General features: G+C 55.6%; 54 protein-coding genes and 1 tRNA gene. 36 read left to right on the top strand and 19 right to left on the bottom strand.

Translation table 11 applies throughout. The features are described from left to right. Positions 1–26: 26 nt before the first annotated feature. A complete protein-coding gene (locus tag WEB64_RS04760; protein WP_368057565.1) occupies positions 27–263 on the top strand; it encodes a hypothetical protein in 237 nt (78 codons plus the stop codon). 50 nt (positions 264–313) lie between these two features. On the opposite strand, the gene WEB64_RS04755 is transcribed toward WEB64_RS04760, so the two are convergent. Further along, positions 314–838: a hypothetical protein gene (locus tag WEB64_RS04755; protein WP_368057563.1), complete on the bottom strand. Its 525-nt coding sequence runs from the start codon at positions 836–838 to the stop codon at positions 314–316. Between the two features lie 194 nt (positions 839–1,032). On the opposite strand from WEB64_RS04755, the gene queC reads away from it, so the two are divergent. Both queC and queE read left to right on the top strand, forming a co-directional pair. Then, positions 1,033–1,710, top strand: a complete 678-nt coding sequence (gene queC / locus WEB64_RS04750; RefSeq protein ID WP_368057561.1) for a 7-cyano-7-deazaguanine synthase QueC — start codon at positions 1,033–1,035, stop codon at positions 1,708–1,710. After that, positions 1,710–2,366, top strand: coding sequence for a 7-carboxy-7-deazaguanine synthase (gene queE / locus WEB64_RS04745; protein ID WP_368057559.1), 657 nt, complete (start codon positions 1,710–1,712; stop codon positions 2,364–2,366). The genes queC and queE overlap by 1 nt, the downstream gene beginning before the upstream one ends. Before the next feature lie 40 nt (positions 2,367–2,406). On the opposite strand, the gene WEB64_RS04740 is transcribed toward queE, so the two are convergent. Next, positions 2,407–4,041 (bottom strand): ExeM/NucH family extracellular endonuclease, encoded by a 1,635-nt coding sequence (locus tag WEB64_RS04740; RefSeq protein WP_368057557.1) that lies wholly within the window; start codon positions 4,039–4,041, stop codon positions 2,407–2,409. Positions 4,042–4,220: 179 nt separating this feature from the next. Continuing rightward, complete coding sequence (locus WEB64_RS04735; RefSeq protein WP_368057555.1) at positions 4,221–5,126, bottom strand: WYL domain-containing protein; 906 nt, start codon at positions 5,124–5,126, stop codon at positions 4,221–4,223. A gap of 287 nt (positions 5,127–5,413) precedes the next feature. Between WEB64_RS04735 and WEB64_RS04730 the strand changes: the two genes are divergently transcribed. The 7 genes from WEB64_RS04730 (at position 5,414) to WEB64_RS04700 (ending at position 12,970) form a co-directional block, all read left to right on the top strand. Then, complete coding sequence (locus WEB64_RS04730) at positions 5,414–6,712, top strand: MFS transporter (RefSeq protein WP_368057553.1); 1,299 nt, start codon at positions 5,414–5,416, stop codon at positions 6,710–6,712. 137 nt (positions 6,713–6,849) lie between these two features. Continuing rightward, on the top strand, positions 6,850–7,275 hold the full coding sequence (slyA, locus tag WEB64_RS04725) for a transcriptional regulator SlyA (protein WP_368057551.1): 426 nt from the start codon (positions 6,850–6,852) through the stop codon (positions 7,273–7,275). Positions 7,276–7,302: 27 nt separating this feature from the next. Then, entirely contained in the window at positions 7,303–8,694 is a 1,392-nt protein-coding gene (locus tag WEB64_RS04720) for an MDR family MFS transporter (RefSeq protein WP_368057729.1), read from the top strand. 225 nt (positions 8,695–8,919) lie between these two features. Further along, complete coding sequence (locus WEB64_RS04715) at positions 8,920–9,489, top strand: TMEM165/GDT1 family protein (protein ID WP_368057549.1); 570 nt, start codon at positions 8,920–8,922, stop codon at positions 9,487–9,489. 72 nt (positions 9,490–9,561) lie between these two features. Next, on the top strand, positions 9,562–10,557 hold the full coding sequence (locus WEB64_RS04710; RefSeq protein WP_368057547.1) for a L,D-transpeptidase family protein: 996 nt from the start codon (positions 9,562–9,564) through the stop codon (positions 10,555–10,557). A gap of 101 nt (positions 10,558–10,658) precedes the next feature. Beyond that, positions 10,659–12,128, top strand: coding sequence for a nodulation protein NfeD (locus WEB64_RS04705; RefSeq protein ID WP_368057545.1), 1,470 nt, complete (start codon positions 10,659–10,661; stop codon positions 12,126–12,128). Positions 12,129–12,199: 71 nt separating this feature from the next. After that, positions 12,200–12,970, top strand: a complete 771-nt coding sequence (locus WEB64_RS04700) for a slipin family protein (RefSeq protein WP_368057543.1) — start codon at positions 12,200–12,202, stop codon at positions 12,968–12,970. Positions 12,971–13,041: 71 nt separating this feature from the next. On the opposite strand, the gene WEB64_RS04695 is transcribed toward WEB64_RS04700, so the two are convergent. From WEB64_RS04695 to WEB64_RS04685, 3 genes are all read right to left on the bottom strand, one after another. Continuing rightward, positions 13,042–13,323, bottom strand: coding sequence for an Lpp/OprI family alanine-zipper lipoprotein (locus tag WEB64_RS04695; protein ID WP_368057541.1), 282 nt, complete (start codon positions 13,321–13,323; stop codon positions 13,042–13,044). Positions 13,324–13,562: 239 nt separating this feature from the next. Further along, complete coding sequence (locus tag WEB64_RS04690) at positions 13,563–14,057, bottom strand: murein L,D-transpeptidase family protein (protein ID WP_368057727.1); 495 nt, start codon at positions 14,055–14,057, stop codon at positions 13,563–13,565. A gap of 161 nt (positions 14,058–14,218) precedes the next feature. Further along, entirely contained in the window at positions 14,219–15,943 is a 1,725-nt protein-coding gene (locus WEB64_RS04685; protein WP_368057539.1) for a potassium/proton antiporter, read from the bottom strand. Positions 15,944–16,082: 139 nt separating this feature from the next. Between WEB64_RS04685 and WEB64_RS04680 the strand changes: the two genes are divergently transcribed. Beyond that, positions 16,083–16,156: transfer RNA gene (locus tag WEB64_RS04680), tRNA-Gly, on the top strand. Between the two features lie 26 nt (positions 16,157–16,182). On the opposite strand, the gene WEB64_RS04675 is transcribed toward WEB64_RS04680, so the two are convergent. Beyond that, positions 16,183–17,082 carry a sterol desaturase family protein gene (locus WEB64_RS04675; protein ID WP_368057537.1) on the bottom strand — a complete coding sequence of 300 codons (900 nt, stop codon included), beginning with the start codon at positions 17,080–17,082 and terminating at the stop codon, positions 16,183–16,185. A 124-nt stretch (positions 17,083–17,206) separates the two neighbouring features. Beyond that, a complete protein-coding gene (locus WEB64_RS04670) occupies positions 17,207–18,517 on the bottom strand; it encodes an NAD(P)/FAD-dependent oxidoreductase (RefSeq protein ID WP_368057535.1) in 1,311 nt (436 codons plus the stop codon). A 249-nt stretch (positions 18,518–18,766) separates the two neighbouring features. Between WEB64_RS04670 and WEB64_RS04665 the strand changes: the two genes are divergently transcribed. Further along, positions 18,767–19,390 carry a YbhB/YbcL family Raf kinase inhibitor-like protein gene (locus WEB64_RS04665; RefSeq protein ID WP_368057533.1) on the top strand — a complete coding sequence of 208 codons (624 nt, stop codon included), beginning with the start codon at positions 18,767–18,769 and terminating at the stop codon, positions 19,388–19,390. Positions 19,391–19,501: 111 nt separating this feature from the next. Here WEB64_RS04665 and WEB64_RS04660 read toward each other — a convergent pair whose 3' ends face one another. From WEB64_RS04660 to WEB64_RS04645, 4 genes are all read right to left on the bottom strand, one after another. Next, on the bottom strand, positions 19,502–20,311 hold the full coding sequence (locus WEB64_RS04660; protein WP_368057531.1) for an amino acid ABC transporter ATP-binding protein: 810 nt from the start codon (positions 20,309–20,311) through the stop codon (positions 19,502–19,504). A 12-nt stretch (positions 20,312–20,323) separates the two neighbouring features. Then, a complete protein-coding gene (locus WEB64_RS04655) occupies positions 20,324–21,409 on the bottom strand; it encodes an amino acid ABC transporter permease (protein WP_368057529.1) in 1,086 nt (361 codons plus the stop codon). After that, a complete protein-coding gene (locus tag WEB64_RS04650; protein WP_368057527.1) occupies positions 21,409–22,596 on the bottom strand; it encodes an amino acid ABC transporter permease in 1,188 nt (395 codons plus the stop codon). Before WEB64_RS04650 ends, WEB64_RS04655 begins: the two co-directional genes overlap by 1 nt. A gap of 89 nt (positions 22,597–22,685) precedes the next feature. Then, positions 22,686–23,708, bottom strand: a complete 1,023-nt coding sequence (locus WEB64_RS04645; protein WP_368057525.1) for an amino acid ABC transporter substrate-binding protein — start codon at positions 23,706–23,708, stop codon at positions 22,686–22,688. Between the two features lie 362 nt (positions 23,709–24,070). On the opposite strand from WEB64_RS04645, the gene WEB64_RS04640 reads away from it, so the two are divergent. From WEB64_RS04640 to WEB64_RS04585, 12 genes are all read left to right on the top strand, one after another. Next, positions 24,071–24,883: a hypothetical protein gene (locus tag WEB64_RS04640; RefSeq protein WP_368057523.1), complete on the top strand. Its 813-nt coding sequence runs from the start codon at positions 24,071–24,073 to the stop codon at positions 24,881–24,883. Next, positions 24,880–27,831: a hypothetical protein gene (locus tag WEB64_RS04635; RefSeq protein WP_368057521.1), complete on the top strand. Its 2,952-nt coding sequence runs from the start codon at positions 24,880–24,882 to the stop codon at positions 27,829–27,831. Before WEB64_RS04640 ends, WEB64_RS04635 begins: the two co-directional genes overlap by 4 nt. Further along, complete coding sequence (locus WEB64_RS04630; RefSeq protein WP_368057519.1) at positions 27,828–29,222, top strand: hypothetical protein; 1,395 nt, start codon at positions 27,828–27,830, stop codon at positions 29,220–29,222. Before WEB64_RS04635 ends, WEB64_RS04630 begins: the two co-directional genes overlap by 4 nt. Further along, positions 29,212–29,817 (top strand): hypothetical protein, encoded by a 606-nt coding sequence (locus WEB64_RS04625; protein ID WP_368057517.1) that lies wholly within the window; start codon positions 29,212–29,214, stop codon positions 29,815–29,817. Before WEB64_RS04630 ends, WEB64_RS04625 begins: the two co-directional genes overlap by 11 nt. A 191-nt stretch (positions 29,818–30,008) precedes the next feature. Further along, positions 30,009–32,204: an FAD-dependent oxidoreductase gene (locus WEB64_RS04620; RefSeq protein WP_368057515.1), complete on the top strand. Its 2,196-nt coding sequence runs from the start codon at positions 30,009–30,011 to the stop codon at positions 32,202–32,204. A 42-nt stretch (positions 32,205–32,246) separates the two neighbouring features. Further along, positions 32,247–33,209: a radical SAM protein gene (locus WEB64_RS04615; RefSeq protein WP_368057513.1), complete on the top strand. Its 963-nt coding sequence runs from the start codon at positions 32,247–32,249 to the stop codon at positions 33,207–33,209. Between the two features lie 345 nt (positions 33,210–33,554). Further along, entirely contained in the window at positions 33,555–34,961 is a 1,407-nt protein-coding gene (locus WEB64_RS04610) for a sodium:solute symporter (RefSeq protein WP_368057511.1), read from the top strand. After that, a complete protein-coding gene (locus WEB64_RS04605) occupies positions 34,961–35,920 on the top strand; it encodes a hypothetical protein (protein WP_368057509.1) in 960 nt (319 codons plus the stop codon). The genes WEB64_RS04610 and WEB64_RS04605 overlap by 1 nt, the downstream gene beginning before the upstream one ends. A gap of 122 nt (positions 35,921–36,042) precedes the next feature. After that, a complete protein-coding gene (gene ectA, locus WEB64_RS04600) occupies positions 36,043–36,567 on the top strand; it encodes a diaminobutyrate acetyltransferase (RefSeq protein ID WP_368057507.1) in 525 nt (174 codons plus the stop codon). Between the two features lie 19 nt (positions 36,568–36,586). Then, on the top strand, positions 36,587–37,858 hold the full coding sequence (ectB, locus tag WEB64_RS04595) for a diaminobutyrate--2-oxoglutarate transaminase (RefSeq protein ID WP_368057505.1): 1,272 nt from the start codon (positions 36,587–36,589) through the stop codon (positions 37,856–37,858). 107 nt (positions 37,859–37,965) lie between these two features. Continuing rightward, a complete protein-coding gene (locus WEB64_RS04590; RefSeq protein WP_368057503.1) occupies positions 37,966–39,408 on the top strand; it encodes an aspartate kinase in 1,443 nt (480 codons plus the stop codon). Positions 39,409–39,595: 187 nt separating this feature from the next. Continuing rightward, complete coding sequence (locus WEB64_RS04585; protein ID WP_368057501.1) at positions 39,596–40,594, top strand: RNA polymerase sigma factor RpoD/SigA; 999 nt, start codon at positions 39,596–39,598, stop codon at positions 40,592–40,594. An 89-nt stretch (positions 40,595–40,683) separates the two neighbouring features. Here WEB64_RS04585 and WEB64_RS04580 read toward each other — a convergent pair whose 3' ends face one another. The 4 genes from WEB64_RS04580 to pdxH form a co-directional block, all read right to left on the bottom strand. Continuing rightward, a complete protein-coding gene (locus WEB64_RS04580; protein WP_368057499.1) occupies positions 40,684–41,136 on the bottom strand; it encodes a DUF3429 domain-containing protein in 453 nt (150 codons plus the stop codon). After that, positions 41,133–41,438 (bottom strand): DUF6482 family protein, encoded by a 306-nt coding sequence (locus tag WEB64_RS04575; RefSeq protein ID WP_368057497.1) that lies wholly within the window; start codon positions 41,436–41,438, stop codon positions 41,133–41,135. Before WEB64_RS04575 ends, WEB64_RS04580 begins: the two co-directional genes overlap by 4 nt. Before the next feature lie 119 nt (positions 41,439–41,557). Continuing rightward, positions 41,558–42,148 (bottom strand): DNA-3-methyladenine glycosylase I, encoded by a 591-nt coding sequence (locus tag WEB64_RS04570; RefSeq protein WP_368057495.1) that lies wholly within the window; start codon positions 42,146–42,148, stop codon positions 41,558–41,560. 12 nt (positions 42,149–42,160) lie between these two features. Then, a complete protein-coding gene (gene pdxH / locus WEB64_RS04565; RefSeq protein WP_368057493.1) occupies positions 42,161–42,796 on the bottom strand; it encodes a pyridoxamine 5'-phosphate oxidase in 636 nt (211 codons plus the stop codon). Between the two features lie 172 nt (positions 42,797–42,968). On the opposite strand from pdxH, the gene WEB64_RS04560 reads away from it, so the two are divergent. Beyond that, a complete protein-coding gene (locus tag WEB64_RS04560) occupies positions 42,969–45,869 on the top strand; it encodes a DUF748 domain-containing protein (protein WP_368057491.1) in 2,901 nt (966 codons plus the stop codon). On the opposite strand, the gene WEB64_RS04555 is transcribed toward WEB64_RS04560, so the two are convergent. Continuing rightward, the gene (locus WEB64_RS04555) at positions 45,838–46,659 is read right to left on the bottom strand and encodes an amino acid ABC transporter substrate-binding protein (RefSeq protein ID WP_368057489.1); all 822 of its coding nucleotides are present in this window, start codon (positions 46,657–46,659) and stop codon (positions 45,838–45,840) included. The two genes, WEB64_RS04560 and WEB64_RS04555, sit on opposite strands and share 32 nt — an antisense overlap. A 125-nt stretch (positions 46,660–46,784) precedes the next feature. Between WEB64_RS04555 and yfbR the strand changes: the two genes are divergently transcribed. Then, the gene (yfbR, locus tag WEB64_RS04550) at positions 46,785–47,378 is read left to right on the top strand and encodes a 5'-deoxynucleotidase (RefSeq protein ID WP_368057487.1); all 594 of its coding nucleotides are present in this window, start codon (positions 46,785–46,787) and stop codon (positions 47,376–47,378) included. Between the two features lie 52 nt (positions 47,379–47,430). On the opposite strand, the gene WEB64_RS04545 is transcribed toward yfbR, so the two are convergent. Together WEB64_RS04545 and WEB64_RS04540 are read right to left on the bottom strand one after the other, a co-directional pair. Next, positions 47,431–48,468 carry an SPFH domain-containing protein gene (locus WEB64_RS04545; RefSeq protein WP_368057485.1) on the bottom strand — a complete coding sequence of 346 codons (1,038 nt, stop codon included), beginning with the start codon at positions 48,466–48,468 and terminating at the stop codon, positions 47,431–47,433. A gap of 2 nt (positions 48,469–48,470) precedes the next feature. Then, positions 48,471–48,932, bottom strand: a complete 462-nt coding sequence (locus WEB64_RS04540) for an NfeD family protein (protein ID WP_368057483.1) — start codon at positions 48,930–48,932, stop codon at positions 48,471–48,473. Positions 48,933–49,156: 224 nt separating this feature from the next. Between WEB64_RS04540 and WEB64_RS04535 the strand changes: the two genes are divergently transcribed. The 10 genes from WEB64_RS04535 (at position 49,157) to WEB64_RS04490 (ending at position 56,539) form a co-directional block, all read left to right on the top strand. After that, on the top strand, positions 49,157–49,972 hold the full coding sequence (locus WEB64_RS04535; protein WP_368057481.1) for an SDR family NAD(P)-dependent oxidoreductase: 816 nt from the start codon (positions 49,157–49,159) through the stop codon (positions 49,970–49,972). A 136-nt stretch (positions 49,973–50,108) separates the two neighbouring features. Beyond that, positions 50,109–51,218, top strand: a complete 1,110-nt coding sequence (locus WEB64_RS04530; protein ID WP_368057479.1) for a GGDEF domain-containing protein — start codon at positions 50,109–50,111, stop codon at positions 51,216–51,218. A gap of 71 nt (positions 51,219–51,289) precedes the next feature. Continuing rightward, complete coding sequence (locus WEB64_RS04525; RefSeq protein ID WP_368057477.1) at positions 51,290–52,150, top strand: PA4780 family RIO1-like protein kinase; 861 nt, start codon at positions 51,290–51,292, stop codon at positions 52,148–52,150. Positions 52,151–52,806: 656 nt separating this feature from the next. Next, positions 52,807–53,070, top strand: coding sequence for a BrnT family toxin (locus WEB64_RS04520; protein WP_368057475.1), 264 nt, complete (start codon positions 52,807–52,809; stop codon positions 53,068–53,070). Further along, on the top strand, positions 53,060–53,329 hold the full coding sequence (locus WEB64_RS04515; RefSeq protein ID WP_074396173.1) for a CopG family transcriptional regulator: 270 nt from the start codon (positions 53,060–53,062) through the stop codon (positions 53,327–53,329). The genes WEB64_RS04520 and WEB64_RS04515 overlap by 11 nt, the downstream gene beginning before the upstream one ends. A 36-nt stretch (positions 53,330–53,365) precedes the next feature. Continuing rightward, positions 53,366–53,815, top strand: coding sequence for a hypothetical protein (locus tag WEB64_RS04510; RefSeq protein ID WP_368057473.1), 450 nt, complete (start codon positions 53,366–53,368; stop codon positions 53,813–53,815). Positions 53,816–54,061: 246 nt separating this feature from the next. After that, positions 54,062–55,138, top strand: coding sequence for a transposase (locus WEB64_RS04505; RefSeq protein WP_368057471.1), 1,077 nt, complete (start codon positions 54,062–54,064; stop codon positions 55,136–55,138). A 322-nt stretch (positions 55,139–55,460) separates the two neighbouring features. After that, a complete protein-coding gene (locus WEB64_RS04500; protein WP_368057469.1) occupies positions 55,461–55,739 on the top strand; it encodes a type II toxin-antitoxin system RelE/ParE family toxin in 279 nt (92 codons plus the stop codon). Between the two features lie 10 nt (positions 55,740–55,749). After that, positions 55,750–56,064 (top strand): HigA family addiction module antitoxin, encoded by a 315-nt coding sequence (locus WEB64_RS04495; RefSeq protein ID WP_368057467.1) that lies wholly within the window; start codon positions 55,750–55,752, stop codon positions 56,062–56,064. Positions 56,065–56,170: 106 nt separating this feature from the next. Next, positions 56,171–56,539 (top strand): hypothetical protein, encoded by a 369-nt coding sequence (locus WEB64_RS04490; RefSeq protein WP_368057465.1) that lies wholly within the window; start codon positions 56,171–56,173, stop codon positions 56,537–56,539. Positions 56,540–56,622: the final 83 nt, after the last annotated feature.

Below are 56,622 nucleotides of genomic sequence, written 5' to 3'. Positions count from 1 at the left end.
TCGAAAAGAGGTCAAAACCGAACACCATGTCCGATCAATCCGGATCTTTTATCAAGCTTCGTTCCCACCTGTTTATTGAAGCCATTCTCATCATTGCACTTACCGTTTATATGGTCTTGGCAAAAAGCCATGTCGTCGGAGCTGATTTTGCTTTCACTGCCGTCGGCGCGGCCCTGATGGCATTTGTTACCTACTGGACCCTGAGCACTGTGAGGGACGGCATTGAGGTGCTGGCGCAACGAGCAAGAGCGAACCATTTATAACGAACGGTCGTTGACGTTCCGCCGAGATAAGACAATGTGCAGGCTCCCAATCAGACCACGTTAGCCTGGTCGCCTGAACGGGATTCGAGGGTGACTTCCTGCCAGGTTCGCTGGAGTATAAGAGCATCATTGGCAGCCCGGTGAATCGGCAGTCCAAGCTCGCTGATAATGTGTTGCCGCATGTTTGCCCAGCGCTGGACCTCAGGTGCCGAGAGCAGCATGGAAACAGACTCAAGCTGGAATGATGGCTTCATGTTGGCCGCCTTATACAGACGGTGTAACCAGAAGCTGTCAAATGTCCAGGCGTCACAGAAAACCTGCCCCGTCAGCAATTCATTGAGAGTATGAGTGACCTCACTGATTTCGAGACCCTCCCGCTCCAACGTCGTGCGCGCGATGCCGTGCACCAGTTCAGCGCTCTCAGACCAGTCTAGCCATAACACATGGGGGCGAATCAGCCAGCTGTGAAGTGAACCATCGGGCAGGCAGACACCCACTTCGATCGGGTAACTGGTGATCAGATCGAGGCTGGAGGCTTCAAAATCTATAAAAGCAGGAATGGTTTGAACGGTCATACCACACGGTAGTTATAAGTTTGCTGTTGGCAAAGTGTAACTGTCTATCATGGAGGACGCGAACCTATCCTGTCACCGCACTGTTACAATATGTCCACTGGTTGTATGACAGTTCCGTGGGAGCAGGCAGGTATGCTGTGCCCCCTTGAACCGCCCTGGCTCTGTGAGCCCTTCAGACAAGAGTATTTGACGTTATGCCTGAAACCGTTGTGGTGATCTATTCCGGAGGTATGGACTCCTTCACCCTGTTGCATCGCGCGCGGTCCGAAGGCTACCGGGTGCATGCGCTTTCATTCGATTACGGGCAGCGCCACGTCCGCGAGCTGGCGTGTGCTCGAGCCGTTTGTGAAGATCTGGACATTCCACACCAGGTAATTGATATCAAAGCGCTAAAGACTGTCATGACCGGCTCGGCTTTAACGGACGATATTGAGGTGCCAGAAGGCCATTACGCTGAACAAAGCATGAAGTCTACGGTGGTGCCCAATCGCAATATGATTCTGCTCGCTCTTGCCACCGGTTATGCGGTTACCGCCGGCGCGGTCGCTGTCTGGTATGGCGCCCACGGTGGTGACCATGCTATCTACCCGGATTGTCGCCCGGAGTTTGTTGAAAAAATGGATGCCGTCTGCCGGGTTGCCAACTATGAGCCGGTGCGTGTCGAAGCGCCCTATATCCGATCAGATAAAATCGGGATTCTGGCCGAGGGCATTGCCATGGGGCTGGACTATGGCCAGACCTGGACGTGTTACAACGGTCGTGATCGTGCCTGTGGTGTCTGTGGCTCTTGCGCTGAACGGCTTGAAGCCTTTGCAGCCCACGGCGTCAAGGACCCATTACGTTATGAGAACAAAGACAGCGGTGACGCCTGATGTATCGAGTTAAAGAAGCTTTCTACACGCTCCAGGGTGAAGGTGCCCAGGCCGGTCGGGCGGCGGTCTTCTGTCGCTTCAGCAAGTGTAACCTCTGGAACGGACGGGAAGCTGATCGCGCTACGGCTGTCTGCAATTTCTGTGATACCGATTTTGTCGGTACCGATGGCCAGAACGGCGGCCGCTTCGGGTCTGCCACGGCGTTGGCGGACCACGTTGCCGCCCTCTGGCCAGATGCTCCCGGTCGACCTTATGTGGTCTGTACCGGAGGAGAACCATTGCTGCAACTGGATGAACCGCTGATTGAATGCTTTCACCAACGCGGTTTTGAAGTCGGGGTAGAGACTAACGGTACGCTACCGCCGCCCGCCGGGGTCGATTGGCTGTGCGTCGCACCGAAAGCGGATGCTCCCGTGGTGATCGCCCGCTGTGATGAACTCAAAGTGGTATTTCCTCAACCCAAAGCCATGCCTGAAACATTCGAGCACATTGAGGCCAGCCATTATTTTGTATCACCCATGGCCTCGCCCACGGCGCCGGTGGAGGGTGAGGATGTGATGAAACAGAGCAATACCCGAAAGGCCACTGACTATTGTCTGGCGAATCCGCGTTGGCGGCTTACTCTGCAGATGCACAAGCTTATCGGTATCGATTAGAAGACCCCCCTATGCGCATCGTTTACCGCGCTGGCGCAGTTCAGAATGCGAGGTCCACCACGATTGGGTCGTGGTCGGACGACCGCCAGGGTGCCGGGACCGGTTTCGACTGATTCCGGTAACCGAGTGCCGCAGGTTCATCGGCGTTGACAGACCAACTGGCGGCATTGATCACATACGGTCTGAGGGTGGTATCAGCCAGAATGTAATCGAGTGTGCCAGCGCCACCACGGTAGCGATAGCTGTAGCTCTCAAGTCCCTGGAAGTGCCTGAGTAAATCCACGAAGCCGGCGTCGCGCAAACGCGTTAGCGGCGGCTCCATGGCATAACTGTTCAGATCTCCGGTGATCAGAGTGCCCATATCATCGCTGCTATCGGTAAGTGCCTCACTCGCTGGTTCCGCTGGCGTCCTGGATAGCCAATCGATTATCGCTTCGGCGGCTCGGGTTCGGGTGGCGCCAAAGCAGCCCTGGCCGTCGTTCTGGTCCTGGTTTCGCCCTGTTGCGCCCCGGCAGCTTTTGGATTTGAAGTGGGTGGCTACCAGCCGAATCCTGTAACCATTTTGTGACACCCGGAAAGTCTGTACCAATGGCACCCGACCCGAATTCTGAAAAGGTCCGGTGGTGATGATGTGTGGTTCACCGTTCATTTGCACTTTTTGAGAATTGAACAGAAAGGCGGAACGGATAACGTCCCGATGGTGGTGATCGGACACCGAAAAGCGCCAATTCTCTCCCATGGCGGCTGCGAGTTGTGCGATGGCGCTGTCTGGTCTGCTGCCATCGTTTTCGATTTCCATCACGGCAATAATATCGGCATCCAGCCCGGTCAGGGTGGCGACCAGCCGCGCCGTTTGTCGTCCCAGGGCTGCTTGGCTGTCTGCTCCCCGGGTTGCTGGAAAGCCGGAATCATTACCGTTGCCGTTGAAATAGTTTTCAAGGTTCATTGTCGCTACGCGCAAAGTGCTGGTCTCCGGGCGCCCGGGTGGTTCAGGCCTCGGATTGCGGGTCTCGAATTCGGGAGGGGATAGCGGTTGTAACCGCCAACTTCCGAAGCGGTAGTCCAGTACGCCCTGGAGGTGGCGGACGCGGTCTCCCGCGCGAACAGTGTGATCATGTGCCAGAGCGGGTGGTGGATAGGGCACGGGTTTCGGATTCCGTTGACCACGACCATCATCAAGCGTGAGCCGCCTGGCCCGCTGCTCCTGGGTCAGCGCTACGGCCTCGGGCCCTGGCGCCATCGTCTGGGTAGCGGTGAACTGCTGGTTTGGGGCGAGGGTGAGTTCGCCGTAACGATCGAGGTTGTAGTGATCAATGACTGTAAGCGGCGTAGCGATCCTGACGTGCATGTTTTCGAGATGTTCGGGATAGGTGCCGTCAGGCCAGGGCAGCGTTACCTGGATAGCCTCTGGCAGTGAAGCGGAGCCGCAGTCTTTCAGAGCAGTTATGTGAACGAGTTCGGTCAGGCCGTGATACTCCTTTACTCGGCCGCTCAGACGGATGCGACGGCCCGGAGTGCCGGCGGTTCTGGAGGTATAGACAAAAAGTGCTTCAGAGGTGCGGGAGTTGTTGTCGGCCTTGTTATCGGCCTGCTGGAGGTAAAAGCCCTGAAATCCGCCGTCGCCACGGGCGTCCATCGTCATTACCCCTTCTACCGTGACTGTTTCACCGACCATGGGAGAGACCTCCCCGCTGCCCTGAACCTCGCCAATGGGTACGCTATCCGAGCCGCAGGCGGTAGCTGTGGCGTTGCTGGCCAGTAAAATAAAGAGGTACCCGAGGGCTGGCGGTATAGGCGCGCGACGACATTGTGAACTGGAGATAGGGCACCCGGGTATGATTGATTTACCTCAGATTAACAGCTTTCTACCACCGCCTCACGGCTGACTTTGCGGGTACCAACCCACTCTGCCACGGCTTCGCGGTTTGCCAGCTCCAATTGCTGGACCAGGGGGTCTGGATCAACCGCGTGAGGACGTATGCCCACTAACGAAATCAGATAACGGACCAGTGCCCCACGGGTCTGCAATTTCAGGCGCTGATTCTCCATGCCGTAGTCCAGGGCAATGATGGCCTGCTGTTCAGCGGAAAGACGACGGTCGGGGCGGATCTCAACAGTTACCTGGCGGTTCCAGTCATCGTCCTGGTGCACCGTGTGCCGTCCCCGTTCGTTGAGGATTTTGGGGGTGCCGCGGAACCGGCTGAGGATAAAGTCACGGTAAACACCACGCTGCTCACACCAACCGCGGACATGCCAGCGCTGGCCGCTGTAAACCAGAGTATGCGGCTCAATTACACGCTTCACACTTTGTGGCTGTGTCAGCGAGAAGTAATCGGTTTCCAGACGCCGCCCCTGACGGGTGGCGGCGACTACGGCGCGCACTACCGCAGGCTCCGCAAGATGTCGTGGTATCGCCAGCACCGTGCTGTTGGGTAAGCCGATATCGAGCGATTCGAACGTCTGGCTGAGTGCATCGTTACGGGCGATGAGGTCAAGGTACTCTTCAGAATGTCCCTGCGTGACCACCGGATGAAAATGTGGAGCCGGTACATACCCTTTTAGATGGCGATCATAAACCAGGTTGCCTGGTGCCAATTCGCGAAGATAGGTATTGATATCCTTCGAGGCCTGCTGGCGACCGATGCCAAAGCCGTGACAAATATGATTGGTGGTTAACCTTCCTTCCCACAACGCAATTATCTCTATGAGGCGGTAGCGAAGTAGTAAGTCCCAGCGGATGGGCCATTCCGTTTTCTTCATGACGATGGGCTCTTCATGTTGGCTGACGAAAATCTGAGCAATCCCTGATCAGGAAAATTAATGTTATCAGCTTTGGGATAGGGTCGTGTGTTACGACGCATTAATGTAAAACAATGTGAAACCTCGGTCGGGAAGCCCGTCATGGCTGCGGGCAGGCCTGTTTCGGCATATGCGTAATAGCACTCGGGAGTGCGGACTGGTCTAATAGCTGATTGGGCATAACGACCCTATGCCTGCTATGTTCGTGGCAGGTATTTTTCTGTTCCCCGTGTTTGGAGTAAAGCCGGATGACCCGAATGGTCACTTCGTTATCAGCCTTGATTGTCAGCATCGTGTTGCTGGTCAGTGGCAACGCATTTCTGATGACTTTGCTTGGCATCCGGATGAGCATCGAAGAGATCGATCCTGCCACTATCGGGTGGGTTCTGGTGTGTTATTCCATCGGTTTCGTTTTTGGCACCTTGTACGTCAACAGGGTTATTGGTCGGGTCGGCCACATTCGTGCGTTCGCCGCGTTTGCCGCGTTGGCAGCCATCGCTGCGTTGTTGTATCCGATGGCAATCTCCGTAGTGTTCTGGGCATTTCTGCGGGCTCTGTCCGGGTTCAGTATTGCTGGCGTACTGGTGGTGATCGAGAGCTGGTTCAGTAGTCGGGCAACCAATGCCAACCGGGGCGCCCTGTTCGCGGTTTACCAGATTGTGTTTTATCTCTCCGCCGCTGGCGGCCAATTGATTGTCAACTTTGGCGAGCCGGCCAGTTTTACGCCTTTCACTATTGCCGCCATTCTGCTGGTCATGGCTCTCATTCCGCTGGCCCTGACCCGGATGGAGGCACCTCACATTGAGACGGTGGAGCGGATGTCGTTTTTCACACTGTTCCGGGAATCCTCATCCGGTGTTGCGGGCTCGTTGATCTGTGGCGTGTTGGTGGGCTCCTTTTATGCCATGGGGCCCGTTTACGCCACCCTGATCGGTTTGAACGTTACCGAAACCTCCGTTTTTATGGCCACAGCGATTGTGTCAGCGATGCTTTTGGCCTGGCCATTGGGAATTATCTGTGACCGGTTGGATCGGCGCCGCGTGATGTGCTGGGTAGCACTGGTTGCCGCAGGTTCGGCCTTGGTTGCTGCGGTACTGGGTGCGTCAAATCTATGGCTGCTCATGCTGGCCGTGGGAGTGTTTATGGGGCTTTCAGCCACGTTGTACCCCATCGCTGTGGCAATCACCAATGACCGAATGGAGCACCATCGTATCGTTGCTGCCAGTGCGACTCTGCTCCTGAGTTACGGCATAGGCAGCGTGATAGGTCCGATCGTAATGGCTGAACTCGTGGGCCTGCTTGGCCCAAGGGGTTTGTTCCTTGGCAACGCAGTGGTATTGGTGATGCTGGTGGTGTTTACGACTCACCGCATTCGTACCACTTACGATATTCCGGTTGCGGATCAGGGTCACTTTGTCGCCACCATGCCGGATGCTTCCACAGTGCTGGCTGAGATTGATCCTCGTAACGATGAGTTCCATGACGGCGATCGCGACTCTGCTTCTGACTCGGCCAGCCTGGACGGGGAATACCAGAAGGCCAGCTAACCTCCGGCGGGCCTCTTTCGGTTTTCCCTCATTTAGTTTGCACTTTCTTTTCTGTTTTCATTGTAATAATTAGCTTACTAGTATTACCTGTTAATCATCTTTCAATGAAAAAGAGATTCGGTATGGAGTACGAAGCCATGAGAGACCAGTTTCCCTTCGCGGTTGCCCGAGTAACCCGCCGGTGGCGTAAATTGCTGGATGAGCGTCTGAAAGATCTCGGTGTAACCCAGGCCCGCTGGACCACCATGGTGTATCTCCAGCGTGGCGGCGAGGGCCTGACCCAGCGCGAACTTGCCAGTCTTATGGCGATTGAGAATCCGACTCTTGTGCGTCTTCTGGACAGCCTGGAAGAACAGGGTCTTATCCAGCGTCGGCTTTGTCAGAATGATCGCCGTGCCCGTCGTTTACACCTGACTGAAGCGGGTGAGTCGTTTATGGATGATCTTAATGCCCGCGCCAAAAAACTTCGGGACGAGATGCTGGAAGGCGTCAATGAGAGCGATATCGACGTTGCTTTGAGCGTTTTCAACAAAATTATGGTGAACGGCGACCGTCTCAAGTAACGGGGTCAATATCGCCGGGGGGTTATCCTGACCGACCATTCCCTTGAAGCTCTGCGCTCCCGCTACGGCGATCGCTGGCGATGGTTTGCTGTCGCCACCGTGATGCTGGGCACCATAGCGACCGTGCTCAGTGCCACTATCGTCAATGTTGCGCTGCCGGATATAATGGCTGAGTTTGGCATCGGCCAGGGTCAGGCGCATTGGCTGGCGACCGGGTTTATCGCAGCCATGACGATTACCATGCTGACCACTGGCTGGTTACTGGATCATTTTGGCCTGCGCAAAACCCTCGCCACGGCGATGCTGATGTTCAGTGCCGTCTCCATCGTGGGCGGGTTCAGCCCCACCCCTGAAACCCTGATCGCTGCTCGTGTGGCTCAGGGTGCATTCGCCGGCTTAATGCAGCCGATGGCCATGTATCTGGTGTTCCGGATTTTTCCTAAGGAGCGTCGGGGCCAGGCTATGGGTATCTACGGCATGGGCGTTATCCTTGCGCCTGCACTCGGGCCAGTGCTGGGCGGGGTCTTAGTGGATCAGCTCAATTGGCGGTTTGTGATGTTCGCGCCAGTGCCGGTCACACTCTTCGGCGTCTACATGGTGTGGAAATTCCTGCCCAGGCCAGTCGCTGTCCTGGAGTCCTACCCCTTTGATTTGAAAGGCTTCCTGCTGTTGGCAGTAACTATTCTGTTCAGTCTCGATGCTCTGAATCGCTTACAAATGCCCGCGGGTAATGTTCCGATGATAAGTCTCGGAGCGCTAGTGGCCGCGACCACCCTGGTGCTTTTTATATTGAGGGAGCGCTCGGCACCGCATCCGCTACTGCAGATAAAGTTGCTGCGTAAGCCGAGTTTTCTGTATGCCAACATCGGTGCAATTGCCCTCGGTCTGGCCCTGTTCGGCTCCACGTATCTAATCCCCCTGTTTGTCCAGACCGCACTTGATTTCTCTGCCACTGATGCTGGTTTGATGATGTTGCCAGCCGGTATTGTGCTCGGCCTGACGTTTCCCATTGCCGGTCGTATGGCTGACAGGCGTAGCCCGCGACTGCTGATTACCTTTGGTATGGCAATGTTTGCCTTGTCCGCCGCGCTGTTTGCGCTATCCGATCTGACGGTCGGTTTTGGTTGGCTGGCGCTGTGGGCCATTATCGGTCGAATCGGACTCGGTTTTATGCTGCCTGCACTGTCTACCGGTGCGCTTAACCCCCTTGAAACCCATGAGCTTGGATACGGTTCCAGTACCATCAACTTTACCCGCCAGCTAGGTGGTGCCTACGGTATTAACCTGGTTGCCCTGACGCTCGAGTACGGTGAGCATGCGGGCGGGCTACCGACGATAGGGACGTTCCACACCGCCTGGTGGCTGGTAGCCGGGTTTGTCCTACTGGCGGTGTGGCCGGTGTGGCGAATTCGCGGTTAATTGCCTTTTTGCCAGAGCTTATCTATTATGGCGCTTCTCTCGGGGGAGTAGTCTCCATTCGGTTCTCATCATGCCGAAGGGTGCTGGTCAACATACTTGGGGCACATCCCCATGGCCATCACGTCCAGCCAGCGGCGCGGACTGACAAGACCTGAGACAATGCCACTTCCGATGGGCGGAGAGTGACATTGTCTCTTGTCTGAATGTCCGCCCCGGAACCTTGTAATGGACGCTCTCTTCGCCTCGGTCATCTCAGTCTTTATCGCTGAGATTGGCGACAAAACCCAGCTGCTTTCGCTTTTCCTTGTTTCCCGCTTCAGTCATCGCACGCCGATTATTCTCGGAATTCTGGTGGCCACACTGCTGAACCATGGCCTCTCTGCCCTGCTGGGCGCCTGGGTTGCCCAATGGATACCGGAAACCGTGTTACTCTGGTTGGTGGCGATCAGCTTTGTTGCGATTGCATTATGGCTGCTGATTCCCGATAAAGATGACGCTGAAGACTCGCAGTTACTGGGGCTTGGGGCTTTCATGGCCACTACGGTGATGTTTTTCATCGCTGAGGTCGGAGATAAGACACAAATCGCGACGGTGGTGCTGGCGGCGCGCTACGATGAAACCTTCTGGGTGATTGTCGGTACAACCGTTGGTATGCTGGCAGCAAACGTACCGGTTATACTGGCGGGTAAGTGGTTAATGGATAAAGTCCCGCTGGCAACCGCGAGGATTTCGGCAAGCATTCTCTTTATGGTGCTGGCGCTCGTAACAGTATGGGCGGTCTATCAACCGGTTTGATGGTTCGCCCGGGTCAAATGAGTGACTGGAATAGACCTTATGCAGTGTATCGGCAAGACTTGGTTATCAGTAATGGCAGTATTGTTGCTGGTGGCTCAGCCTGGTTATGGTGATGAAAACGGAAAAGCGCCGAGAGTCCCCTCGTGGCAGGTGGACGGCGACTTGGTTGGTAAGCTCTCGGTGGTGAAGACGGCTTACGAGGATACGTTTGCCGGCATTGGTAACCAGCGCAGTCTGGGTTACCTGGAGCTTGTGAAAGCCAACCCCGGTGTAGACCCATGGCTACCGGGACAAGATACCCAAATAACCATTCCACAGCGCTATGTGTTGCCAGATGTGAAGCGCGAGGGGATCGTAATCAACCTCGCGGAGTATCGGCTGTATTATTTTCATGAAGGACGGGTAAGTGTCTATCCGGTGGGCGTTGGAACAGAGGATAATCCCTCCCCGCTGACCGATGCTCGGGTCACCATGCGGCTGGAGTCGCCAGCCTGGTATCCACCCGCCAGTGTCAGAGCCGAATACGAGGCCAGAGATGAGTATCTGCCCCGGGTATTTCCCCCGGGACCTGACAACCCTTTAGGGTCCCATGCGCTGCTGTTAAGTGAAAAGGGCTACCTGATTCATGGCACCAATAAACAGTTTGGTGTGGGGATGCAGGTCAGTCACGGTTGTTTCCGTATGTACAACGAGGATATCGAGCGGTTCGTCTACGAGGTAGAAAAAGACACCCCGGTGCAGGTAGTCAATCAGCCTGTCAAGATCGGCATGGAGGGTAACGAAGTCTGGCTGGAAGTCCACCGTCCTTTTGAAGAGTACGATCAGGACACCAGAAACCGTCTTTGGCGGGCGGTGAGCGAGAAGCTTGAACAGTTCCGTCTCAACAGGCCCGGGCTTGAAATTCAGCGACGGGCGATTGAGCTGGCTCTGGATCAGGCCGACGGCATACCGCGTATGATTGGAGAGCGGCTGACTCAGGTTGCTGCGGAAGAGCCCAAGCCGAGCGGTATCGCTGCTAATGAGCGGCCCGCTGAACACCCTGAGGAGCCGGTCAGGATGTTATTCTAGGCAATAGCCGTGCAAGCGGTTGAGCTCTGATTGTGGTTGGTGTTCGTATGACTTTAATAGCGACACCTCCAAGCAGAGTTGGATTCGGGGAGGCTGATGATATGCGTGAGCTACCCAAAACATACCGTCACAACAAGCGCCCTTGGCTCCTGTTGGTCTTGTTGTTGAGCGGGCTGATGGTAGCCATTGCCAATCTCGTCGTTGCCCAGGATAGCAACCGCAGTGGGCTGGTGCTCAGCATTGACGGCGCTATGGGGCCAGCAACCATGGACTATGTGGTGCGAGGCCTGGAGCGTGCTGAACAGGAAGCGGCCGAGCTCGTAATTCTGCAACTCGATACCCCCGGCGGCTTGCTGGAATCTACCCGCAGCATGATCAAGGCCATGCTTGCCTCTTCTGTTCCCGTTGTTACCTACGTATCGCCCCAGGGTGCCCGTGCAGCCAGTGCAGGTACCTATATACTGTATGGCAGCCATGTTGCCGCTATGGCCCCTGCGACGCACCTCGGGTCTGCCACGCCCGTTCAGATGGGTGGGCTTCCTGGTGCGCCTGAGGACAACTCCAGCCAAGAGGAAGACAGCAACCGTTCGCCCGACCAAAAAAGCGAATCTTCGGAGCAACCGGCCAGCGATAATGCCGATAAGCGCCGGGGCGGATCTGCCATGGAGCGTAAGGTTCTGGAAGATGCGGTCAGTTACATTCGGGGATTGGCTGACCGGCATGACCGAAATGCCGATTGGGCTGAGCGGGCGGTGAGGGAGGCCGTGAACCTGGGTGCTCGCGAAGCGCTGGAACAAAACGTGATTGAAATTATTGCCACCAGCCTGGATGACCTGCTCGTCCAGTTGGATGGTCGCACCGTGGCAATGGCGGATGGCCCGCGGCAACTCCGTACTTCGGATCTGGTTCTGACCCGCGCAGATCCGGATTGGCGAACCCGCCTTTTGTCAGTGATCACCGATCCCAACGTCGCTTACTTCCTGATGATTATTGGTTTCTACGGCATCATCTTCGAGTTGGCCAGTCCCGGCAATCTGTTTCCGGGTGTTATCGGCGCCATTTGCCTGGTGCTTGCCCTGTTTGCCTTTCAGGTCCTGTCCGTCAACTACGCCGGGTTGGCTCTTATCCTCCTGGGCCTGGCCTTTATCGTCGGGGAAGCCTTTATGCCGAGTTTCGGCGTGCTGGGAATCGGCGGTGTCGTTGCTTTCGTGGTCGGCTCGATCATTCTGATGGATGGCACCAACCAGCGTATTTCGTGGCCGGTGATCGGCGGTACAGCCGCAGTTGCAGGCGGCTTTATTTTATGGACGGTGACCCGCTTTGTAGGGCTGCGCAAACGGGCGCCCGTCAGCGGCATAGAGCAGACTCTTCACGAGACCGCGATTGCTCTGGAGACATTTACTCCGCGGGAGGATCACTTCGTTGGTTATGTGCGCCTGGCGGGTGAGCGCTGGAACGCTATCAGCAGCTCGCAGGTGACTCAGGGTGAGGTATTGCAGGTGATTGATGTGGAGGGTCTGACGGTCAAGGTAGCCGTCGACCGGTCGGTTACCGGAGAGAATTCGGCGTAGTTGATTAAGCTGGGCAAGACCTGTTTGTTCAGCCATAACTCGTTGCGGTGAACAACAAAGGAGCGTTCGAAATGGGTGGACTGATTCCCTATCTTGCACCAGTAGTGATTCTGCTGCTGATCCTCGGGTCAGCAATCCGCATTCTCCCGGAGTATGAACGGGGCGTGCTGTTTTTCCTGGGTCGGTTTCAGGGCGTCAAGGGCCCGGGACTGATTTTTGTGATTCCCGGTATCCAACAAATGACGCGAGTCGACTTGCGGGTTATTACACTGGATGTGCCGAGTCAGGATGTTATCTCAAAAGACAACGTAACGGTGCGGGTGAATGCGGTGCTCTATTTCCGCGTGGTTGACCCGGAGCGTGCGATTATCCGGGTAGAGGATTTTGCTTCGGCCACCAGCCAGTTGGCTCAAACGACTCTGCGATCGGTGCTGGGTAAACATGATCTCGATGAAATGCTGTCAGAGCGGGATAAACTGAATTCCGATATCCAGGAGATTATCGATGCCCAGACCGAAGAGTGGGGCATCAAGGTAGCCAATGTAGAGATCAAACACGTGGACCTCAATGAATCAATGATTCGCGCCATCGCGCGTCAGGCTGAGGCAGAGCGTGAACGCCGGGCCAAGGTGATCCACGCTGAGGGTGAACTGCAGGCTTCGGAAAAATTGTTGGAGGCAGCCCAGGTAATGTCTGCTAACTCCGGTGCAATGCAGTTGCGTTACCTCCAGACCCTGGCTGACATGAGTAACGGCAATGCTTCAACGATCGTATTCCCGCTGCCGGTCGATATGATCCAGTCGTTCATGACCCCGAAAAGTCCGGATAAAAAAGGTGATTAACGTATTTCAGAACGGGACAAAACCATAAAAAAAGGCCGGTTCGCACCGGCCTTTTTCAGTTTCAAACCAGATTACTTCTGGCTTGAACGCTCAAGCATGCGACGTGCGCGCTCGTTTGCTTCGTCAGCAGATCTCTGGGCAGATTTAGCTGCGGCCAGAGCTTCTTCTGCTTTTTGCATGGCAGCGTTGGCACGGCTCTGGGCAGTGTCAGCGGTGCTCATAGCGTTATCGGCAGTTTGCGCTGCAGAATCAGCTGTAGCAGAAGCGTCATCCATACCGCCTTGGTCGGTAGAAGCACAGCCTGCAGTCAGTGCTGTAGCCAGTGCAAACCCTGCGATTGTCAACTTACGCATGTTCAAATCCCCTTATTAGTCGTTTTACTTCCTGTGATGCAGAAGTCTTTTGGTGCCAACATCCTGTCAACAAGCGTCCGATAAGCAAACGCCATCGGAATCGTTAGACAGTGTAAAACACAATGAAAGAAAATGTTAACTATGGATACGTAAAACTTCGTAGCTGATTACATAAACGTAAGGGAACCCGGATTGGATTCATCTGTCGCATCGTAAATCTATAAGGTTTGACGACGACCTCAGGGCAGAATGTGAATCGGTGTACCGTCGCTTACCAGTTGCCAGATTTCGTCCATTTCTTCGTTACTCACGGCAATACAACCGTCGGTCCAGTCCAGCCCTACAAAGGCAAAAGCCCATTCGCCGGCATCATTGGGAAGCCCGTGAATCATGATGCTTCCACCGGGATCCAGGCCCCATGCCTGGGCCAACTCGCGGTCCTGGTGGTTGGGGTAGGACACGTGAATGGACTTGTAGAAGTCGCTCTCGGGGTTGCGCCAGTCCAGAGTATATTTGCCTTCCGGCGTGCGTTCATCGCCTTCAAAGAGTTTGTGCCCGGTAGGGTTGTCGCCCAGCCCGATACGGTAGCTGCGTACAATCTCTTCACCGGACATCAGATAAAGCCGGCGTTCTTCTTTGCGCACAAGCACCTGACTGACCATGGGCATTTCATCCATTGCCCGGACAGGCATCTCTGATGCCTTTGCCGGGAAAATGAACAGGCTCATGAGCATCAGCGAAAGGCTGGGCACTAAGACTAAAGAATGAAGTTTATAAAGCATAACTTACCAATGGTTAATCATAGTTTACGTGAGGTTATAGCATAGCTGGAGGATTACGCGAACCGGCAGTGTGTTACTGATGTTGTCGGCACGTGAAATTGCTCGCCAGAATGTCAGTGCTTTTTTTCGTCCGCCATTTTGAGTCCTACCTTGGTCACCTGATCTGCCTCGGTTGCCCGCGCCACCAAGGTTACGGGGCCCAGCACCACCTTGTCACCCACCACCGGGTGGCCCTTGGTGCGCCGAGCAAAGCATTCGGCCAGGGACAGTTCCGGTGGTAGCTCATCAAACTCGATACCATAGACCTGCTCGACATCTCCTAATAACGCATCGCCATTGAGCACAAAGTCGCCGAAAAATGCCCGCTCAGCAAGGTGCTTTGGTGTGTGTCGGCCAGTCAGCGCCTTGCCGAGATCCAGTAATACCTTGGGCGTTGCAAAGACCGCCACCACATCCCCGGTGGATACCAGAAAATCGGGCGCGGGACGATGGCAGGTACGATCCCGGAACACCCCGGCAATAGCGGTATTTTCCGGCAGGATCAATTGTCCGAGGGGGCGGGCTTCCTGCCATTGTTGTCCCCGCAAGGGAAACAGCATGAGCTCATGATCACCTGCAGCAGCTACATCCAGCGGCAGTCGCCGGTAGGGCTCATTATTCGCTGGCACTTCCAGTTTCAGCTTGCGTGCCATGGGGGCCAGGGTCATACCCTGTACGATCAGCGAGACGAGGACGATAAAAAAGGCAAAATGGAAAATCTGGCGTGCTTCAGGCAGCTCCGCAATGATAGGAAACAATGCCAACACGATCGGGACGGCGCCCCGCAGGCCCACCCAGCTTATGAAGGCAAGCTCACGGCGGTTAAACCCGAACGGCCATAGCGTCATCAATACCGCCAGGGGGCGGGCGACAAAAATCAGCACCAGCGCGAGTATCAGACCACCGCCTGCCAGCGGGAGCAGCTCGTTGGGGCTCACCAGCAACCCCAGCATCAGGAACAGACAGAGCTGTGCCAGCCAGGCGAGACCGTCATGAACCTGTAGAATCATGGGCATCATCCGAACCGGGCGATTGCCCACCACCACACCGGCGAGATAGATTGCGAGAAATCCGCTACCGCCCAATTCGTTGGTGCCCGCAAAAATAGTCATACCTGCTGCGACCACCAGCAGAGGGTACAGCGAAGGCGTCAGCCGCATGCGGTTCGCGATCTCCACAACCAAAAGCCCACCGGCGATCCCGACCGCAGTACCGATACCGAACTGCATGACCAGCATCAGCAAGCTGCTCCATAGCGATCCCTGGCCCTGACTCTCAATCATCATCAGCAGCATCAGGGTCAGGAAGATCGCCATCGGATCGTTACTGCCCGATTCGATTTCCAGGGTAGCGCTGACCCGTTCATTCAGGTGGAGGCCATGGCCCTGAAGCAGCGAAAACACCGCCGCCGCGTCAGTAGAGGAAATGATTGCGCCGATGAGCAGCGCCGTCAGCCAGTGCAGGTCGAAGAGTAGATAAGCCGTCAGGCCACCCAGCAGGGCCGTCACCAATACACCAACCGTGGCGAGCATCAATGCGGGCTTGAGGCCAACCCGGAAGGTTTCCACCCGGGTCCTCATGCCGCCATCAAGCAGAATGACCGCCAGCGCCAGGTTAGCGATCAGGAAGGCGAGTTCGAAGTCATCAAACCGGATGCCGCCAGCGCCGTCTTCGCCCATCACCATGCCAACCACGAGGAAAATCAGCAGCACAGGCATACCCAGCCGACTCGAAAGAGGGCTCAGCATGATGCTCATCACGAGCATCAGGGCACCGAGGAGGATGACAGTAGTGGGCATGGAGGCTCCGCTTTACGATAAGCCAAGCATAACATCTTGATTAGGCAGGACGTCACGTCAAGTGTAACCCAATACGAAAAAGCGGCGAGCCCGCTTGTGGGAAAATCAGAGCAGGCCTATAGTGGGCGGGCGAAGATCAGCGGGTGTAGTTCAATGGTAGAACGGCAGCTTCCCAAGCTGCATACGTGGGTTCGATTCCCATCACCCGCTCCATTGATAAGAACTCTCTCCAACTAAAATTACTTTTCTGACGGCTGCATCTTTTTTTCGCTGCCACTGAAGGCAGCCTCCGGCGGCCCGAACATCAACCGGCTTCGTTGCCATAATGTTAATCCCGGCTGCACAACGTCCCGCAACATCGCTTTCCACTCGTGAAAATTGAGCGTCAGGGGGTTGTGGCTGTATATCTGGGCGGGGATGCCGTAAACCGGGGCTGCCTGCTCTTCCACGAAGGTGCCGAATAGGCGGTCCCACACGATCAGGATGCCACCATAGTTACGATCAATGTATTCGCCGTTGCGGCCATGGTGGGCGCGATGGTGGGATGGCGTATTTAAAATCCACTCCAGCGGTCCCAACTTACCTACCGTCTGGGTGTGAATGAAGAACTGGTAGGCCAGGCTGATTCCGACGGCAAAAATCACGGTTTCCGGTGGAAACCCGATCAATACGATGGGTAACCAGAACAGCCACATACCGGTAATGGGGTAGGTAATACTCTGGCGGAAGGCGGTTGAGAGATTGAGCTTTTCAGAGGAGTGGTGCACCACGTGGGAGCACCAGAAAAACCGGATGCGGTGGTGCGCCCGATGAAACCAGTAGTAAAAAAAGTCCTGCACCACAAACAGCAACGCCACGCTCCAGGCATTGAAGGGAATATCCAGCAAGCGGATGTCAAAAAAGGCGTTGTAGACCAGGATCGTCAGCAGGGCCGCCAGCACGTCGCTGGCCTGGTAGAGGCCAGCGAGCGTCATGTTGCTTAGGGTGTCTGCCCATGTGTAGCTCGCGGACGGGCTGTGGGCCTTTTTGCGCAAGTGCCAGAATTCACCCGCTATGGCCAGAAAGAATGCCGGGGCGAGTGCCAGGGTTATCAGATGCGGGTTAAAGCCCAACAGGTCAGTCAGTGGCGTTGGCGTCATGGTTTGCTCTCAGAACAGGCTGATGGCAACCAGTATCGCATTCGTTGTGGCCATTTGGATTGACCGATCCCGACCAATTCTTTGACGAATCACGCCACTTTTTACCTCACGTCACCCTCTCCGGTCAGTGCAATTTCAACCGGGGATGCATGGCCCGACTAATGAGGTCCATCAGCCAGATCACCCCGGTCCTGAGAAAGCCATGTAACGCTACCTGGTGCATGCGGTACAGGGAGACGTAGAACAATCTGGCGACCTTGCCTTCGATATACATGCTGCGACCAGACAGGTTGCCCATCAGGTTGCCTACAGTGGTATACCGACTGAAGTTGATCAGGGAGCCGTGATCGTTATAGACAAATGCCACAAGTTCCTTGTTTTCCAACCTGTTGACCAGGGTTTTGAACAGTGTGTCGGCCTGTTGGTGAGCCGCCTGGGCCCGGGGTGGCACCGATTTGTCCGAGTCCGGCTGGGGGCACGCTGCGCAATCGCCGAAGGCGAAGACGTTTTCATCGCGGGTAGTCTGCAACGTCTGGTTCACTACGAGTTGATTACCCCAGTTGGTTTCAAGGTCACCGATCTCATGGAGGAAAGCTGGCGCTTTAATGCCAGCCGCCCAGATGGTCATGTCAGAGGGCAGCTCGGTTCCGTCTTTCATGATGACGCTTTGGGGTTTGATTTCGCTGACTGGCTGGCCGGTCAGAACCTGAACGTTCTGGTGTTCGAGCTCTTTCAGTGCGGCGGTCGACAGGCGGGTAGGCAGCGCTGGCAGTATTCTGTCTGCAGCTTCAATGACCCGGATCGTCACATCTGCGGGACGCAATTCGTTCATGCCGTAGACGGGTAATTCCCTGGAGGCCAGTCTCAACTCAGCAGCCAGTTCAACCCCGGTGGCCCCGGCCCCGATAATAGTGATCGGCAGTTCATGCGAAGCGCCCTGGTTGGCTTCGTGATTCTTGCGTAAAAAGGCGTTCAGCATCAGGTTGTGGAAGCGTCGTGCCTGGGCCAGGCTGTCGAGAAACAGGCAGTGTTCTTTGGCCCCGGGCGTGCCGAAATCGTTGGCGTTACTGCCGACGGCGATCACCAGTGTGTCGTAGCTGACATGACGTTCCGGCACGACTTCGTCACCGTCATTGTCGTAAAACGGTGCCAGAGTGATTTTCTGAGCCTCTCTATCGAGGTCACTCATGGAACCGAGCTGAAACTCGAAATGATGTTTGAGCGCATGAGCTCGAAAATTGACTTCGTTGCTGCTGGCGTCCAGTGAGCCTGCGGCCACTTCATGTAACAGGGGTTTCCAGACGTGGGTAAGTACCGCGTCGACCAGGGTAATCCGGGCCCTCTTTTTCTTACCGAGCTTGTTGCCAAGGCGAGTCACCAGTTCCAGGCCTCCGGCTCCGCCACCAACAACTACAATATGATGCAGGTTTTCCATAACACCGATCCCATTAAGTAAAGACAGGCAAACGCTCTGACACGCAGAACCCTTGGCTCTCTTTGCTTCATTCACTGGCGTGACAGTCGTAACTTTCCACCGGTCTCTATCGTAACGTGAAGGCTTTAGCTGGACAATGCGAGTTCGGCGTCAATACCGGGTGACTGGACAAGGTCGCAGGGTCCCTGTTAAAACCGGGGTAGAACTGAATTCGTAATGTCAGACACAAGCATTAACAAGGAGCCTGAGGTGAAACTAAGCGTAAAAGGTATTTCAGAGAACCAACCGATTCCGGAGACCTTCGCATTCGGTGTGTTTAATGCCGAAGACCACATGTGCTTTGGTCCAAACCGTAATCCCGAGATGGAATGGTCTGATGTTCCAGGTGGGACCAAGAGCTTTGTCATCATGATGTTCGATCCTGATGTGCCGAGCGTCGCTGACGACGTCAACCAGGAAGGCAAAACGGTTTCCAAAGACATTCCCAGAGTCGACTTCTTTCACTGGCTGCTGGTGGATATACCCGCGAATATTACCCGGATACCAGAGGGCGAGGACAGCGACGGGGTAATGCCGAAAGGTAAAGCACACGGTGAAGGACCGCTCGGACTCCGCGGTGTCAACAATTACACCCAGTTCCTGGCCGGTAATCCGGACATGGCGGGTACCTATGCCGGCCATGACGGCCCCTGCCCACCCTGGAATGATGAAATCATTCATCATTATCATTACGAAGTCCATGCGCTGGACGTTGCCTCACTGGGACTTACCGGTGAGTTCGATGGTGCTGCAGTGCGGGAAGCGATGTCGGGTCATGTTCTGGACAGCGCCCGGGTAACCGGCACCTATACCCTGAATCCGGCGCTGAGATGATCGCCGATAGCCAGGATCGCGGTTGAAACCGCTCCTACAGAGGGCCCTAGATTCTGGGGGTTGGTAGGAGCGACTTCAGTCGCGAAGAAGGCTATCGCCAGCACCTCAGTATCAGTGATGCAAAATCTGCTTCAGGAACTGCTGGGTCCGCGCCTCCTGGGGATTTGTGAAGAACTCCTCCGGTGGCGCTACTTCCACAATTTCGCCCTCATCCATGAAAATCACCCGATCCGCTACGGTTTTGGCGAAGCCCATTTCGTGGGTGACACAAATCATGGTCATGCCGCTGCCTGCCAACTCAATCATGACGTCCAGCACTTCCTTGATCATCTCAGGGTCCAGCGCCGATGTAGGCTCGTCAAACAGCATGATTTTTGGCTTCATGCACAGCGCCCGGGCAATGGCAACCCGCTGTTGCTGACCACCTGAGAGCTGGCCTGGGTACTTGTTTGCCTGTTCTGGAATCTTGACCCGCTCCAGATATTCCATAGCACTAGCTTCGGCTTCGCGCTTGGGCACCTTGCGCACCCAGAGTGGCGCCAGACAGCAGTTCTCCAACACGGTCAGGTGGGGAAACAGATTAAAGTGCTGGAACACCATGCCGACTTCCTTGCGCACCGTGTCGATCTGTTTCAAGTCGTCGGTGAGCTCGACGTTATCGACGATAATCTGGCCACGCTGATGTTCCTCCAACCGATTGATGCAACGGATAAAAGTGGATTTACCCGAGCCCGAAGGCCCGCAGATGACGATGCGTTCGCCTTCCTTCACATCCAGATTGAGGCCTTTGAGCACATGAAAGGTGCCATACCATTTGTGCATGTCCGCGACCTTGATGACGGTCCTGTCAGCATGCTTGGCAGATTGTACCGGGGAGGTGCGTGTGTCCTCCGGGGTTTGTGCAATAGTTTGTTCAGTCATGGTGATGTCCCGTCAGGATTTATGACCAGTGTCGAGTTTTCGTTCAAGGTTCTGGCTGTAACGGGACATGCCGAAGCAGAATACCCAGAAACAGAAGGCCACGAAGACATAGCCTTCGGTGGTGACGTTACGCCAGGCCGGATCAGTGATCGTTGATTGGACGGCCCCCAGAATATCAAACAGGCCAATGATGAGAACCAGTGTGGTGTCCTTGAACAACGAAATGAACGTGTTCACGATACCGGGAATTACCATTGTCAGGGCCTGGGGCAATACCACCAGCCCGGTTTTGCGCCAGTAGCCCAGACCCAGGGCGCTGGCGGCTTCGTACTGGCCTTTCGGTATCGCTTGCAAGCCACCCCGTATCACTTCTGCCATGTAGGCTGACTGCCAGAGAATGATCCCGATCAACGCCCGCATCAGCTTTTCAAAGTTGACTCCATCAGGCAGGAAAAGGGGCAGCATTACTGAAGCCATAAACAGCACGGTGATCAACGGTACTGCTCGCCATACTTCGATGAAAACCACGCAAAGACCACGGATGATAGGCATCTCCGAACGACGGCCAAGCGCCAGTACGGTACCGATGGGCAATGCTGCGAGAATGCCCACGTAGGCCAGAATCAACGTCAGCATCAGGCCGCCCCATCGGCTGCTCTGGACTTCTTCCAGACCGAACCAGCCGCCGGGGATCAGGATGTAGCCGATCAGCGGCAGACCGGTCAGCCCGAATACCCCGAACCACTTGCGGCCCGGAAAGCGCTCGATGAACTGGGGGGCGAAGGCCACGGCCAACAACCCGAACATGATATCGACGCGCCACTGCAGGGCATCGGGGTAAAATCCGTAGATAAAGAAGTTAAGCCGCTGGCCAATGAACAGCCAGCAAGCGCCCTCGCCACTGCAATCAGCGGCCGTTTCACCGGTGAAGGTGGCTTCAAGAAACACCCAGTTCAGCAGCGGCCCGACACTGGTAACCACCAGATAGGCAGCGACCAGTGTCAGAACGATGTTGTACCAGGTGGAAAACAGGTTTTTACGCACCCAGCCAATCACGCCGATTTCCTGCCGGGGCGGTAATTCCGATGGAAGGCTCATCATCGCTCCTGCAGCGCTACGGCGCGGTTGTAGATGTTCATAAGAACAGAAATGATCAGGCTGATGGTGAGATAGACGGCCATGGTGATGGCCACTACTTCGACCGCCTGCCCGGTCTGGTTCAGGGTCGTCCCCATGAACACCGATACCAGGTCCGGATAACCAATAGCAGTCGCCAGTGAAGAGTTTTTCACCAGGTTAAGGTATTGGCTGGTCAGCGGCGGAATGATGACCCGCATGGCCTGGGGAATGACTACCAGGCGCAGTGTCAGGTTTGAGCGCAAGCCGAGAGCGCTGGCCGCCTCGGTCTGACCATGACTGACGGCCAGAATGCCGGACCGGACGATCTCGGCAATGAAGCTCGCAGTATAGAGCGACAAGGCAATCCAGAGCGCTGCCAGTTCCGGCAGAATCGAGGCGCCGCCAGTAAAGTTAAAACCGGTCAGGGAGGGCATTTCCCATACCAGTGGGCCGCCGGTCAGAGCAAACACCAGCACGGGCAGCGCGACGATCAGTCCCAGCCCGACCCGGAACGCGGGAAATAACTGGCCGGTTTTGAGCTGGCGTTTCTTCGCCCACCGATGAATCACTACCGTCGCCACGATACCGGCGATCAGAGCCGCCATTACCCAGCCAAAGCCGGGTTCTGTCACAGCCGTCGGGAAGTAGAGGCCGCGGTTGCTGAGAAACAGCATGTCAGCTACATCAATACTCTGGCGCGGGCTCGGAAGATGTTGCAGGACCGCAAAGTACCAGAAGAAAATTTGCAGTAGCAGCGGAATATTGCGGATGGTTTCAACGTACACCAGCGCCAGTTTTGCAATCAGCCAGTTACTGGAGAGTCGTGCCACACCCACGATAAAGCCTATGATCGTTGCAGCCACAACACCCATGGCCGAGACCAGCAAAGTATTGAGCAGACCCACCCAGAAGGTGCGACCGTAGGTCATGGTGGAATCGTAGGGGATCAGGCTCATGATGATGCCAAACCCCGAGGTCTGATCCAGGAAGCCGAAACCGGTGCTGATACCGCGGCTTTCCATATTGCTCAGGGTGTTCTGGAACAGTGTCCAGCCAAACCAGAAGACAGCCGCGAGGGCGACGGTCTGAAATACAATCGTCCGTATCCTGGGGTCATTCCAGGGTTTGGGACGCGTGCGTGCAGGAGTCATATTCGATTCGTTCATGGAGAAACCCGGAATACGCCCTTGATCAGGGGCAACTGAACTTCAAACATCCCGGCCACCTCTGTGGCCGGGATGTCGTGGCTATCGGGTTAACGTACCGGGGGCGCGTACATGATGCCGCCGTCGTTCCACAGTGCGTTCAGACCACGATCGAGCCCAAGCGGGGTGTCTGGTCCAACGTTACGGTCATACATTTCGCCGTAGTTACCAACGGTCTCGATGATCCGGAAGCCAAAGTCAGCCGGCAAGCCAAGTTTCTCACCCATATCCCCTGTGGTACCCAGCAGACGCTGAATCTCAGGGTTGTCGGAAGATTTCATTTCCGAGACGTTATCCTGGGTGATACCCAGTTCTTCGGCGTTAATTTGAGTGAAGAGTGCCCATTTGACAATGTTGAACCATTGGTCATCGCCTTGACGAACAACCGGGCCAAGAGGTTCCTTGGAAATAATGTTTGGCAGGATAACCGCGCTGCTAGGATCTTCCAGTTTGCTGCGCAAGGCCGCCAGTTGGGAGCGGTCGGACGTCAGAACGTCGCAACGGCCAGCAGCGAAACCGCTGACAGTCTGCTCGGAGGTATCAAACACCAGCGGGTTGAATTTCATGCCCTTGGTACGGAAGTAGTCTGCCAGGTTCAACTCAGTGGTCGTTCCGGCCTGGATACAGACGGTTGCGCCGTCCAGCTGTTCTGCGTCGTCTACGCCGAGTTCTTTTCTAACCAGAAAGCCCTGGCCGTCGTAGTAGTTGGTACCGGTGAAGTTGAGGCCCAATGAAGCATCGCGGGTCAGGGTCCAGGTAGTGTTGCGGGACAGAACATCGATTTCGCCAGACTGCAACGCCGTAAAGCGTTCTTTTGCTGTCAACGGTGTGAATTCGACCTTCTCAGCACTGCCAAAAACCGCAGCCGCGACTGCGCGGCAGGTATCGACGTCGATACCGGTCCAATTACCCTTTTCATCGGGCTGAGAAAAGCCCGGTAAACCGCTGGTAACGCCACACTGCAAATGCCCCCTTGATTTAACATCTTGCAGGGTTGCAGCCAGTGCATTGCCTGTCATCAGGGTGCCAGCCAGTGTTACCGCGACAGCGACGAGTGAGAGTTGTTTCTTCATTATGGTAAGTCTCCGAAGTTTCGGTTAGGTACACAGCCACTGCGTCTTAGCAAGGCGTAAGCCAGGCTGCATAACATACTGATTATTATTGGAATAAAGTTTTCTCTCTGAAAGTGTCCGTTCAAGCTCATGCACCTTTTTCACAAAATTGACCTTGATTCGTGCATTCAGGCCGGAATTTGGTGCATTGTCTGTGTACGCAACCTCAGAGGCAGAGCGTGCCTTTCATAAGGACTTCGCTTTTATACTAGTCGATGTATTTACAAATGCTCACAATCTACGACTTAAGTAGATTGTGGCCCGTGCCATAATTGTGCTGGTACGCCGATAATGGGCCCAACGACCGCAAATAAAGCCTATTTATGAATCTGAGTCATTACATCCAGAGCATCCGACGGGGCGAGCCCATCAATTATCACGGCTTCGTCAGGCACCTCCCTGCGACTCTCCGGAAGCATCATCAGGGACTGTTCAGCACTGAAAAAGTAGCCGCCAACCGCTGGCGGGTCACCTGTCTCGAAGCCGGGCTACTGGATCAGCTCGAGGCGGGCTCAGTAATTCCCCAGAACCGTGCCGAGGCGACTTTACTTGGTGACTCCCACCGCTATCAGACCGATACCTCCTTCGTGCTGGTCTATCACAGTGCCCTGGTTGACTGCCGCCCTGCGGTGATCGTTTTGACGGAAGGCGAACAACTGCAGGATTTCGCTGCCAAACCCAACGTCCTGCTGATAGAAAACGAGCAGAACTTTGCGCGGCCGGAGGCAATGCTGGCCTTCGCCTCCCATTGCTTCGGCAAAGTGTTCAGCCTTGAGAATACCGACGTCGTGCTTGCTGGCGGCAATCGTATCGTGCGTTCGCTGAATGTCAGTTGGTTAGGTCAGTACAGCCAGGTTTTGTGTGCGTTCGATTATGATCTGGGCGGTTTACGAATATACTCGTCCCTACGCAACAGGCTGGGCAACGGCGTCGTCTTGGTTCAGCCACCGAAGTGGCAGATTCACCATCGTCTGTTTAGGATGAAGCCTAAAACAACAGAGCGCGCCGTTCAGGCCATCGAGCTGGCGCTTCAGCTCGGGTTTGAGGACCTGGCCAAGACATTTCGCGAGACTGGCCATTTTATGGAGCAGGAAATGATTCTGGAACACGCAGATTTATATGGAGAATCAGAGTGAGCCTTGATCAGTTTGGATTTCGTATACGGCGCCTGGTGCTGGTCGATTCCGCAGGTTTTTGCTACGTGGAAATTCCGGTCGACGAGCATGCCGTCATCCTCGGAACCGGTAACCTTGGCAAGTCCAGCCTGCTGAATTCCCTGCGCCTGTTCTTGCTGCCCGAGGGCAATTTCCGCAACAGTCGCAAGAAGTTCTCTTTTCGCAATGCCAGTGCTGGCAGCTTCTATTCCAACGAAGAGAGCTACCAGCATTACTTTCCGGGCCAGTACAGCTTTTTGATTATGGAAGCAGAAAACCCCGCCGGTGTGCACTGCCAGATTCTCTACCGGGACCGCTCCAGTGATCTGAGTTATGGACGGATGTTTGTGCCCGCGACCTATGACGATCTTCGCCCGCTGTTCTGGAGCGCGGAGCAGGATGAAGATGGTATTGGCCATGCGATCTCCGGTTTGTCGGTCACAAAAGTGGCGGAGGCGGTCAAAAAGCTGTCTCGCAACGTCGTGGTCACCAGTGATCCCCACAAACTCAAGACCATGCTTTACAGCAGCGACCTAATGTCGCCGGATGCAGTGCGCTATTCGGTATTGCCGCTAGCGGACGGCGATGAGCGCAAGGTTCAGTCCCTGCGCACCCTCATCCTTTTACTTTTCGAGATGAAAGCGGACGACCGCGCAATGGCCGAGGCGGTCGCCAGTATCATCGAGGCGGACAAGAAATTTGCCGACGACGCCTTCGATTTCGACATCGACCAGTTCCTGTTGCGCCACGAAGAGTTGAAATCCCAGGATGAGCGCCTCACCCGCATCGAAAAGGAGCGGCCCCGATTCGATAAGCTGAGCCAGTCCTACCGACGCCATCAGGAAATGGCTAACAGCCAGGGCGATTTTGCCGCCTTCCGTGATGGCCTGGCGATGGCATTGGAACAGTCCCGGGAGGTCCACCAGCAGGCAAACAACGCCCGGGCAGACATCCGGGAAACCGCCCGTCATTCCGAGCGGCAGGTAAAAGGCCTGGACGATCAACTCAAAGAACTGAACGGAGAGCTCAAAACCCACAACCGAGGCCTCGTCAAGGCTGAGGACGACCAGCGCCGTGGGGAGTTGATGATGGCCCGCTACGCCGGTATGAGCCCGGAGGATATTCGCAGCATTCTCACCGAAGAGCTGGACGCATCGGAGTCCCAGTTGCGGGCCCTGCAGAACGCCGCTCAGGCCCAGGTCCAGAAGCAGCGGCTGAACGATCAGATCAGCGCGATTGACCGTCAACTGAAGCAGGTAATTGATCGCCAGCAGCGTCAGAAGTGGCAATTGCACCGGCAGTTGGACGAATCCATGGTGGCGCCTTTGCAGGCGCTGGATTCGCGTCTTGTACTGGCGAGCCCGGGCCAGGCGTTGGACGCGAAAACTACCGCGACCATTGAGGCCTTCGCCGAACTGTTTACGCCCGCCGCTGAAGTATTTGAATGGTTTGATACTGAGTTCAAACGCCAGCCATTGCATCAGGAGGATCTTGAGTCTCAGCGCCAGAAGTGTTCTGGGGATCGCCGAGACCTTCAACGTCGTCTTGATGAGTTGGTCGACGGTGACAATGAAGCCCTGGACCGTCCCCGAAAAATCGCTGATACCGAAAAAGAAGTGACCGCCGCCAGGCAGGATCTGGAACTACTGGAGCGCCTGCCCGCGGCCCGGATCAACAGCCAGGATGCCGAAGCCGGTATCCGTGATTGCGAGAAAGTTAAAGCTGAGACCGAGAGCGCGCTGGCGCTGGAGCGGGAACGGTTGGAAGCGGTGCAGGAAAAACTGGCCAGGGCCGACGCCGAATTACGCCGGGTCACCGAGCGGGAGAACGAGTTTATCCAGCTCAATAAATCCGTCGGCTCGTTGCAGCATCGCATTCCGGTACTCGCTGCGGCGGTCGCGACGGCTGCGCTGCCGCCGGAGGCGCTAACGGTGGTAGCGCTGGACGATATTGCACGCCAATTGGACGAGCTCACAGAGCTGCGGCAATCGATCCTGAATCACCTCCGGCATTTCGAGCGGGAAGGCATTCTGGAAGATCGTGAAGGCCAGCTACAGCACGACAGCCCCATCGCTGCCGTGATCAGAGAAAGCTTCCAGCGCCTCGACCAGGTATTTGCGGAACTGACCGAACAGGAGCAGTTATTGCGGGGGCAGATCACCGCCCACAATGAGACCGTGGCGAGTTACCGGCAGGCTTTGAAGGCCAACAGCGAGCATATCCGGCGTTTTGAGAACCAGCTCAATAGCGAGCTTGAGGGCGTTACCATCAACGACCTGGTGGAAATTCGGGTGGATATTCACACCGATCCGAAATTCCGTAATCTGGTAGAAGAGTCCGAGGGCATTGATCCTTACTCTGACCAGCTTCAGTCCGATGCTTTCTATGACCGGCTGCGGGTGTTTGTGGCGGAATTCTTCAGTGACCAGTCCCAGGGCTACCGGCTGACCATGGACAAGGTCATTACCGGTGTCTCCTATCGCACCCGTAAACAGGACAGCACTGGCCTCGATACCAAGGGTCAGTCTACCTCCACCACCGCCCTGATCAACCTTGAACTGGTACACAGGCTATTGCGCCGGGTGCTGTATCCGGGCGTGCATCTGTCGTTCCCGATGGTGCTGGATGAGTTGGCGAGTGTGGATGTGAGCCAGATGCCTTCGCTGCTGGAGCGCCTCAAGGGCCAGGGTTTCAATCTGTTTGCCGCCGCTACGCACAGCGCCAGCCCGGAAGTGATTTACCAGGTCGGCCGACATCTGGAAGTGGGCCAGATGCGAACCGCCCGTCCCTACGACAGCCGACGTACGCTGGTGTTCTGGGGCGGTGCCGAGGGCTTTGCCCGCAACGGCACTCAGAACTGGCTCGACCACTCCCAGTCCGGTCTCTGGGATAACGCTCATGAGCACGAGCCGGCAGACGAGCACCCATGAGCAAGCGCTTCAGCACCCTTGAGACCACTCGCATCCTGTTCGAGCATCCCAAGGTAATGTTCCGGATGATCGAGCGCATGGACGCTGGTGACACCCGCTATGTGTTGGAAAGTGATCTGGTCCACTCCGTGCTGGATTACGCCAGCGGACTGCGCAAAGCCGAGCAGGAAAGGCTGCGTAGGGCGTTCAGCAGCGATAATCTGTTTCGCAGCGGCATGGTGATTGATATTGATAAGGTAGCGGGGGAACGTCGCCTGGTATTCCAGGATGCCTTGCTGGGATTGATGCGCGCCTGTAACGCGTCGCTCTATCAGGAGTTGACCGACGCCCGACTGCGGTCCTATCTGGTGACCCTGCGGGATGTTCGGGACCGACTCACCGAGAGCACCTTCAATGAGGCCGACCCGGATTTCACCGAGCTCCGGGAAGACCTGAACGAGCGTATCAGCCAACTGATCGGCGTTTTGCGCCAGAATATTTTCCGCATGCAGACCATCAGCGCCGAACTGGCGGATTTGTCTGGTGAGGCCAGCCGCGGCAATGAAGCGTTTGGCGAGTTTCGCCAGAATCTGTTTGAACAGATCACCACTCTGTATGAGCGTCACATCAAACCGACGTTGGTGTTCCTGAATCCGGACTCCCGGCTGGCGGACGGTGTTAACCTGTTTGGCACCCTGCAGGGCATTCGGGAACTGCTCGAGCGTAACGACCAACAAATCACGGCGGACCAGATATTTCGGGCCGCCCTGAGCCTGAACGCCATGCACCGGCCGATCCAGAAAGTCGCGGTCGAGGTAGACCACTTCCTGCGAAAAACCCGTGTCGGAATGGTCCAGTACAACGCCATGGAGCATCACTTTCAGCACCTGCGCGATCTGTTGGAGGAAACCCGCACTCAGGACCTGCGCAAAACCCGCCTCGACGGCCGCGAATTTGTCCGCAGCACGGCCTGGTTGTCAGGCCTCAAGGGGCATTGGCGGCCCAGGCAATACGCCTTTGGCCAGTCGGAGAGCTATTATCACTTGCTGTTCTCAGAACTCACTCTACGGCTGAATGATCTGAAACGGCAGCACGAAGCGCCGATGTTGCCGGAACTGGCGGCCCAGACCAAGGGTACAGCCATGGACATACAGCGGGTGGAGACGCTGTTCCGCTGGGTCGACTCCCTGGAGCTGCGGCCGACGACGGATCTGGTGCTGGAGCTGCATGGACGTCTCGAGGGCTTTATCAGCGGTTACCGCTTCCCGGACTTGCTGGCGGCGATGAACCGCCTCTCCCATGCCGATCTCGCTCCCCTGACTCTGGTAACCACGAACCGCTTCCGCCAGTTGGGGCCAGATAACGACGAGCAATATATTTACCGCAAACGCAGGCTACAGCATGCAGAATGACGCGCACCCGAAGATCGGGGAAGAACGCAACGGCTTTGAAGGTATCCTGCCACGGGATTCTGCCGCCCTCTATCGGGAACTGGTGGCGGGCCGGGTTATCCTCCGGGAATCCTACAATTCACACCGGGCGGAACTGGAAGACAACCGTTTGTACAATCTGGTCTATAACCACCTCAGTCACTTTCGCCGGTTGTATGAGCATCTTGGATTTGAGCTGGTCTTCAGCGAGCAGGGTGCGTTCTTCTACATTCGTGAGGACACCGACGATGAGAGTGAAGAACACGATGAAAATGCCTTCCGGGTGCAGGTGATTCTGCTGATCATTGGGCGCTATTTCGCCCGTACCGGGCGGGATCTGGAGTACCTGGGCCGTGCGGATGCCGGTCTGAAAGAGGACGATCTCAACGCCATCGGTGCAGATGAGGAATATCAGGATATTCTTCGCGCCGCGCGGCTGGAGAAAGGTCTGCAGGGCGCGCTGGACTACTTGCTAAGTCGGAACTTCCTGTTCAAGTCCGGGGCCAGCCGCTATTTCCTGAGCTCCGCTGGCATGTACTTCCTGCGATCACTGGTGCAGGAATACGAAAGCCGCTGACTTTCGTGATTGACTTCAGTTACTTTTCATCCGATACAACTTTATTTGCCTCTTTATTTGTCTCGCCATCGTACAAAGCCCGAAAGGGCTTTTGTCACGATTTCATAAAGTTTGCCTCTGGCCTGTAACCTTCCGGCGTGTCATGTGTCTATCATGCACTGGTCGACAAACTCATCCGTTCAGGTGAATTAATGAATCACAAAAAACTGGTCATCGTTGCGCTCATTGCTGTTCTGGTTGGCGTTTTTATAGCGTTTGATGGCCCTGGTCTGCTGACGCTTGAAAATCTTCAGCGTCACCAGGCAGATCTCAGCCAATGGATCAACAACAACACCACGACTGCTATCCTCGGTTTCGTACTGATCTATGTGGCGGTCACCGCCCTGTCTCTGCCGGGCGCCACCATCATGACCCTGGCTGGCGGCGCATTTTTTGGCAATATCTATGGCCTGATGGCAGTGTCAGTGGCCTCTACACTGGGTGCATCGCTGGCATTTCTGGTGGCCCGCTTCCTGCTCCGGGACACCCTGAGACGCCGCTACGGCGAAACGGTTGCCCGCATGGACAAAGGTATTGAGAAAGATGGCGCCTTCTACCTCGCCACCCTGCGTCTGGTGCCGGTATTTCCGTTCTTTCTGATCAACCTCACCATGGGCCTGACCAGCATGAAACTGCTGACGTATATGGCGGTGAGCTGGGCTGCGATGCTGCCGGGAACCTTCGTCTATGTGAACGCGGGCACCCAACTGGCTCAGATCGACTCCGTGGGTGATATCGCCTCTCCGGGTTTGCTGTTGTCGTTCGTCCTGCTGGGTCTGTTCCCACTGATCGCCAAGTTTGTAGTGGGCTTTCTCCGGCGTCGCAAAGTCTATAAGGGCTTCGATAAGCCGGATTCGTTTGACTACAACCTGTTGGTGATCGGCGGTGGCTCCGCCGGGCTGGTGTCGGCCTATATTGCGGCGGCGGTAAAAGCCAAAGTCGCGCTGATCGAAAAGCACAAGATGGGCGGCGACTGCCTTAATACCGGTTGCGTGCCATCCAAAGCGCTGATCCGGTCGGCAAAGGCGGCCGACACATTGCGCCATGCCGATCGGTATGGATTGGAGTCGGTTCCGGTCAAGGGTTCCTTCGCAACCATCATGGGCCGGGTCAAACGCATCATTGCAGAAATCGAGCCTCATGATTCGCCAGAGCGTTATCGCAAACTGGGGGTTGATTGCCTCTTTGGGGAGGCTCGTTTCATCTCACCGTGGGAGCTTGAGGTGCAGGGCAACGACGGCACTACCCAGCGGTTGACGGCCAGAAGTATCGTCATCGCCACCGGTGGTAAACCTGCGGTGCCGCCGATCCCTGGCCTGGCGGATATGGAACCGCTGACCTCGGAGAACCTGTGGTCGCTGGAGCAGCAGCCGGAACGGTTACTGATTCTGGGGGGCGGCCCGATTGGCTCCGAACTGGCCGAGGCTTTCGCGCGGCTGGGCTCGAAGGTAACCCAGGTGGAAATGTTCGACCGGCTGCTCGCGAAAGAGGACGACGAGGTATCGGCTCTGGTGCTCGAGCAATTCCAGCGTGAGGGTATCGATGTACGGCTTGATCATAAGGCCGCGGAATTCAGCACTGAGGATGGCGAGAAGGTCGTTTACTGTGAGCATAAAGGAGAACGCGTGCGTATTGCTTTCGACCAGGTGCTGGTTGCCGTCGGCCGCAGTGGCAACACTCAGGGCCTGGGATTGGACGTATTAGGCATTGAGCCGGAACGAAACGGTACCTTGATGGTCGAAGACGACCTCAGCGTCAGGTACCCCAATATTTTTGCCTGCGGCGATGTGGCCGGGCCGTATCAGTTCACCCACGCAGCGGCCCACCAGGCCTGGTACGCAGCGGTGAACGGGCTATTCGGGCAGTTCAAGCGCTTCAAGGTGGATTATCGGGTCATGCCCTGGGTCACGTTTACCTCGCCGGAAGTAGCGCGGGTTGGGCTGAGTGAGGCCGAAGCGAAAGCCAAAGGCGTGTCGTATGAGGTCACCCGTTACGGTCTGGATGACCTGGACCGGGCTATTACGGAAAGCGAAAACCAGGGCTTTATCAAAGTGTTAACGCCCCCGGGCAAGGACAAAATTCTTGGGGCGGTGGTGGTGGGATCTCACGCTGGCGAGATACTGGCAGAGTTCACCCTGGCGATGAAGCACGGCCTGGGTATGAACAAGATTCTGGGAACGATTCACCCCTATCCGACCTGGAACGAGTCGGCCAAATACGCCGCTGGGGAATGGAAGCGGGCTCATGCCCCCCAGGGCATCCTGAAGTTACTGGAGAAGCTCCACGGCTGGCGCCGGCGGGGTAAAGGCCGCACTCAGAAAGCTGAAATTGCAGAACAACGCCGGTGATAGCGATCAGTTTTGATACACCCAGAACACAACGGAGTAAGTATGGCGGTAAATGACAGCACGGCACGCAGAATCCCGGTGGCGGAAGTCATCGCTCCCCGTGCGCGAGACAGCTGGACCCACACCCGCAATGGAGACCCTCGTGGCTACATTGATGCGGACCGGCTCAAGGAACTGTGGATCCACACGGGCACCGCCTGCAATCTGGCCTGTCCGTTCTGCCTGGAAGGTTCACATCCGGGGGATGGGCGCATTCCAGGCATGAAGCTGAGTGACGTGAAGCCGTTTATCCACGAAGCCCTGGCTATGGGCGTCGAGCAGTTTTCGTTCACCGGCGGTGAGCCTTTCGTGATCAAGGATTTCGTTAATATCCTGAATTACGCCAGTCAGCACCGGCCCTGTTTCGTGTTGACCAACGCCACCGACCCGCTGCTCAAGCGCACCCATCAGGTAGCGCCGCTGTTGAACAATCCCTATCCGATTCACTTCCGGGTCAGCCTTGATTATCCCGATGCGGTCCGCCACGACGTCGACCGTGGTGAAGGCAGTTTCGCAAAGGCCCTGGAAGGCATTCGCTGGTTGCATGAGCAGGGCTTCAAAGTCTCCATCGCCCGTCAAACGGATGAAAACGAAGTGGTTGCCGAGGTTGAAGCCTCGTTCCGGGCGATTTTCCGTGAGTGGGACATCCCTGAATATCTGGCCTTCACTTCGTTCCCGGATCTCGGCACACCGGGGTCGGAAGACGGCAGCCCGGAAATCACCGAAAACTGCATGGAAAAATATCCCACCAGGGCGACCCGATCACACTTCATGTGTACCTATACTCGCATGTTGGTGAAAAAAGGCGACCAGGTTCGGGTTTATGCCTGCACGTTGGTGGACGATGATCCGGAGTACGATCTCGGCGGGACACTGACGGAAAGCATGGACGAGCGAATCATGTTGCGACATCACCGGTGCTTTTCCTGCTACCGGTTTGGGGCGAGTTGTTCGGCGCCTGGCTGAACTGGGTTGGCTTCAGGTTGGGAGATAGCGAATTGCGAGGTGAGGCGTTTGCAAACACGCCCGTAAATACGTCCCTGTAGGGCTCGTGTGCAGCCATCCTTGGCTGCACACGGTTTCCAAACGCATCACCGCACACTTCGCCTCGAACTTTTAGGGCGTCTCTGCCGCCGGAAGAAGGGGGTTGGAAAGAGCTTTTTCAGACTGTCGGAGGCCATGGATGGCCGGAGATCAAGCGCACAGGGAGGTGCTTGTAGCGTGTCTGGAAAAGCTCTTTTCAATCCCCTTCATGGCACCAAGCATGATTTACGACCGTTCTGGATTAAATACGAGGGAGAACAAAACAGCATGTCATTCACTGAAGCCAGCCTGTTCTGGGGATTCCTGCTGGTCTATGGCATCGTCATGTATGCGTTGTCGCCGCGCAGCAAGAACCCGGCTTCGTTTTACAAAGGCGCCGATGACCACGGTAACCCGGTCGGTCAGTGGTCACTCACCGCCAGCATTTTTATCAGTTGGATTTTTGCCAAGTCGGTTACCAACGCCGCCAACCTCGGTGAGGCCTATGGTGTTGTGGGCGGCCTTGCCTACGCCACCTACTGGCTGTCGATCCCGGTCGCCGGTTACGTTATCTACCTGATCCGCACCCAGACCGGGGCGACCAGCCTGCAGGAATTCATTACCTCCCGGTTCGGTCGGCTGGCGTCTCTCTCTTTCGCCGCCGCTATTCTCATTCGCCTGTATAACGAAGTCTGGAGCAACACTGCTGTGGTGGGCGGCTACTTCGGCTTACCCGGTGACTGGGAGTACTACACCGCCGCCATGTTGTTCACCTTCTTTACCCTCGCCTACAGTCTGAAAGGTGGATTGCGCAGCTCCATCTTCACCGATGTCATTCAGTCGGTGGTGTTTGTGTTTTTCATCGGCGCTGTTCTATTTCTGATTATTCCGGCCAACGATCCGGCGACTTTGCTGACCACGGGCGAGTTCCGACTCAATGCTGGCATGGACCTGCTGTTGGTCGCCGGGCTGCAGATATTCAGTTACCCCTTCCACGACCCCGTCATGACCGACCGCGGCTTTGTGAATAAGGAAAAAGCCATGCTCAAGAGCTTTGTGGTGGCGGGTTTGCTAGGCTTTGTCGCGGTGTTTACGTTCAGCCTGGTGGGCGTTCACGCGCAACTGAACGGAATCGATGCTGCGGGCAATGCACCGGCGGCGGTAGGGCAGGCGTTGGGACTGACCGCGCTGTTTTTTATGAGCGTGATCATGATGACCTCGGCAGGTTCTACGCTGGACTCCACGTTTTCTTCTCTGGCCAAATCCCTGGCCGTCGACTTGCCGAAACTCGTCAGGCGCACGGCGGAGCGGTTGCCGAGTATGCGGGTGGGGGCCACAGTGATGATCATATTCTCGATTCTCGGCAACCTGCCCATGTTTGCCGGAACCGACATTTTGAAAGCCACGACTATTTCCGGCACCATGGTAATGGGGCTGGCGCCAGTGTTCCTGTTCTACGGGTTCACCCGCTGGTCGCCCTGGAGTTTCCATCTCAGCTTCTGGACCGGCCTTGGTCTTGGTCTGTTACTGGCGACCGGCCTGATACCGGCAAGCTGGGCGATTGGCGACGGCGCTTACGGTACGCTGTTGGGCGTCAATGCCTATGGTTTTCTGATCTGCACTGCTGGCTTTTTTGCACCCCTGGCGTTACGACGGCTGACCGGTCGCGCCGACGCCATTAGTGAGCTTTCCTGATGAGCAGCGAAGGCCGCAGTTGTCCCATTCATTACCGCTACACCCCGGAATCGCTTTGCCAGGCACCGGAAACACTCACCGAGGACGTGCTCTATGTCATCGGTGGCCTCTATGGGAACACGCTTGCCCTTGATGAGATCGAAGCCATGGCGGCGGCAGAGGAGGCCGAAGGGCGACGGGTAAAGCTGCTGTTTAACGGTGACTTTAACTGGTTTAACGCCAGCGATGAGCTGTTCAGCGAGGTAAACCAGCGGGTGCTGCGCCACGATGCCATGCTGGGCAACGTCGAGTATGAGCTTGCGCATCCGAGTAACGGTGCAGGTTGCGGTTGTGCCTATCCTGAGTTCGTCGCTAGCGACGTGGTGTCACGGTCGAACCGGATCATGGCGCGACTGCAGGCGGTAGCTGACCGGCATAGCGACATCCAGGCGCAATTGGCGGGTCTTGCCCGTTTTCGCTGCATGATCTTTGGTGGCCTAAAGGTTTTGATTCTGCATGGTGACCCAGAGTCCCTGGCGGGCTGGGGGCTGTCTTACGAATCATTTGCTCAAGGTAATAACGATCAACTGGCGGCCTGGTTCCGGGCGACCGGGGCGGACATTATGCTGTGTACCCACACCTGTCTGCCCCTGATCTGGCAGGGCGTGGTTGATGGCAGGCCCCGTCAGGTACTGAATAACGGCTCTGCCGGTATGGGCAATCTGATGTCAGACAGCCGTGGCCTTATCGCGCGGCTCAGCACCACCAAGCCCTTCAACGCGCCGGTGGCGGGCATTATCACTGGGCGGACACAGCTTTCGCTGATGCCGGTCAGGTTTGATCAGCAAGCCTGGCGCGCCCAGTTCGATGCATTATGGCCAGCCGGGTCTGACGCGGAACTGTCCTATCGGGCGCGCATTGTCTCCGGTACAGACCTGAGCACCGAGGCGTTGTATTTTAGCGCTGGCGTATCCGCCTGAGAGGGTTATTATTACTAACAGGTTTGCCTCGTTTTGCTGTCCTGAACAAACGCCTCGATTTGATTTTTATTTTGAGCTCTATATAATTTAATTCCTAAATTTTGACGCGAACCAACCAAAACATGACAGATAAAGGCTCGGAAACCACCGCCATCAACCTCAGAAAACCTCACAAGGATGATGGCTACAGACTTCACCAACTGGTCGCAGAATGCCCCCCGCTGGACCCCAATTCAATTTACTGCAACCTCCTGCAGTGCAGTCATTTTGCCGAAACCGGCGTGGCCGCGGAGAAAGAGGGCGATCTGGTCGGCTTCATCTCCGGCTATATCCCTCCCGAGCAGCCTGAAACCGTTTTCGTGTGGCAAGTGGCGGTCCACGAGAAAGGCCGTGGTCAGGGCCTGGCCAAACGAATGCTGAAAGCCATCGTGGCCCGGGACGCCTGTAAAAGTGTGACCCACATGGAAACGACGATTACCGAGGACAACGATGCTTCCTGGGCGTTGTTCCGTTCATTTGCCCGTGACATGGGCGCCGAGCTGACGTACCACGAGCATTTTGAGAAAGGCACCCACTTCGGTGGTCATCACGATTCCGAATTTTTGCTGAGAATCGGGCCTTTCACCAAGCCGTTACCTCGAACCTGACATGCTAATAGGCAAGACTATGGAATTTCTGAAATCGACTGAATCTGCGGTTCGCGTTTATTCACGTGCATTCCCGGTGGTTTTCAATCGGGCCAAGAACGCCCATCTGTTCACTACAGACGGTAAAGAGTATCTGGATTTTCTCGCCGGTGCCGGCTCACTGAACTACGGGCATAACAACGATGTGTTGAAGAAAGCGCTGCTGGAATACATCGAAAACGACGGCGTCAGCCAGGGTCTGGATCTCTGGACCACCGCCAAGCAGGATTTTATGCAGGCTTACCAGGACGTTATCCTGAAGCCCCGCGGTCTGGACTATAAAATGCAGTTCACCGGGCCGACCGGCACCAACTGTGTTGAAGCGGCTTTAAAGCTGGCACGCAAGGTCAAAGGCCGTGATGGCATTATTTCGTTCACTAACGGTTTCCACGGTGTATCCCTAGGCGCGGTCGCCACCACCGGTAACAAGAACCATCGTGGCGGTGCGGGTGTACCGCTGAGCAGTGTCGAATTCATGCCTTATTGCGGCTACTACGGCAAAGATGTCGACACCATCAAAATGATGGACAAGCTGCTGAGTGATAATTCGTCGGGGACAGATCTGCCCGCCGCCGTTATCGTGGAAGCCGTCCAGGGCGAGGGCGGTCTGAATGCCGCCAGCATCGACTGGCTGAAAGGCCTTGAGAAACTCTGCCGCAAGCATGACATTCTGATGATTCTGGACGATATTCAGGCCGGTAATGGCCGGTCTGGTGATTTCTTCAGTTTCGAGGCGGCCGGTATTGTTCCGGATATCGTCACAGTATCCAAATCGTTGAGCGGGTATGGTCTGCCGATGGCGTTGGTGCTGCTTAAACCGGAACTGGATATCTGGAATCCGGGTGAGCACAATGGCACCTTCCGTGGTAACAATATGGCCTTTATTACGGCTAAAACGGCCATTGAAACTTATTGGAAAGACGATACCTTTGTTAATGAGGTGCGCCAGAAAGGCGACATTCTGGGCAAGCGCCTGAAAGCGATCTGCGACCAGTATGGTCCAAACCAGTTCCGCCTCAAGGGCCGTGGCATGATGCGTGGTATCGCCTGCAGCAGTGGCGAACTGGCCGACAAGATTACCAGCCTGGCGTTTGAGAAAGGGCTGATCATTGAGACAGCTGGCCCGGAGGACGAAGTTGTCAAATGCCTGATGCCATTGACGATCAGCGAAGGTGACCTGAACAAGGGGCTGGATGTGCTGACTGAATGTGTCAATGAAGTGATGAAAGCGGAACTTAGCAAGGCGTCTTGAAAGAGGCTTTTACAGAGAGGCGCCTTCCGGCCGGGAAGCCCATGGTTGGGCGTCTCTCCATGATGAATTCCCGGCGTTTAATTCATAACGCGACCAAAGACAGGATTATGAGTAGCCAACAGCACACAGTAGAGAAAATCGGCGGAACCTCGATGAGCAACTTCGAAGCCATCCGTGACAACATTGTTTGGGGTGAGCGCGACAAAAGCGAGCTCTACAACCGGATCTTCGTAGTGTCTGCCTACGGCGGCGTGACCGACGAGCTCCTGGAGCACAAAAAGACCGGCGAGCCCGGCGTTTATGCCCTTTTCGCCGATGCAGAGTCTGACTGGGCCTGGGGCGACGACCTTACCAAACTGGTCAAATTTCTCACCGAACTGAATGCTGAACTGTTTGAAGACCAGATGCTGCGCCAGCAGGCGGACCAGTTCATCATGGATCGCGTAGAAGGCGTTCGTGGCTGTCTGATTGATCTCCAACGTCTGTGCTCCTACGGCCAGTTCCAATTGGAAGAGCATCTGCTGACCGTGCGGGAAATGCTGGCAGGTATCGGCGAAGCCCACAGTGCTTTCAATACCTCGCTGAAGTTGCAGCACGAAGGCATCAATGCCCGGTTTGTGGACCTGACCGGCTGGCGTGATCACGAGCTGCTACCGCTGGATGAAAAGCTCAAACAGGCATTTTCAACCATTGATCTGACTCGTGAACTGCCTATTGTGACCGGCTACGCCCAGTGTAAAGAAGGCCTGATGCGGACCTTTGACCGCGGTTATAGCGAGATGACTTTCAGTCGGATTGCGGTGATAACCGAGGCCCGTGAAGCGGTTATCCACAAGGAGTATCACCTGAGCTCCGCGGACCCTCGTATTGTCGGCGAAGACAAGGTTGTCCCCATTGGCAGGACCAATTATGACGTTGCTGACCAGCTCGCAAACCTGGGAATGGAGGCTATCCATCCCCGTGCTGCAAAGGGCCTTCGTCAGAACGATATTCCACTGCGGGTGAAAAACACCTTTGAGCCCGAGCATACCGGTACGCTGATTACCCGTGACTACGTCAGCGAAAAGCCTCAGGTCGAGATCATTGCAGGCCATAAGGGCGTTTTCGCTATCGAGGTGTTCGATCAGGACATGCAGGGTGAGCCTGGATGCGACCGTCGAATTCTGGACGTCTTGACGCGCTTCAAGGTGCGGTTTATCACCAAGGATACCAACGCCAACACCATTACCCATTACGTTGACAGCACGCTGAAGCACGTCAAACGGGTGGTAAAGGTACTGCAGGAAGAGTTCCCGAACGGCGAAATCAGCACCCGGAAAGTCGCACTTGTATCAGCGATAGGCAGTGATATGCATGTGCCGGGCATTCTGGCGAAAACCGTGCAGGCCCTGGCGGATGAAGACATCAGTGTTCTGGCTATCCACCAGTGCCTGCGCCAGGTCGATATGCAGTTCGTCATTGACGAATCACACTACAAGAAAGCGATCGCCAAGCTTCACCAGACACTGATTGAGCCCTACAACCACGGATATGCCATCGTGGCCGCCTGAGGGAAGCCATCTTACCTCCTGATCGGGGCGTCGACTGCAACAATGCGGGCGCGCCCGATTCCTTCCGGTTTTTCCTGCAAGCCTTATCACGACCGCCTCTTGCGGCTTTTACTAACGCCTGATTGCCGATCCACGTGCTCGTTTGGTTCGTACTTCAAGTATCCAAATCCAGACCGGACTAAATGCCATGACAGAACCTAATCGGCAGGTCACGCCCACGGCCGTAGTGTCACAAGGTGAGCCCGAAACGTTGGTCGGCCACTACTTCAAGGACGCGTCCCGCCATGCATTACTGACCGAAAAGGGCGAGCGCGCACTTAGCCGTCGTCTCAGCTTTTGCCTGGACATTCTCGCTGAGATTCAGGGGCTGGACGCTGATGTGCCAAGGACCATTCGCGATGTTGTCGGACAGTGTTCAGAAACGGAGCTACTCACGTTGCGAGCCAAGCGCGCCCTTCGCCTGGTGAAGGCGAGCCGGGAACTGCTGATTCAGAGCAATCTGCGGCTGGCGGTTCACATTGCCCGCCGCCATTCAAACCGTGGCTTGTCGATGTCAGACCTGATACAGGACGGCAATGTCGGCCTGATAAAGGCAGTAGAACGGTTTGATCCCAGCAAGGGCTTCCGTTTCTCGACCTATGCCTACTGGTGGATCAGTGAGGAGGTCAAACGCTGCCTCAAACGGGGCCAGAGGGTGGTTCGCACACCGGACCACATCGTTGATGAGATTCGGGCCCTGCAGGCCATCACCTTAAGACTGCACCGGAAGCTTGGCCGGACGCCTCGCCAGAGTGAACTGGCTCACGAGCTTGAAATATCCCCGAGCCGGGTGAATGAGCTGGTGGTTTATGGCGGCGCGGAGATTTCCACCGATGCTCCCACCACCGAGGATGGCAACGTCATGCTCGGTGACGCGCTGACTCTCGGTGACCAGGAAGCGCCCGAACAAGCGCTGGTGCCCCGTGACCGCCGCAGGTTACTGGAAAGTATTCTGGAAGAACTGAATCCCCGGGAGCAGTCAGTGCTGAGCCGTCGCTTCGGCCTTGATCGTCGGGAACCGGATACCTTGCAAGTGATTTCCGACGATATGGGCATCAGTCGGGAGCGGGTCCGTCAGATTGAGAAAGGTGCACTGGCCAAGCTGCAGGCCAAGTATGGTGATATGGGCGAGATGGTCGGTAATTAACAACCATCCAGCCAGTTGAAAGCCGACAGATTTGCCAACTCTTTATAGGGTTCCGTTCAATGTGGACCGACGTATAAATACGTTGGGATTCAGGCGGTGGCGGAGAGAAACCAGCCAGCGACAACCACTTGTGCGATGACGGCGACACTGGTGAGAACCAGACGCAACTTCTGGTACCAGCGTGGCCAGTAGAGATGCATCCAGTGCACATCCACGATATACAGGACAATGTACGCAAGCGGATAAAGCATGATTTGCCAGCTAAAGGGCAGTAGCAGAGCCACGCCCGCAGTGACAAAGAAAAACTGGCTGATCAGCATGGTTGAGAGGGGAGACAGCGGATAGCAACGATCTTCCAGTTGCATGGCAATGGGCCAGTAGACGCCTGCCATAAAGGCCAGAATGCCTGCGCTGTAGACGTAGAAATACTTCATCAGCCAGACGCTGTGTTCCGGCCAACAGAACAGCGAGCCCGCACCAAATATGAACGGTAACAAGCCCAACAGGCCAATGGCAATGGCCAATCTGGCAACTGCGATCATGTCCCCTGCCCCTGGATGCGTATGCGCATGGGTTGAATGTCGCTGCGCTCCATCCCGATCATTTTATGGTAAGCAGAAGGATGGACAATATCCGTGCGGCCAAACTCAAAGGCACCCAACGTATCCTGGACTTCCCAACTGCTGCGAAACAGCAGCGTCTTCCGATCATGGTCGGACAGCACCACCATGTCACCGTCAATGTGTAATCGTGCCATATAGCGCTGGCCTTCCAGCGACATGATCTCGAGCAGATCAATAAACGTGGTCTCCCTTGCTCGTAGCTCTGATAATGTGATTCTCACCGTACTGCACTCCGGGTATCGGGTATGAGAGGCAATACGACGAAGGGCGATATCAAGATCAACGGGGCCGGGCTAATTTGAGTTAACCCAAGCCCGTCCCAACCCAGGTTTTGCGGGATTTAACTCAAAGAGCGACAGTCAACGTGCTGAGGACAATACACCAGGTGATCATTCACCATGCCGGTAGCCTGCATGAAGGCGTAAACAATGGTAGGCCCGACAAAGTTGAAGCCCTGCTTGCGAAGCGCTTTGGACATCGCTTCTGCTTGAGGCGTATGCACTGGTACTTCCGCAAAGGTGCGCCAATGGTTCTGGACCGGCTTGCCGTCAACAAAGCTCCACAGGAACTCGCTGAATGACTGGCCTTGTTCCTTCAACGTCAGATAGCCGCGAGCGTTTTTGATGATCGATTCTATTTTGAGGCGATTGCGGATAATACCGGGGTTCTGCAGCAGGGTGGAGATCCGGTCGCTGTCGTACCGGACGATCTTTTCCGGATCAAAGCAGTCGTAGGCTTCCCGGTAGCTGCGTTGCTTTCTGAGAATGGTAATCCAGCTCAGCCCCGCTTGCTGGCCGTCCAGACAAAGTTTTTCGAATAATGCCAGGTCGTCGTATTCCGGCCGCCCCCAGACTTCATCATGATAGGCCACGTAAAGCGGATCGGTGCCGCACCAGGGGCAGCGCTCCGGCGCTTCTTTGATATCAGTCATGGGCATCCTTGTTTAGGGTTGAAGCCTCTGGATGAGCCAGCCTTGCTCCTGCCGGAGGTATTCAAACCGGTCATGGAGCCGGCTTGGGCGCCCCTGCCAGAATTCGATACGGCGAGGGGTTACCCGGTAGCCACCCCAGAAAGAGGGCAGAGGCACTTCGCCGTCGCCGAATTTGCGTTTAATTTCCGCCACTTTCTGTTCCAGCAGACCACGGGAGGTGATGACCTGGCTCTGGGCTGACACCCAGGCACCGATTTGACTGCCACGGGGCCTGGAGGCGAAATAGCGCAGTGATTCACTCTTGCTGACTTTGTCGACACTGCCCTGAACAATCACTTGCCGGTTAAGCCCGATCCATGGAAATAGCAAAGCGGCGTTGGGATTGTCCGCCAGCTCTGTAGCTTTGCGACTGCCATAATTGGTATAGAACACAAAACCCTGATCATCGAAATACTTTAGCAGTACGGTGCGGATATCAGGCCTGCCGTCACGATCACTGGTAGCAAGGGACATAGCATTGGGCTCGAGAATGCCAGCCGTTCGGGCATCAGTAAACCATTGCTCGAACTGCTGGACGGGATTGGCGTTGAGATCGTCACGATCCAGGCCGTCGCTTTCAAAGTCTCGACGCATGTCACCTATATCCATCAGAACGGTCCTGATTTTAAGAGTCGGGTTAAAAGACTGGTTATTCGTTGGTGGCACCAAAGCCTTACGCTGGACTATTCTTTCAGGATTGGCGGCGGATGGAAATGCACGGGAGCCCCGCGTTATAGTTATGTAACAATAAACGTCGGTTTCACTATAAGGAGATACGCTGTTGGCCACCCCTGGAGCTGCAAAATCCTGGCATAAATGGCTATCTGTCTGGCTGGTTGTCGTCGTGCTGTTATACGCGCTGCTGGTAGGTGGGGTCTTGCCCTGGTGGCTGGAGCGTGAGGTGCCGGACCGTTTGCAGCAGCATATGGGTTGGACTGCCACCGTGGAAGACGTCCGAATCAATCCCTTTAACCTGAGCGTGGGCATCACGAAGCTGGCGGCCACCGATGCGTCCGGCGAGCCGGTACTCTCGCTTCAGGAGCTTGACCTGAACCCGGCCCTGTTGGCACTAGTGCGCGGCATCGTGGCGTTTGATCATATTATTCTGGAAGAACCCTTTGTCCGGCTCGATTTACTCGAAGACGCGGGAATCAACTTTGTTCGGGACTGGCAGGCTCACAATGCAGCCGGTGCGTCGGATGAGAATAATCCGGAGCAGGCCAGCAGCCCCCCGGAGATCTATTTCGAGCGAATCTCGCTGAGCGGGGGCGAGCTTCTTCTACGGGACATGAATTCTCCAGACACCAAGGAATTCCCGATTGAACCCTTGCAGTTGGAGCTAACCAACCTTGCGACCTATGAGCGAGATGGCGCTGGCGAGTATACCCTCTCAGCGGCCATCGGCGACCAGACCATTAACTGGAAGGGCTCGCTGAGTCTCAACCCGCTGATCTCCAGTGGCAGCTTGAGTCTGACGGATATTGAATACGACATTGTTCAGCATTTTGCGGGCGACTACCTGCCTTATGAGCTCCAGTCCGGCGTCGTCACTATTGAGACCGACTACGGCATGACGTTCTACAACGATTTGCAGCTGGTCACTGAGAATGGCGTTATTTACCTGCGCGACCTTGCCCTGGCAGTGCCAGGGAAGGCGGAGGCCGTCGTCCTTGAACAAGCCGATATCGCGGTGGATGAGGTCGGGTTCAGTCTCCACGACCGTCTATTGACGGTCGGAGCGGTAACCATCAGCGACACCGCCTTGAACCTGAGCCGCAACGGGGACGGGGTCATCAATCTTATGGTTCCGTTTTCCGGCGAGGAAGCTGAGAATGAATCCTCCTCAGAGCCTTTTCAGTGGGGCGTAGAGCAGATCAAGGTGTCCGAGAGCATCCTGCGCTGGCGAGATGAGCAGCCCACGACGCCTGTTACTCTGGAAGCTACAAACTTCAAGTTCTCGGCCGGCGAGCTGAGTGACAAGCTCGCAAAACCCGTGCGATATGAGCTGGGCTTCAGTCTGGCCAGTGGCGGTGAAGTGTCGTTACGCGGTCGGGCCAGCCCCCAGCCATTCACGTTGGAGGCTGCAGCAAAGGCAGACCAGATCACGCTCCAGGCCTTTGAGCCTTATTTCCAGCAGCTCGTCCCGATCGCAATCCGCACAGGCATGCTGAGTCTTGATGGTTCACTGAATCTTGACGACCAAACTGATCCAATGACCGGCACGTTTAGCGGTACCGGGCGTGTTGATGAGCTGGATGCCACCCTGCAAGACAGCGATTTGCCCCTGTTGGCGTGGCAATCCCTGATTGTTGAACCGTTGGAATACAACCTGTCCCCCGCCCGCCTGGAAATTGACACCGTTACCTTGAATCAACCGGTCTTATCGCTCGCGCGGCTGCCGAATGGCTCCCATAATATTGAACGTCTGATGCCATCCGGCTCGGAGGGTGATGACATCGGCCAACCGGAGAACAACGCCGGAGAGGAACCGGGGTTTATCTTTCGGGTAGGTGAATTTGTGCTGGAGAACGGTGAAGTTGCCTACGCCGATACTACGCTCGAACCGACCTTCTCTACCAGGCTACACGCTCTGGATGGCTCCCTGACTGGCCTTAGCAACATTACACCCCAGCGCGCCAGAATCAATCTCAACGGCCGAGTGGGGGAGGCTGGCACGTTGGATCTTGAGGGTGCCATCGCCACGCTGGGTACCGATGAGACCACCAACCTCCATTTGGTGATGGAGGAACTCGGACTACCGGTGCTAAGCCCCTATTTCGGCCGCTACCTGGGCTACCGCGTAGACAGCGGCAAACTCGGGCTGGACCTGAACTACGAAATTACCGGCCCCGAACTAAAAGCGAGTAACGAAGTGATTCTTGAACGCCTGCAACTGGGCGAGCCGGTGCAAAGCGAAGAGGCTACCGATGCACCCGTCAGGCTCGGGCTGGCAATGCTCAGGGACGGCGATGGTCGCATTGAACTTAATCTGCCCATAGAAGGTAACCTGAACAACCCGAATTTCCGGCTCGGACAGGTGATGATAAACACTTTCGTCAATGTGGTGGTGAAAGCCGCCACTTCGCCATTCAATATGCTGGGCTCGATTGTCGATTTGGCGGGCATGTCCGAATCCGAGCTTGGGAACGTGGAGTTCAACCCTGGCAGCAGCACGATGGCAAATGGCGAAGCGAAGAAGCTGGAAGTCGTCGCCAAAGCCCTGTCCGAACGCACTCAGCTAATCCTGAATATTCGGGGCGCAGTGGCCCCGGAACTGGATGGCCCCGGACTGAAGCGCGACGGTTTGTTTGAAGAGTTGGGTATTGACCCGAATGCCGGCATTTCCAACCGCATCAGCAGACTCGAAGCCGTGTTTCAGCAGCAGGGTAAGGGTTCACTGGAGCAACTCCGTGAACAGTCTGCGTCCAGGGGGGAGGCTGACGGCCCAAGCGAGAAGGCATGGGAGCTTGCTCTGGTTGCGGCGCTTACGGAGGACCAGTCGCTGCCTTCTGGCGCCCTGCAGAGACTGGCGTCGGAACGGGGCAACTGGCTTCAGCGGCAACTTCGGGAAAAGTACGATATCCCGTCAGAACAGCTGTTCGTGCTGGACCCGGTAATGGACGCTCCGGCTGAAGCGGGCACTGACAACGTCAGGGTGCCGTTCCAGCTCGACGCCCGCTAGTTTGAGCCAGGTTTTCTGGTAACTGAAGTCCATGCTCAAGTACCAAAGCCTGGTAAGAGCCTCGCTGGATGATCGGATCCAGTAAAGCTTCCAGTTTCCGGACAGTGATTGGACTGTCCGGCCGTAGCAGCGCCCCCAATTCATAGCGCTGGTCGGCCTTGTCAGAGATCATCAGCAAGTTGCGGTCTTCCGGGTTATCCCGAAAGTAGCGCTTTAGAAACGAACGACTGATTACCGCAACTTCGGCCAGTGTCGGTCGGTCTGTAAGAATCAGTTTAATATTGCGTTGTTGGCTGTGGGACAGCACGATATCAAAGCGGCGTCGAAGTACGAATTCATCAGTGGAAAAATTCGCAAAACCATAGTGATAGCCGAACATGGCTACCAGCTTGCGTTGCTTGATCGGAGTGAAAAACGACTGGCCCCGTCCAGTTTTGTGCAGTGCGACATAGACTTCTTCGTCAATCAAAAACGGTTTTGATTCCTGATGGGGAATATCTTGCCAACTCCAATGGGGACTTTCGAAGAAAATGACATCGTAGTGTTGCTGCTGGAAATCCATATATCGGCGTTTTGAGGAGGTGATCAGCACTTCGAAGTGATAATCTGACTGGCTATCATTGAGCGCAGTCAGAACGTCGGTAAGCAGTCCGGAGACACCCTCCTCTCCAGATACTGAAACAATTGGCGGGAAATGGTACGCCCCGACGACCACTCTCGTAGCGGCATGAGGACCGAAGCTGGTAAGGCCCATCAGGATAAGGATCATCGCCGATATCAGGTGTTTCATGTTGGTGCCAAATGTTCATTGGAAAACCCTGAGTAGGCTTTCATTTATTGTTTGAATGGTAGCACCGTAAAAACAATGCGCGTAACGATACACTCTAAATTTCTGTAAAAGGACTTTGACCCGCCATGACTCGGCCCGTCAGCCATTTCTTTGCCTACATTGCCCGCCTGCGCTGGATTCGTCGCTGGGGGCTGATGCGTAACGCTATTGAAGAGAACGTTGCCACCCATTCCTGGGAAGTGGCCACCCTGGCCCACGCCCTGGCGATGATCCGCAACCGCCATTTTGGCGGTACGGTGAACCCTGACCGTATCGCGGCAGCAGCCTTGTATCACGACGCCACGGAAGTCATTACTGGAGACATGCCGACACCTGTTAAATACCATTCAAAAGTTATGCGGGAGGTATTTGGCGACGTCGAACACAAGGCCCAACTGGAATTGCTGGCGTTGTTGCCAGAGGATTTGCGCCAGGACTTCACCCCTTATCTTCAGGAGTCCGGCTGGGAAGCGGAGGTGAAGCAGGTGGTGAAAGCGGCGGACCGGTTGTCAGCCTGGCTCAAATGTCAGGCGGAAATACAGGCAGGCAACAAAGAGTTTGAGCCCGCCGCAAATCAGATCTACAAACGGCTGCAGGCCGAGGCATTACCAGAAGTGTTGTACTTCCTGGAAGTGTTTGCACCCAGCTACCAGAAGCCGCTGGATCATTTGCTGGAATAGCAAGCGGCGACAAAATGGTTGTCCCCGCCTTGGTTGCCGTTTTAGGCGAGGTTCAGCCAGCGGCACCGCTTGAGGCGACCATCCCGCCCCGCAGACCGTCCCGCTTGAGGGCCTCACGAGCTGCATCTTCCGGCGTCCCGGCCATTTCCCGGAACATACCCATGGAACCCAGCAGCGCTGAAGACTCGTAAGGTACGAATACCCGCTCGCCGTCTTTCGCCATGTTCGGCAATACCTTGATATAGCTCTGGCCGAGCAGGTAGCCCACGACCGTACGTTTGTTTTCTTCGGTCTCACCGATGGCACTGAGCACCAGTTTGATGGATTCCTGCTCGCCCTGGGCGCGCAAGATAGCGGATTGCTTGTCACCTTCGGCGTTAAGAATGGAGGATTCGCGCTGGCCCTGGGCCATGGCGATAGCGGCGGATTTTTCACCCTCTGCTTCGGTCACCGTGGCCCGACGCTTGCGCTCCGCCGCCATCTGCAGGCGCATGGCTTCTTCCACTTCTTCCGGCATGTTGATGTCCTGAACCTCAACCCGGGTCAGTTTGACGCCCCACTTGGAGGCTGCTTCTTCCATTTCCGCCTGAATCGCACTGTTAACCTCGGCACGGGATTCAAACAGCTTGTCCAGCTCCATCTTGCCCACCACCGACCGTAGCGTCGTTTTGGCCAGCACTTCCACCGCCTGGCTCATGTTGGCGACCTCGTACACGGCCCGGCGCGGGTCGATAATCTGGTAGTAGAGTGCGCCGTTGATCTTCACCGTCACGTTATCGGTTGTCACGACGGGCTGGCCGGGGAAGTCCATGACTGTTTCGCGACGGTCAATCCGGGTTTCTTCGCTGCTGGTGGCGTGGTATTCATCGCCCAGTTTTACGTACCGAATCATAGTGATGGCGCGGGGCCGCTCGATGAATGGAATAATGATGTTGACGCCGCTTTCCAGTACCCGGTTGAAGGAGCCCAGGCGTTCAATCACCATGACCTCCGACTGCCGGACGATCACCAGGCCTTTGGCAATGATCAGTATGCCGATAACAACAAAAATCAGGCTCAGAATGAGGCCCGGTGTGAGGATAGTTTCCATAATCAGTGCTCCTTGCTAACGTTAATGCGACGCACGACGGCGGTAGTGCCGTCGAACTGTTCAAAAATGACTTCGGTACCTTCGGGGAAGTCGGTTTGGCCATCCTCCGTTGTTCGCAGACGGTAGAAATCACCGTTGATCTTGAGGCCCGTAGCGCCGTCAAAATCGCGCTTCAGGGTGCGATAGATGTTGCCTTTCTCCACACCGGTACCGGTGGTGCCATAGTTCACACCCCGTGGCGAAAAGCGGGGCCGGATGAAACGAACGGCAATCGGCACCAGCAACCCGGAAAATACGCCCATGCCGATCAGTTGCCCGGAAAAAGGCACGCCCAGAAACGCCAGCACGGAGGTCAGTGCGGCCGCAATGCCGAGGGCCAGCAAAACCAGTACGCCCGAGGTCAGTTCGGCCAGGCTGAGTATCAGTGCCAGAACCAGCCATAGGTGGGTAATACTCCATTCCATCGTGAGTTCCAGTTAGTTGTTCGGGTGACGGGAAGTGAGGTTGCTTACACAGGCCGGAACGGCCCTGCTATGAGGGTATCAGCTTACCATGTGGGTATCGACTGACTAGCGATTCAACCGCTTCAGGCTCGATTTGTGCCACATCGCACACTAAATGACCTGGTAAAGTACCTGATGATTAAAGTATCTGCTTTAATAAGCGCTCAAAATAAGAGGCCGTTCAAATGAAAGACCTGAAAAACAAAGTGGCGGTGATTACCGGCGCAGGTTCCGGCATCGGCCGCGCCCTGGCAAAGGAACTGGCTTCCCGCGGCTGCCGGCTGGCGTTATCTGATGTAAATGAAGCTGGCCTGAAACAGACCGTTGAGCTGTGCGACGCCATTGATGTAAAAGCTTACCTGCTGGATGTGTCCGACCGGGACGCCATCTATGCCCACGCTGAAGCTGTGGCAAAAGATTTTGGCACCGTGAACCTGGTGATCAACAACGCCGGTGTGGCGCTGTCTGCCACGGTTCGTGAGATGACCGATGACGATTTCAAATGGGTCATGGACATTGATTTCTGGGGCGTCGCCCACGGCACCCGCGCCTTTCTGCCTCACCTTATCGCTTCAGGTGACGGCCATGTGGTAAACATCTCCAGCGTCTTCGGACTGATTGGGGTGCCCAAACAGAGCGCGTACAACGCCGCCAAATTCGCCGTTCGCGGCTTCACCGAAGCCCTGCGCCAGGAAATGAAACTGGAAAAGCAACCGGTGGCCATCAGTTGTGTGCACCCAGGGGGCATTCGTACCAACATTGCAAACTCCGCTCGTATGGGTAAGTCCGAGAATGCAATCGCCCAGCGCAAGGGCTTTGACAAACTGGCAGTCACGACGCCGGAGAAGGCTGCCGCAGTCATCGTCAAAGGTATTCTCAGGAATGAGTCCCGCATCCTCGTCGGCCCCGATGCGTGGGGTATAGAGGTGATCAACCGGGTGCTTGGCTCCGCCTACCAGCCTTTGGTTGAGCGCTTTTCGCGGAAGAACCTCTATGGCTGACTCTAGCGATTCGAGCCCGGCGGCAACATGGCGCCGCGGCCCCCGAGACCCTATACTGGTTGTGGGGGAAAACGACCGTAGGGCCTGATACTTGGCTACTCTGCGGTGCCTTCCGGTCAGGAGTGCATAGGTCGTTATGAAGAAAATCCTCGATGCTGACTCGGATCCGTCCTTGAATGACAGCCGCATGGGCTTGAGAGACCGTCACCGGCGATCAATCATGCGGCTGATTTTTGGTGCTACCGGTTCCACCCTTGTTGTTTTCGCCTTTCTGCAATTGTTCAATGACAATGTTGCTTTCGCCCTGTTTGAACTGGTGGCCAGCGGTGTTCTCATTTTTGGCGCTTTCCGGGTTGAGAGTTCGCCCCACCTGTTGCGATGGATACACGGATACCTGATCGCCTCCTTCAGCTTCTTTGTCTACATCATTGCGATGCCGGGTGCGTCCAGTTCGGCCTTCGTGTGGATTTTTATCATGCCGATCCTCTCTTACCTGTTGCTCGGGCGGTTGGCAGGTTTCCTGCTGGCGGTCCCGTTTATGCTGGTGGGCGGGTTTTTTTACTATCTGCAGCTTGAAGCCCTCAACAACGCCCGAACCATGATCGACCTGCTGAACCCTGCTTTTTGCGCGTTGCTGACGGTAATGTTCATGCATCTCTATGAAACCCGCCGGGCGGAGGCTCAGGACAAGCTTGTCATACTGGCCGAGACCGATGCGCTGACCGGATTGCCGAACCGGAGTAACTTTCAGACCACCCTCGAACGCACCGTCAAAGAAGCTGGCCGCAGCAAGACCCCGTTCGCCCTGGTATTGATGGACATCGACCACTTCAAAAGGGTAAACGATACGCTGGGCCATGATGCGGGCGATGAAGTGCTTCGACACATCAGCGGCCTGCTCAGTGAGCGCTTACGTGAGACCGATTTTGTCGGCCGCCTGGGCGGGGAAGAATTCGGATTGATACTACGGGATGTGTCCACCCCGGGTGCCTTCCCGGTAGTCGATAATCTACGCCAGCGCATCGAGAGCAACTCGATATTTTATGATGCCCACGAAGTAAAACTGACCGCCTCCTTTGGTATTGCGTATTGGCCCAAGGATGCCGAAAAACTCCACGACCTCTACCAGGTAGCAGACCGTCGACTCTACGGTGGCAAGCGTGCGGGCCGCAACATCGTGGCTGAATGTGACGAGCCTCCCCACCGGAGTTCGTCTTCCGCGCAAAAGAACAGCGTTATCGGGTAAGATGCGACACATAACGTCCATTTAAACCAGAAATATGCCAGGCATTGTCTCCCACTTTTCCAAAAGGCCCTATGAAAATACCAAAGCGATTACAGCCCCTTGTTGATGACGGCATGGTAGATGAGGTTCTGTACCAACTGATGAGCGGTAAAGAAGCCAACGTATACGTAGTGCGCTGCGGCGACCAGACCCGCTGCGCAAAAGTTTTCAAAGAAGCTCAGAAACGCAGCTTTAAACAGGCGGTGCAATACCAGGAAGGCCGTAAGGTAAGAAACACCCGTCGCGCCCGTGCCATGAGCAAAAAAACCAAGTACGGCCAGAAAGAACAGGAAGACGCCTGGCTGAACGCCGAAGTGGACGCCCTCTATCGCCTCGCCGCAGCGGGCGTACGCGTACCAGAGCCGCTCGGCTTTGTGGACGGCGTTCTGCTGATGGAACTGGTCAAGGACGAAGAGGGCAAAGCCGCGCCCCGCCTCGATGACATCACCCTGACCCCGGAACAGGCGAGAGACTATCACGCACAGGTTGTCGCCGAAGTGGTCCGTATGCTCAGCGCAGGCCTCATCCATGGCGACCTGTCCGAGTTCAACGTATTGGTGGACACCCAGGGGCCCGTCATCATCGACCTGCCCCAGGCCGTCAACGCCTCCGGCAACAACAACGCCGAAAGCATGCTGGAGCGTGACGTCGACAACATGCGCCGCTACTTCGGCCGCTTCGCCCCCGAACTGCTCGCCACCGACTACGGCAAAGAGATCTGGGCACTATACGAAACCGGCGACCTCAACTCGAACAGTGAACTCACCGGCTGCTTCCAGCACGACACCACCAACGCCGACGTAGGCGACCTGATGGCCGTCATCGACGCCGCTAAAGAAGAAGAACAGGAGCGCCAGGCGCGGCTGCGGGATGAAGACGAGGACGAGGTTTAACGTGGAAAAACGGTCGCGACGACCATGATTCTGGCGCCCTGGCACCATATGGTAATTTCGCTAGTGAAAACAGTGTCATAGAGAGACCCTTATAACAGGGGATATGAGTCGCCGCGACCGGTTTTGTGTTTCAGCAGAGTTGCACGAATACTCTGAAACGTTGATTGAGTGAGGCTGGCAGCTGTTTTCCTGAAATTTTAGGAAAAGAATATTGGTCGTTGGGGAAGTGGTCGTGGGGACTCATATATAAATGTTAAAGGCCTGGCTGTCATGTTCTTGGGTATGGTTTTTGGGGTCGTTTTCGGTGTTCGTCCTCGTCAGTAAACAGCCTCGAGTTTGGCATCGGTTTTAGCTGGTAGTTCGGTGCTCAGGTCGCGGGGCCATCCGGCGCAATTTCTGAGTCAATCCGCCCATTCGGTGTTCTGTTTCCTGGCGCCATGGGTCGGGTTGGTGCAAGGTATCAGGGAGTCGGCATTCGACATTGGGTGCCAATACAACGGTTAAACGGCCCTTAACCAGGCGGTCAACCGGACGCCATAACCCTTGCGGGTTCTGGTTCCCTCCGCTGCGCTACGGCGCCCGTTACCGCTAGCGTTAGCAGCTACAGCTTCCTTCCAGATCTTGCGGCTTGAGTAAAAAAGGAATAATTTGTACTCATGGATGAATTTGAATTCGACAAAGCCAAAAGCCAGGCGAATCTGGATAAGCACGGTATTGATTTCGTTTCTGCCCAAGGGCTGTGGAAAGATCCATACCTGCTGGAGATCCGAGCAAAATCAGAGGATGAGCAGAGGTTTTTGCTGATAGGCAGGATTGGTGAAAAGCACTGGTCGGCTGTCGTCACATACAGGGATGCTCGTATTCGTCTGGTTTCAGTCAGGCGTTCTCGCAAGAAGGAGGTTGAGCTCTATGAAGGCTAAAGACTTCGACAAAAAATTTGAGGAAGGTCAGGAAGACATTGTTGATGACCTGGACCTGTCCTCTGCTCGCCGCGTTAATCAGGAACAAAAGCGAATCAACGTCGATTTCCCGGCTTGGGTTGTCGAGTCGTTGGATCGTGAGGCTGCACGTATTGGCGTTACCCGCCAATCGATCATCAAGGTGTGGCTGGTGGAGCGCCTTCAGGCAGAATCTGCTAACAAGCCGCTCAATGGTGACGCCGCAGGCGGCGCACATTAGCGGAGCTTTATGCCCTAGGCAGGCTATGGGATTAAAATGCTGAAAATTACGGGTCTTCACCTTACGATAATTGCAGTTGTCATCAATCTAAAAAATTGGTTTGAACAACCTGTTGATACGTTACCAGTAATTGGGCTTGCTGTGCCCAGTGAGGCGGAATGGCTATACCCAGTACTCTACGCGTGGTTTGGTATAGCTATACTGCTGTACGTCCAGCTTTTTATCCGTAATGGCCTATCAGCAATATCAGGCGAATATAAAGATGTTGCCCATCCTCACTATGAACATCAGTCAGTTATGGGTGACTATGAGCGAGTAATGAACGGAGGAGAGTACGATCCGAGCCCTGGAGCTAAAGCTGCGGGTGTACCTAAACTTTTGATTTGGTATCCAATAAAGCTGGTGTTTCTTAGCCCTGTTGCGCTTGGCTTCTTGCTCCCGGTTTTCTTCAGTGTTGCAGCCGTTGTATCAATTTTTTTGGCATAACCAATCATTCCAGTTCGTTCCGGGCCCTAGGGCCCTCCACCGGACGCCCTTTTCTCCGCTTCGCTGCGTAAAGGTCGCCGCTGAATATTGGCGTTGAGGCTGTAGAAAAACCCCTAAATCGCCCTTCGGTTTGGTAGGACCAGGCAAACGGACAAGGAGTCGTCAGCATGCCCCGCTTCAAGCACTACAACTACGACCAGAGCGCCATGGTCGTAATCAACTACCAGGAACAACTCCAGCCGCGAGATGCAATGGTGTTGCGAGACCAACATCATCTTCAAGGCGTTATCCTGCGATACCGTTCCCCACTTCACCACCCTGGCGAAGTTCGTCAGCAGCCATGCTGATGAGATTGAAGAGCTGTTCGAGCAAGTGCTGCTGGTGTGCCACGAACAGGGCCTGTTGGGTAACGAGCTGTTTGCCATCGATGGCTGCAAGATGTCCTCAAATGCCGCCAAGGAATGGTCCGGCACCTTCAAGGAACTGGGCGAGAAGCGTGACAAACTGCGACGACTGATCCGCCACCACTTGAAGGAGCATTACGAGCGGGACGAGGCAGAAACCGAGGCTGAACGGGAGCGGGATATCCGTCGGGCAAAGAGCATTCTCTCCCTTGATGAATCGATGCAGAAGGTTGACCGCTTCCTAAAGACGAACAGTCCAAGGATGGGCCGGGGGAAGCGGAGCAAGGAAGTGAAGAGCAACATCACCGATAACGAAAGCGCCAAGATGACCACCAGCAAGGGCACCATCCAGGGTTACAACGGCGTGGCCACGGTGGATAAGAAACGCCAGATCAACGGTTACGTGCCAGACAACCGGTTCCGCAGCCGGGACCCGAAGTTCCAGAACCAGAAAGACAAATACGGCAAACGTCATCAGGATTTGCCGGATACAGGCTGGAAGAAAACCATCCCGGCCAGTGAATTCCACTTCGATCCGGTCGTCATGAACTGCATCTGTCCAGCCGGACAGCCCCTGCACTATGAGGGAACAAGAACCGATCAGAATGGTGTGCCCCGGGCTCATTTCCAGGGCCGATTACTTCAGTGTCGGCACTGCCCTAAAAAGCACCAATGCATGCAGAACCCGGACTCCGCGAATCACCGCAAAGGGAAAGGACGGCAAGTCTCCTACACTTTGGAGCTAAAGCGCGGGCCTACTTACACCGATTGGATGAAGCAACGCGTCGATAGCCGACAAGGTAAAGAGATTTATAGCCACCGAATGTCGGTGGTGGAACCGGTGTTCGGTAACATCGGTACTGCGAAGCGGCTTAACCGGTTCAGTCTGCGGGGCAAGAAGAAGGTCCAGGGCCAGTGACAGCTATACTGCCTGGTGCACAATATTGAGAAGCTGGCGAACTACGGGCAATTAGCAGCGTGATAGAGCGACGGGAGGCTGGCAATGTGGTCGCTAGAGACCAGCAATACCGGCGCTGATATCGTCAGAGAGCCAAAACTGATGGCTGAACATCGGAATGGTGATAATAGGCCAGTTGATGGCTGCTACAAAAATTTCAGGAACCAGGCGCTGGGAACGACTCGGAATCGGGTTTTTCTACAGCCTCGTTATGCCCTTCTCCGGATCTATCTGTCAGATACTAACGCTTGACGTTATTAACGCAACCCGTTATTATTGAGTCATGATCATATCGTTCAAGTGTAAGGACACCGAGAAGCTGGCAAGCGGACGCCGCGTCAGACGCTTCGTCAATTTTGAGCGAGTTGCCTTGAGGAAAATTCGGCAACTCCAGGCTGCAAGCCAACTGGATGATCTTAAAGTACCGCCCGGAAATATGTTGGAGCCATTGCATGGTGACCGCCAGGGTCAGCACAGCATTCGAATCAACAGGCAGTTCCGGGTTTGCTTCCGCTGGACCATGGCTGGCGCGGAAGATGTCGAAATTGTTGATTACCATTAGGAGGTAACTCATGCGCAACATTGAAGCTGTAACGCCAGGCGAGTTACTAAAGGAAGATTTCCTTGAGCCGATGGGTATTTCTCAATACCGCTTGGCTAAAGAGATTGGGGTGCCTGCTCAGAGGATCGGTCAGATTATTGCAGGAAAGCGTTCGATAACCGCAGACACGGACCTGCGACTCTGTCGTTTCTTTGGTTTGTCCAATGGCTATTGGTTGCGAGCTCAGGCAGCCTACGACACTGAGATTGTGGAAGATGCCCTAGAGGATCAGCTGAAAAATATTCGTCCGTGGAATGCTGTATCCGAAATCGGGCACAGGGCATAACAAACGGCTGCACAGCGACCGATCTTTCGCCGCTTTGCGGCTCCAAACCGGCGCGTGAGCCGGGCGTTATGCACTCACCAAGCAAGAAAACTAGACGAGGCCCTTAGTGTTCCAGATCGTTGGCGCTTTACTTGGTATCGTTGGTGTCGGGAGCCTTTTGCTCCTTGGAGTTCTGATGTTTAGTGGTGCCTTCAAGGAATATGACGGATTCGATTACTGGATAAGTGTTATAGGTGTAACAGTGAGAAACACTCTCATGCCTGTGTCAGGATATGCCGCATTCAGGCTACCCATCGCCACTCCGGCACTTGCCTGGGCTGCCTTTGGCATATACGTAGCGACGACGGTTGGACTGCAATGGGTAAAGAGTGGGTCTTTACGTGTTAGTGATTTTATTGGCACATTCTATATAGCAGCGTCACTGATCGCCGTAAGCGCGGCACTTCTCACAGCGCTGAAGCCATCAAATGCATAACAAGGCGCATCAATACGCGGCCTGCGGCCGCCCTTTTCATTGCGGCTGCGCCTCCATTACAAGGGCGCCGTTGTGCGCTGGCG

This window comes from Marinobacter sp. (genome assembly GCF_040882185.1).
Classification (GTDB): Bacteria; Pseudomonadota; Gammaproteobacteria; order Pseudomonadales; family Oleiphilaceae; genus Marinobacter.
Note: the sequence above shows the minus strand (reverse complement) of the source record. Positions and strands in the feature narration are given on the sequence as shown.

What these genes read in the sequence shown, in the direction of transcription:
- WEB64_RS04760 (WP_368057565.1), top strand. Translation starts at nt 27, where the DNA reads ATGTCCGATCAATCCGGATCTTTTATCAAGCTTCGTTCCCACCTGTTT.
- WEB64_RS04755 (WP_368057563.1), bottom strand. Translation starts at nt 838, where the DNA reads ATGACCGTTCAAACCATTCCTGCTTTTATAGATTTTGAAGCCTCCAGC.
- queC (WP_368057561.1), top strand. Translation starts at nt 1,033, where the DNA reads ATGCCTGAAACCGTTGTGGTGATCTATTCCGGAGGTATGGACTCCTTC.
- queE (WP_368057559.1), top strand. Translation starts at nt 1,710, where the DNA reads ATGTATCGAGTTAAAGAAGCTTTCTACACGCTCCAGGGTGAAGGTGCC.
- WEB64_RS04740 (WP_368057557.1), bottom strand. Translation starts at nt 4,041, where the DNA reads ATGGTCGGTGAAACAGTCACGGTAGAAGGGGTAATGACGATGGACGCC.
- WEB64_RS04735 (WP_368057555.1), bottom strand. Translation starts at nt 5,126, where the DNA reads ATGAAGAAAACGGAATGGCCCATCCGCTGGGACTTACTACTTCGCTAC.
- WEB64_RS04730 (WP_368057553.1), top strand. Translation starts at nt 5,414, where the DNA reads ATGACCCGAATGGTCACTTCGTTATCAGCCTTGATTGTCAGCATCGTG.
- slyA (WP_368057551.1), top strand. Translation starts at nt 6,850, where the DNA reads ATGAGAGACCAGTTTCCCTTCGCGGTTGCCCGAGTAACCCGCCGGTGG.
- WEB64_RS04715 (WP_368057549.1), top strand. Translation starts at nt 8,920, where the DNA reads ATGGACGCTCTCTTCGCCTCGGTCATCTCAGTCTTTATCGCTGAGATT.
- WEB64_RS04710 (WP_368057547.1), top strand. Translation starts at nt 9,562, where the DNA reads ATGGCAGTATTGTTGCTGGTGGCTCAGCCTGGTTATGGTGATGAAAAC.
- WEB64_RS04705 (WP_368057545.1), top strand. Translation starts at nt 10,659, where the DNA reads ATGCGTGAGCTACCCAAAACATACCGTCACAACAAGCGCCCTTGGCTC.
- WEB64_RS04700 (WP_368057543.1), top strand. Translation starts at nt 12,200, where the DNA reads ATGGGTGGACTGATTCCCTATCTTGCACCAGTAGTGATTCTGCTGCTG.
- WEB64_RS04695 (WP_368057541.1), bottom strand. Translation starts at nt 13,323, where the DNA reads ATGCGTAAGTTGACAATCGCAGGGTTTGCACTGGCTACAGCACTGACT.
- WEB64_RS04690 (WP_368057727.1), bottom strand. Translation starts at nt 14,057, where the DNA reads ATGCTCATGAGCCTGTTCATTTTCCCGGCAAAGGCATCAGAGATGCCT.
- WEB64_RS04685 (WP_368057539.1), bottom strand. Translation starts at nt 15,943, where the DNA reads ATGCCCACTACTGTCATCCTCCTCGGTGCCCTGATGCTCGTGATGAGC.
- WEB64_RS04675 (WP_368057537.1), bottom strand. Translation starts at nt 17,082, where the DNA reads ATGACGCCAACGCCACTGACTGACCTGTTGGGCTTTAACCCGCATCTG.
- WEB64_RS04670 (WP_368057535.1), bottom strand. Translation starts at nt 18,517, where the DNA reads ATGGAAAACCTGCATCATATTGTAGTTGTTGGTGGCGGAGCCGGAGGC.
- WEB64_RS04660 (WP_368057531.1), bottom strand. Translation starts at nt 20,311, where the DNA reads ATGACTGAACAAACTATTGCACAAACCCCGGAGGACACACGCACCTCC.
- WEB64_RS04655 (WP_368057529.1), bottom strand. Translation starts at nt 21,409, where the DNA reads ATGAGCCTTCCATCGGAATTACCGCCCCGGCAGGAAATCGGCGTGATT.
- WEB64_RS04650 (WP_368057527.1), bottom strand. Translation starts at nt 22,596, where the DNA reads ATGAACGAATCGAATATGACTCCTGCACGCACGCGTCCCAAACCCTGG.
- WEB64_RS04645 (WP_368057525.1), bottom strand. Translation starts at nt 23,708, where the DNA reads ATGAAGAAACAACTCTCACTCGTCGCTGTCGCGGTAACACTGGCTGGC.
- WEB64_RS04640 (WP_368057523.1), top strand. Translation starts at nt 24,071, where the DNA reads ATGAATCTGAGTCATTACATCCAGAGCATCCGACGGGGCGAGCCCATC.
- WEB64_RS04630 (WP_368057519.1), top strand. Translation starts at nt 27,828, where the DNA reads ATGAGCAAGCGCTTCAGCACCCTTGAGACCACTCGCATCCTGTTCGAG.
- WEB64_RS04625 (WP_368057517.1), top strand. Translation starts at nt 29,212, where the DNA reads ATGCAGAATGACGCGCACCCGAAGATCGGGGAAGAACGCAACGGCTTT.
- WEB64_RS04620 (WP_368057515.1), top strand. Translation starts at nt 30,009, where the DNA reads ATGAATCACAAAAAACTGGTCATCGTTGCGCTCATTGCTGTTCTGGTT.
- WEB64_RS04615 (WP_368057513.1), top strand. Translation starts at nt 32,247, where the DNA reads ATGGCGGTAAATGACAGCACGGCACGCAGAATCCCGGTGGCGGAAGTC.
- WEB64_RS04610 (WP_368057511.1), top strand. Translation starts at nt 33,555, where the DNA reads ATGTCATTCACTGAAGCCAGCCTGTTCTGGGGATTCCTGCTGGTCTAT.
- WEB64_RS04605 (WP_368057509.1), top strand. Translation starts at nt 34,961, where the DNA reads ATGAGCAGCGAAGGCCGCAGTTGTCCCATTCATTACCGCTACACCCCG.
- ectA (WP_368057507.1), top strand. Translation starts at nt 36,043, where the DNA reads ATGACAGATAAAGGCTCGGAAACCACCGCCATCAACCTCAGAAAACCT.
- ectB (WP_368057505.1), top strand. Translation starts at nt 36,587, where the DNA reads ATGGAATTTCTGAAATCGACTGAATCTGCGGTTCGCGTTTATTCACGT.
- WEB64_RS04590 (WP_368057503.1), top strand. Translation starts at nt 37,966, where the DNA reads ATGAGTAGCCAACAGCACACAGTAGAGAAAATCGGCGGAACCTCGATG.
- WEB64_RS04585 (WP_368057501.1), top strand. Translation starts at nt 39,596, where the DNA reads ATGACAGAACCTAATCGGCAGGTCACGCCCACGGCCGTAGTGTCACAA.
- WEB64_RS04580 (WP_368057499.1), bottom strand. Translation starts at nt 41,136, where the DNA reads ATGATCGCAGTTGCCAGATTGGCCATTGCCATTGGCCTGTTGGGCTTG.
- WEB64_RS04570 (WP_368057495.1), bottom strand. Translation starts at nt 42,148, where the DNA reads ATGACTGATATCAAAGAAGCGCCGGAGCGCTGCCCCTGGTGCGGCACC.
- pdxH (WP_368057493.1), bottom strand. Translation starts at nt 42,796, where the DNA reads ATGGATATAGGTGACATGCGTCGAGACTTTGAAAGCGACGGCCTGGAT.
- WEB64_RS04555 (WP_368057489.1), bottom strand. Translation starts at nt 46,659, where the DNA reads ATGAAACACCTGATATCGGCGATGATCCTTATCCTGATGGGCCTTACC.
- yfbR (WP_368057487.1), top strand. Translation starts at nt 46,785, where the DNA reads ATGACTCGGCCCGTCAGCCATTTCTTTGCCTACATTGCCCGCCTGCGC.
- WEB64_RS04545 (WP_368057485.1), bottom strand. Translation starts at nt 48,468, where the DNA reads ATGGAAACTATCCTCACACCGGGCCTCATTCTGAGCCTGATTTTTGTT.
- WEB64_RS04540 (WP_368057483.1), bottom strand. Translation starts at nt 48,932, where the DNA reads ATGGAATGGAGTATTACCCACCTATGGCTGGTTCTGGCACTGATACTC.
- WEB64_RS04535 (WP_368057481.1), top strand. Translation starts at nt 49,157, where the DNA reads ATGAAAGACCTGAAAAACAAAGTGGCGGTGATTACCGGCGCAGGTTCC.
- WEB64_RS04530 (WP_368057479.1), top strand. Translation starts at nt 50,109, where the DNA reads ATGAAGAAAATCCTCGATGCTGACTCGGATCCGTCCTTGAATGACAGC.
- WEB64_RS04525 (WP_368057477.1), top strand. Translation starts at nt 51,290, where the DNA reads ATGAAAATACCAAAGCGATTACAGCCCCTTGTTGATGACGGCATGGTA.
- WEB64_RS04520 (WP_368057475.1), top strand. Translation starts at nt 52,807, where the DNA reads ATGGATGAATTTGAATTCGACAAAGCCAAAAGCCAGGCGAATCTGGAT.
- WEB64_RS04515 (WP_074396173.1), top strand. Translation starts at nt 53,060, where the DNA reads ATGAAGGCTAAAGACTTCGACAAAAAATTTGAGGAAGGTCAGGAAGAC.
- WEB64_RS04510 (WP_368057473.1), top strand. Translation starts at nt 53,366, where the DNA reads ATGCTGAAAATTACGGGTCTTCACCTTACGATAATTGCAGTTGTCATC.
- WEB64_RS04505 (WP_368057471.1), top strand. Translation starts at nt 54,062, where the DNA reads ATGCAATGGTGTTGCGAGACCAACATCATCTTCAAGGCGTTATCCTGC.
- WEB64_RS04500 (WP_368057469.1), top strand. Translation starts at nt 55,461, where the DNA reads ATGATCATATCGTTCAAGTGTAAGGACACCGAGAAGCTGGCAAGCGGA.
- WEB64_RS04495 (WP_368057467.1), top strand. Translation starts at nt 55,750, where the DNA reads ATGCGCAACATTGAAGCTGTAACGCCAGGCGAGTTACTAAAGGAAGAT.